Source organism: Nitratireductor sp. XY-223 (assembly GCF_004959855.1).
GTDB lineage: Bacteria > Pseudomonadota > Alphaproteobacteria > Rhizobiales > Rhizobiaceae > Hoeflea_A.
Map to the genome: position 1 here is coordinate 168,767 of NZ_SPNT01000005.1, position 57,671 is coordinate 226,437.

Here is a 57,671-nt window from a genome sequence, read left to right on the forward strand (position 1 = left end):
CAAGAACAAGGTGATCAAGCAGTTCCCGGACAAGTTCAACGTGCTGCCGATGTTCGAAGTGGATTCCAGCGACGAGGCGCTGTTCGCCAATCTCGACTGGATCAAGGAGAACGAGGAGCAGGTCGGAATTTTCGTCGAAGCGCTCTTGAGCGTGTGGCAGGACATGCATGAGGATCCGACGATCATCCGCCGCGAGACCGACCCGGACGGCCCGATCGGCCAGCTTCCGCCGGAAATCCTCGACGGTCTCGACCAGTTCTACATCGATGCCGTGGCCGGCGGGCTCTACGATCCCAATGGCGGCGGACGCGTCGCGGCTGCAGCCGACATGGAGTGGTATTCCGCCGCCGGCCAGCTCGAAGGCGATCCATCAACGCTTGATATCGAGGAATTCTGGTATCTCGCGCCGCTCGATGCGGCCATGAAGAAATAGATCGATAGTCGCGGCCCCTGCCCCGCGGGCACCGGGGCCGCCCAACCCGTCCGGCGCGCCGGAAAGACCGGATCATGAACCAAAGATCGCTTTTTCTGAAATTGCTCTCCGCCGTCATCGTCTTCGGCGCCTGGCAGATCGCCGGCCTGATTCCGGTCAGCTACGCCTTTCCGACCTTCACCGAGTCCATGCATGCGCTCTACACCATTACCATGGACGGGCGGTTGTTCACCGCCTATGCCGAGACGTTGAGGCCGCTTGTCCTCGGTGTCGCCATCTCGGCTGTTTCGGGTATTGGCCTCGGCCTGTGGATCGGCCTCAGCAGCCGTTTCGACTGGCTGTTTTCTCCCATTTTCATCGTCATGCAGGCGGCGCCACTGGCAGCGCTCATCCCGATCCTCGTCATGGCCTACGGCATCGGCCTGACCTCGAAGGTGTTCGTGGTCTGCATCATGGCGATGCCGGTGATCGTGCTCAACACCAGCACGGCGGTGCGCAACACGCCCGCTTCCATCAAGGAAATGGGGCGCTCGTTCCTGGCAAGCGACCGCGACATCATCCTCAAGATCATCATTCCGGCCGCTTCGCCGGTCATCTTCTCCGGCCTGCGGCTCGGTGTTTCGGCCGGCTTCATCGGCGCCATCCTGGCGGAATTGAAGATCACCCCGACCGGCGTCGGCGATATCATCACCTACAGCCGCTCCATCGCCGATTACCCGACCATGTATGCGGCGATCTTCTCAATCATCGTCCTTGCCGTCCTCTTCCTGAACGGGCTCGAGCGGCTGGAAAACACACTGTTTGAAGGGAACAACCGTGGTTATGTCTCAGACTAGCGACGCCTTCGGGAAGGCCGATCCGATCGACATCGACAGCGCGGTCTCCGTGCGCGGCGTTTCCAAGAACTATGGCGAGGTGGAAGCACTGCGGGACCTGTCGCTGGAATTCCCGCGCGGCCAGCTGACCTCGCTGCTGGGTCCGTCCGGCTGCGGGAAGACGACGCTGCTGAAAATCATCGCCGGCCTGATCCCGGCGACGGCCGGGGAAATCGAGATCGACGGCCGCAAGGTCACGGGCCCCGGACCGGACCGCGCCTTCGTCTTCCAGGACTTCGCGCTGCTGCCGTGGGCCAATGTGCTGCGCAATGTCTCCTTCGGCCTCGAGCTGCGCGGGGTCGGCAAATCCGAGCGCGAGGCTGTCGCCGAAAAATACATCGGCAATGTCGGCCTCTCGGGTTTCGAGAAGGCCTATCCGCACGAACTGTCCGGCGGCATGCGCCAGCGCGTCGGCCTTGCCAGGGCGCTCTCCGTCGATGCGCAGGTGCTGTTGCTGGACGAGCCATTCTCGGCGGTCGACGAGCAGAACCGCCGCAAATTCCAGGAGGATTTGCTGGCGCTGGTGCGCAACGAGAACAAGACCTTCATCTTCGTCACGCACTCGATCGAGGAGGCCGTCTACATCTCCGACCAGATCGCCATCCTGCTGCCGCGTCCGAGCCGCGTTTCGGAGATCATCCGTCCGACGAGCTTCCGCGGAACGAAGGCGGACAACATCAGGCGCAGCCCCGAATATCTGGACATTGTCGACCAGATCTGGGCATCGCTGCGCAACTATGTGGAGTAGCATGCCGTGACGCTCTTCGGGTACAGACTTCCAGCCATGTCCTCGCTGATCCTGTGGGCGGCGGTCTGGGAAATTGTCGGCCTCTCGGGCTGGACGTTTTTCATTCCGCCGCTCTCGGAAGTCATCACCACCCTGTTTTCCGTCATCGGGACGCCCGCTTTCACCAAGGCCCTGTCGCAAACGGCCTATGCGTTCGGCGCCGGCGTCTTCTTTGCCGTCGTCATCGGCATTCCCGTCGGCATCCTGATGGGCAAGAGCCGGATCATCGACGAGCTTCTGCTGCCATGGGTCAATATATTCCTCAGCGCGCCGCTGACGGCGCTGGTGCCGGTGCTGATGGTCCTGTTCGGCTTCGGCATGAAGTCGATCATCATTACGACCACATTGTTTGCAATCTGGATCATCATCCTCAACTCGCGCGCGGGGGTAAAGCAGATCAACCGCTCACTTGTCGAAATGGCCCGCAGCTTCGGCGCCTCGCCGCTTGACGCCTTTTTCAAGGTCTATTTCTGGGCGGCGCTGCCGGAGATACTGGGCGGCGTGCGCATCGGCGTCATCCGGGCCGTCAAGGGCGTGATCATCGGCCAGCTGCTGATATCGATCGTCGGTTTCGGCGCATTGTTCGAACTTTATTCGAACAATTTCCTGATGGCGCATTTCTGGGCGGTGCTGATCGTGCTCTTCGCATTGGCATTTTCCCTTTCCGAATTTCTCGGTTATCTGGAACGCCGTATCTCCTACTACGCCGCATCGCGCTGATCCGCTGCGAGAAAGTATGCAATGACCGAAACGATAAGGGCGCTGCTTGCAGGCCATGACGACGAACTCCCGGCGATTGGCGGGCCGGACAGGGACTGGCTGAGCTATGGCGCGTTGCGCGCCCTCTCGGCCGACATCGCGCGGGACCTGAGAGGAATGGGCATCGCCGCGGGCGATCGCGTGGCGATTGTCCTGCCCAACGGGCCGGAAATGGCTACGGTCTTTGTGACGATCGCCCAGGCTGCCGTCACCGCGCCGCTCAATCCCGCCTACCGCACCGATGAATACGCCTTTTATCTCGACGACCTGAAGGCCCGCGCCATCGTCCTGCCAGACGGCTATGTCGGTCCGGCGCTGGACGCGGCGGGTGAACTTGGCATCGCCGTCATCCGCCTTGCAACGGATCCCGCCAGGCCGGCGGGTTGGTTCGCGCTTTCGTGCGACACACCGCCCGGCGCACCGGCGGGTGCCGGCGAACCGGAAGCCGGCGACGTCGCGCTGATCCTGCATACGTCCGGCACGACATCGCGGCCGAAGATCGTGCCGCTGCTGCAGTCCAATATCGCTGCGTCGGCGAAGAACATTGGCGTATCGCTGGCGCTCACGCCGCGGGACCGTTGCCTCAATGTGATGCCGCTCTTCCACATCCACGGGCTGATTGCCGCTGTCACCGCCTCGCTCGCCGCCGGTGCGTCGATCTGGTGCGCGCCGGGCTTCGACGCGCTGCGCTTCTTCGGCTGGATGCGCGATGCCGAGCCGACCTGGTATACGGCGGTCCCGACCATGCACCAGGCGATCCTTTCGCGCGCCGGGCGCAACCGAGACACAATCGAGGCGGCCAATCTGCGCTTCCTGCGCTCCTCGTCGGCCTCGCTGCCGGCGCAGGTTATGCTGACGCTCGCCGAAACCTTCGAGGCGCCGGTCATCGAGGCCTACGGCATGACGGAGGCCGCCCACCAGATGGCGAGTAACCCGTTGCCGCCGCGCGCCCAGAAACCCGGCTCGGTCGGCGTTGCCGCGGGTCCGCTCGTGCGTATCGCCGACCCGCAAGAAGACCGGCTTGTGGGCGGCGCAGGCGAAGTGGTCATATCGGGCGCCAATGTCACGCCGGGCTACGAGAACAACAGGCAAGCGAACGAAAAGAGCTTCTTTTCAGCCGAGGACAGACGCTGGTTCCGGACCGGCGACAACGGCTTTTTCGACGACGAGGGCTACCTGCAGCTGACCGGCCGGCTGAAGGAAATCATCAATCGCGGCGGCGAGAAGATCAGCCCGCTGGAGGTGGACGGCGTTTTGATGGACCACCCGGCAATCGCCCAGGTGGTCACCTTCGCCATGCCGCATGCCAAGCTCGGCGAGGAGGTCGCCGCGGCCGTCGTGCTGCGCGAGGGCGAGGTCGCCGACGAGCGCGGCATCCGCGACTTCGCGGCAACGCGAATGGCCGATTTCAAGGTGCCGCGCAAGGTCGTCATACTGGACGAGATCCCCAAGGGGGCGACCGGAAAACTGCAGCGCATCGGGCTTGCGCAGAAGCTCGGCCTCGTGGATTCTGCCTAAGTTGTCCACGGGATTCAGCTTATGAAGATCTGCATATTCGGAGCCGGCGCCATCGGCGGTTACCTGGGCGCGAAGCTGGCGGCATCGGGCGCCGATGTCAGCCTCGTCGCACGCGGACCGCACCTTGAGGCGATGCGCGACAAGGGCCTGACGCTGATCGAGGACGGGAAAACGTCGACAGCGGCGGCGACCGCCAGCGACGATCCCGCCGCGCTCGGGCCGCAGGACTACGTGATCGTGACGCTGAAAGCGCACTCCGTCCCGCCCGTCGTTGACAAAATGCGGCCGCTCTTTGGCGACCGCACCACCATCGTCAGCGGCGTCAATGGCGTTCCCTGGTGGTATTTCCACAAGATCGGCGGCCCGCTCGAGGGAACGCGGCTCGCGAGCGTCGATCCCGGCAACCGGCAATGGGACGGTTTCGGCCCCGACCGGGTGCTTGGCTGCGTCGTCTATCCAGCGGCCGAGGTCGTCGAGCCGGGCACCGTGCGCCATATCGAGGGAAACCGCTTTTCACTGGGCGAGCCGGACGGATCGAAATCGGAGCGCGCGCTGGCGCTGTCGAAGGCGCTCGGCGCCGCCGGCCTCAAGGCACCGGTCCGGCCGAAACTGCGCGACGAAATCTGGGTCAAGCTCTGGGGCAACCTTTCGTTCAATCCGATTTCGGCATTGACGCATGCCACGCTCGACGTTCTTTGCACGGATCCCGGAACACGCGGCGTTGCCCGCGCCATGATGCTGGAGGCACAGGCGATCGCCGAAAAACTCGGCGTCAAGTTCCCGATCGATGTCGAGCGCCGCATTGACGGCGGCGCAGCGGTGGGCGCGCACCGCACGTCCATGCTGCAGGACCTTGATGCGAAGCGGCCGATGGAAATCGACGCGCTGGTCCGATCCGTTCAGGAACTCGGCCGCATCACCGAAACGCCGACCCCGACGATCGACACGGTGCTGGCGCTGATCGCGCTGCGCGGACGCGTGGCAGGGCTCTATCCGTAACCTCCACAGGCCCGGTCTGCTGGCGGCCCGTCACCGCCCGACATATTCGCCAAGGACCGTTTCCGTCCCGGCCGCCCAAATCCGCTCGAGGGCCGATGCGAAAGCATCCCGGAATTCGCCGCTCGCGCGCAGATCGCCGAAAACCGACTCCATTTCGAGAAATGCGGCCGGATTGTCCCTGGCAGCCAGCGCGTGCCGGTTGAGCAATTCGGCGTTCTCGTCGTTGATCGGAATCTCGCCGCCCGCTTCGTCGGTTCCGGCGCAGTAGCGGGCCCACAGCGCCACTTCGAGCGCCAGACCATCGACGGAAAGGCCCTTTTTGACGCGCTCGCGAACAGGCGGAAGAATGAACTTCGGCTGGCGGTTGGAACCATCGAGGCAAAGGCGGGTCACCGTGTCGCGGACCGCCGGATTGGAGAAGCGCTCGACGACCGCAGCCAGGTATTTGCGAAAATTCACCCCTTCGATGGGCGGCACCGTCGGGATGATCTCCTCCAGCTCGAGCTTCTCGAGGTAAGCGCTGATCAGCGGATGCGCCATCGCATCGTGGGCATAGACAAGGCCAAGCAGCGCCGCCGGATAGGCGATCGCCCCATGGCCGCCATTGAGGATGCGCAGCTTCATCAGCTCATAGGGCGCAACGTCGTCGACGAATTCGACCCCGACCCTTTCCAGCGCCGGCCGGCCGGTCGGGAAGTCGTCCTCCAGCACCCATTGGCGGAAGGGCTCGCAGGTGACAGGCGCGGCATCGGCGACACCGAACGTGTCGCGGACCATGGCCCGCTCCTGGTCTGAGGTTGCCGGCGTGATGCAGTCGACCATGCCGTTCGGGAAGGCGACGTTGTGCATGATCCAGGCGCCAAATTGAGGGTCGACGGCAGTCGCAAGGCCGACGACGGCATTGCGCGTGACGTCCCCGTTTTCAGGCAGGTTGTCGCAGGACATGACGGTGAAGGGCGGCAAACCGGCGTCCCGGCGCTGCCTGAGGCTTGCCACCAGCATTCCGAAAACGGTCCGCGGATCGTCGGGAAACGCGATGTCGTGGCGGATGTCCTCGCTTTGCAGGTTGAACCCGCCGGTCATGGCGTCGATGAAGTAGCCGCCTTCCGTGATTGTCAGCGAGACGATGCGGATGTCCGGCCGGCAAAGCGCTGCGACCAGCGCCCGCGCATCGGTGTCGACGAAATCGATCATCGCGCCGCATACCCGGGCATCGAGACCGGCGGGTGCGAGCTCGATGACCGTCGAGAGGCAGTCCTGCGCCTTCAACCGGTGCCGCATGGCTGCGTCACCCGGCAGCACGCCGGCGCCGATCACGGCCCAGTCGCGATCACGCCCGAGGTTGAACAGCCGGTCCAGGTAGACGGCCTGGTGAGCGCGGTGGAAATTACCGACGCCGATATGCAGGATGCCGGGTGTCAGCGCAGAGCGGTCATAGGCCGGCACGGCCACATTCTGCGGCAGTTCGCCAAGCGTGTCCTGGGTGAGTTTCACCGCCATCAGCTCATCCAGTTCCCGCCATCGACATTGTAGGTCTGGGCGACCACATAGTCGGACTCAGGTCCGGCAAGGAAGAACGCCATGCCGATCAGGTCCTCGGCCGTCCCCATCCGCCCGTAGGGCACGGCTTCGCCCACAAGTCGCTTCTTCTCGCCCAGGGGCCGGTTCTCGTATTGTGCGAATTTCGCGTCGACGCCGTCCCAGTGCTCGCCCTCGACCACACCGGGCGCGATGGCGTTGACATTGATGCCGTTCTTGATCAGTGCCAGCCCGGCGGACTGGGTGAGGCTGATGACCGCCGCCTTGGTCGCGCAGTACACCGCAACGAGCGGTTCGCCCCGGCGCCCGGCCTGGCTCGCCATGTTGATGATCTTGCCGCCTCTGCCGCGAGCGATCATCGCCTTCGCCACCGCCTGCAGGGTAAACAGGGTTCCGGCCACATTGACCGTGAAAAGCCGGTCGAAACTCTCGCGGCTGATTTCCGTCAGCGGCGCAAGGTCGAAAAGGGCGGCATTGTTGATGAGGACATCGATGCCGCCACCCGTCGCATCGGCCTCGACTATCGCCGCATCGATCGACTGCTGGTCCGCCACATCGAGCTGCACGGCATGCCCCCGTTCTCCGATTTCCGCGGCGGTCTCGCGCGCCTGCGCGATGTCGATATCGGCAATCACCACGTTGGCGCCCTCTGCGGCGAAGGCCGTCGCAAAGGCCCTGCCGATCCCGCGCGCTGCGCCTGTAATCAGCACGTTCCTGCCGTCAAACCGTTTCATGCAAGCGCCAATCCATCACCGTCGAACCTGTGGATCCGCTCCGGATCGGGGGTAATGTGGGCGCGGTCGCCGTGGTTGAGACCGGCCTCGCCCTGGGTCCGCACGGTCAACGCACCGACGCCGTCGATGTGGACGTGCAGGAAGGTGTCGGATCCCAGATGCTCGGCAACACCGACGGTGCCTTCCCAGGTGCCGCCGTCGGTCGAAAGCGCCAGATGCTCGGGCCTGACGCCAATGGTGTGCGCGCCTTGCTTGCGGGCTTCCTCGCCCTCGATGAAGTTCATCTTCGGCGACCCTATGAAGCCGGCGACGAACTTGTTCTGCGGCGCGCGGTAAAGCTCCAGCGGAGATCCAACCTGCGCAATGCGACCGGCATTGAGAACGACAATCTTGTCGGCCATGGTCATCGCCTCGACCTGGTCGTGGGTGACGTAGATCATGGTCGTCGCAAGGCTCTGGTGCAGTTCCGAGATTTCCAGCCGCATATTGACCCGAAGCGCCGCGTCAAGGTTGGACAACGGTTCGTCGAACAGGAACGCCTCGGGTTCGCGCACGATTGCCCTGCCGATGGCGACACGCTGGCGCTGGCCGCCCGACAACTGGCCCGGTCGCCGCTCGAGGTAATCGGTGAGATTGAGAATGCCGGCCGCGGCCTCGACCTTGCGATCGCGTTCGGCCTCGTCGACCTTCGCCATTCTCAACGGAAAGGCGATGTTCTTGCGCACCGACATGTGCGGATAAAGCGCATAGGACTGGAAAACCATGGCAAGGCCGCGTTTGGAGGGCGGGACCCTCGTCGCATCGTTGCCATCGATTTCGATCATGCCGCTTGTGACGTCTTCGAGGCCAGCGATCAGACGCAGGAGCGTCGACTTTCCGCAACCGGAAGGGCCGACGAAGACGACGAACTCTCCGTCTTCGATATCGAGATCCAGCGGCGGTATGACTTCCGTCGTTCCGAAGGACTTGGTGACGTGCTTGAGTGCTATTTTTCCCATAACGAACTTCCTATTTCACCGCGCCGAAGGTCAGGCCGCGCACGAGCTGCTTCTGGCTGAACCAGCCGAGAATGAGGATCGGCGCGATTGCCATGGTCGAGGCAGCCGAGAGCTTGGCGTAGAACAGCCCCTCGGGGCTCGAGTAACTGGCGATAAACGCCGTCAAAGGCGCGGCATTGGCGGCTGTCAGATTGAGCGTCCAGAAGGCCTCGTTCCATGCCAGGATGAAGTTGAGCAGGATCGTCGAGGCGATGCCGGGTACAGCCATCGGTGTGAGGACATAGAGGATCTCCTCGCGCAGGGATGCGCCATCCATGCGCGCCGCTTCGAGAATTTCCGCGGGAATTTCCCTGAAATAGGTGTAGAGCATCCAGACAATGATCGGCAGGTTGATGAGCATCAGGACGATGGTCAGGCCGATGCGCGTGTCCAGCAGGCCCAACTGGATAAAGAGCAGATAGATCGGATAAAGAACGCCCACCGCGGGAAGCATCTTTGTAGACAGCATCCACAGCAGGACATCCTTGGTGCGCCTTGACGGCACAAAGGCCATCGACCACGCCGCGGGCACCGCGATGACGATGCCCAACAGCGTCGAGCCGCCCGCAATGATGATCGAGTTCCACAGGAAGCGAAGGTAGTCGGAGCGCTCCTGCACGACGGCGTAGTTTTCGAGCGTCCAGTCGAAAAACAGGAAGAGCGGCGGATCGTTGATTGCCTGGGCTTCCGTCTTGAAGCTGGTCAGGAAGGTCCACAGGATCGGAAAGAATATCAGCAGGCCGATCAGCCACGCCAATCCCGTGTTGATTGCCTTGCGATTGTTGGTGACAGCTCGGGCCATGGTCTATCTCCTCACGCGTCCAGGTTCTTGCCGACAATGCGCATCAGGAAGAGCGCGACGATGTTGGCGAGGATGATGGCGTAAACGCCGCCGGCAGAGCCCAAGCCGACATTCTGGCTTTCCAGCACCCGCTGGAAGATCAGGTAAGTCAGTGTCTTGGTGCCGAACGCGCCGCCCGTCGTGACAAAGATCTCCGCGAAGATCGACAGCAGGAAGATCGTCTGGATCAGGATGACGATGGTGATGGCGCGGCTGAGATGCGGCAGGATAATGAACCAGAATCGCTTCAGCACCGGCGCGCCGTCCATTTCGGCGGCTTCAAGCTGTTCGCTGTCGAGCGACTGGATGGCGGTCAACAGGATCAGCGTCGCAAAGGGCAGCCACTGCCAGCTGACGATCATGATCAGCGACGGGAGGGCCGCCTGACTCAACCATTCCACCGGCGTGCCGCCGAATGCCTTCCAAAGATAGGCCAGCAGCCCGTTGTTGGGGTCCATGAACATGTTCTTCCACACCAGGGCCGAAACGGTCGGCATGACAAAGAACGGCGCAATCACGAGTATGCGGACGATGCCCTGACCCCACATCGGCTGATCCAGCAACATGGCCAGCAACACGCCGAGAACAATCGTGACGACAAGAACACCGCCAACGATAACCAGCGTCGCCTGGATACTGGGCCAGAAGGAGCTGGAGCCCACGAACCGCACATAGTTGGCAAAACCCACCCATTCGAGGCCGTTGGCCATGGAGTCGCCCCTGAGCGGAAGATATTTCTTGAATGAAAAGAACAGCGTCATCGTCAGTGGCACCAACATCCAGACCAGAAGCAGGAATACAGCGGGCGCCATCATGAAGCGGGCTGCGGAGCGAGAATGCTGGGTTGCCATGACAAACCTCCTCTGTTGGCGTCGCAGTGTGGCGCCAGTTCAGATGAGCGGTAAAGGGTATAGTGGTTTGTTCTTTGCCGGAGGGCGGGCTGTGGTCGCGGTGCCGCCCTCCAGCTTCGCTATGGGAGGAGAAGCCTAGCGGTAGCCCGCAGCTTCCATAGCGTCGTTGGTCAGAGCCTGTGCCTTGGCCAAGGCTTCTTCCACGGATTGCTGGCCGGCATAGGCTGCCGAGAACTCCTGGCTGACTTCCGTGCCAATTCCGGCAAACTCCGGTATGGCGACAAACTGGATGCCAACATAGGGAACCGGCTTGACCGTCGGGTTGTTCGGATCGGCGGCCAGTATGGACTGCAGTGTCATCTTGGCGAACGGAATGTCCTTGTAGTTCGGGTTCTCGTAGAGCGATGTGCGTGCGCCCGGCGGCACGTTGGCCCAGCCCTCATTCTCCGCGACCAGTTCGATATAGCCCTTCGAGGTCGCCCATTCGATGAACTCCTTGGCGGCGTCGGCTTTCTGTGTACCCGCCGGGATAGCGAGCGCCCAGGCCCAGAGCCAGTTCGATCTCTTGTCAACGCCTTCGCTGTTCGGCGCCAGCGCGAAACCGACCTTGTCGGCCACGGTGGAGTCGCTGGGATTGGTCACGAAGGACGCAGCAACGGTGGCGTCTATCCACATTCCGCATCTGCCCTGCTGGAACAGGGACAGGTTCTCGTTAAAGCCGTTGGTCGCGTAGCCCGCCGGACCCGACTCCTTCATCATGTCGATAAAGAAGTTGAGCGCTTCCGCCCATTCCGGCTGATCGAACTGTGCGTTCCAGTCTTCATCGAACCAGCGCGCGCCAAACGAGTTGCCGGTGACAGTGATAAAGGCACCGCCTTCACCCCAGCCGGCCTTGCCGCGCAGGCAGATACCGTTGATGTCGTTGTCGCGATCCGTCATGGCGGCGGCGGCTTCGCGGATGAACTGCCACGTCGGCGCGTCCGGCATTTCCAGGCCGGCCTTTTCCATAAGGTCGGTGCGGTACATGATCATCGAGCTCTCGCCGTAGAACGGCGCTGCAAAGAGCGTGCCGTCATGGCTCAGGCCCGCGCGCATTGCGGGCAGCAGATCATCGACGTCGTAATCAGCGCTCAAGCCGTCCAGCGGAACGAGCCAGCCGTTCTTGCCCCAGATCGGCGTTTCGTACATGCCGATCGTCATGATGTCGAAGGCGCCGCCCTTTGTGGTGATGTCTGTCGTGACACGCTGGCGCAAGACGTTCTCTTCAAGTGTGACCCACTCGACTTCGTGGCCGGTTTTTTCCGTGAAGTCATCGGTCAGACCCTGCATGCGGATCATGTCACCGTTGTTGACGGTCGCGATGGTCAGTGTCTCGGCAAATGCGGTCGATGCAAGCAGTGACAGGGCTGCCGCGCCCAAAAGCGTGCGTGCAGTGTATTCCATGGAACTCCTCCCAGAATTCAGTGAGCAATTGCTTGTATAATGAGCAAATACTCACCAAATGCACTCAAAGAGTCAAGACCGAATTCGCAAAGATATCACTCCTGAGAGCGATCTTATCAATTTATCTAAATTAAAACAGTATCTTACAGATAATCACAATTTGCTCACTATTTGAGCAATTGCTCTGCCGTGGCTTCGTTCGTGATCAGACCGTTGATCAGCCGACCCTTCATGGCGGCCCTGATCGCCTTGACTTTCTGCCGGCCGGCGGCGATTCCGCATCGCAAATGGTCGGGATCCGCGTGCAGCGGCGCGCTGGTCACGCGGTCATTGGTCAGGCCCCTGATCAACTCGCCGTTTTTGTCGTAGACCCAGCTGGTGATCTCGCCAACGGCGCCGGCCGCGGTGAGCGCGCGTATCTCGTCATGGGTGATAAACCCGTCGACCAGCATCGGCGCGGCCTCGCCGATCTCGCCGATGCCGACGAAGGTCACATCCGCCTTTTCGGCGATCTCCAGAATGTTCTTGACCGGTTCCTGCTGCTGGAACAATTCCCGCTCGTGCGCGGTACGGGCAAGTGGCGGCAGCGGCATCGGGAAATGCCGGCAGTTGATACGCTCGGCAAAGCGGATGATGACGTTGTAGGCGGTCGCCGATCCGTCGAGCATCATGTTGCCGAGAAGCGATACCGCCGTGTGTTGGGGACACTCCATCGGGCGCAGCTGCTCGACGCAGGCGCGCAACGCACGGCCTGTGCCGAAAGCAATGATCTTCGACTCATCGGATCGCAGCACACGCTCCATTTCCGCTGCACCGGCCTGAGCGATCCCGGCGATCGAAAACGGTGCCGCCGGATCGCTCGGCACGATTTCGCACATGCGCAGGTCAAACTGCGCGCGGATCATCTGCGCCAGTTCCATGCAGCGCGCGATCGGATGGTCGAGCCGGAACTTGATCAGTTGCTCGCTGACGGCGAGCGAGACCAGCCTTTGCGCCGATTGGCGCGATACGCCGAGCTTGCGGGCGATCTCGTCCTGCGTGTCGCCCACCACGTAGTAGAGCCAGCCGGCGCGCGCCGCATCGTCAAGACGGGTCGTCTCGCTTTCTGATTTACCGGCCACGCGCTCCCCCTTCGCCGGCCGGCCGTTTCAGGGCCGGCACCAGGTCGTAGAAATCTGTCCAGGAATCGAACACCGTCCAGGGGCCGCTCTCCGAATCCAGTTCCGAGCGTACGCCATCGAAGTGGCTTCCGCCAACATAGCGCAGCACCGCCATTCCCGCAGCGGCGGCGGCTTCGACGCCCGGCATGCTGTCCTCGATCACCAGGCACGCCGCCGGATCGCAGCCCTCGCGCTCTGCGACATGCAGGAAGAGATCGGGTGCCGGCTTGCCGTTCCTGACCTCGGATGCCGTGTAGGTGTGGTTCAGAAAATAGCGTTCGAGGCCCGCGATGTTCAATGAGCGCTGAACCCGCTCGGGGCTGCTGCTCGTCGCAACGCAATAGGGAACGGAAAGCGTGTCGAGGATCGCCGTGACGCCCCTGTTGGGCAACAGGTCCTCCTCGAACTGCTCGAGAAGCCGCCTGCGGTATTCGCCTTCGAAACTCTCCGGCAGGTCGAGCTGGAAATCCGTGCGGATGGAAGCGGCGACCGTCGGGAAACTCCGGCCCAGGAAATTGTGCTGCACATGCGCCAGATCGATATGCAGGCCATGCTCCTCCAGCAGCTTCAGCAACGTCTTGGCGCTGATGATCTCGCTGTCGATCAGAACGCCGTCGCAGTCGAATATCACCAGTTCCGGCTCGAACCGGTCAAACGCACCGGGCTGAATTCTCGCATCAACAGACATGCGCCGAACTTAGCCGTTGCGCGCCCACGATCAAGTGCCGGCGATCCCTCCGGGCGAAGCACGGTTCGCCCGCCGCAATTGCCGTCGCCCTTGTGTTCGACTAGGCTTTCGCGGCAAAGCAACCGGGCGAGTCTGACAATTGAGCCGGCCAGTCAATATCGGCAATCGCGAGTTACGGTCCGGCATCCTGGGAAGCCTGGCCGTCCTGGCTGTGGTGCTGTTTTTCCTTTCAAGTCCGGCGGCCGTCACCGAGCGGCTCAACCAGCCGTCGCTGGACCTGATCGCATCGGCATGGCCGGCGCCGGCGACCGACGCGATCGTCGTGGTCGATATCGACAGCGAAAGCCTCAAACTGTTCGAGGGCAGGCGCCTGTCGCGCGGACGTCTCGCTGATCTGGTCGAAAAAATCGCCGGCTTCGGGCCGGCCGCCATCGCGTTCGACCTGGTGCTCGAGCCGCCCTGCCCCGATGACAGCCCCGACATCAGCCGCCTGGAACGGGCGATGGCGGCTGCGCCGGTCACCACCGGGTTCCTGCTGTCGGGGGAAAACACGCCGGTGCCGGCACAGCGCAGCCTGGTGGCCATCGATGCCGATGTCCGGCTGCCGGGCGCCTGGCTGGAGCCGGGTGCTGAGACCTCCTGCAAGCCGGTGATGGAGGCCGCCTCCGGCCTCTCGGCGGCCTCTCTGGCCGGCGATCATGACGCCAGGATCAGAAGGGCGCCGGCGGTGGTTGCGGTCTCCAACCGGCCGTTTCCGTCGCTCGCGGTGGACGCCGTCCGGCTGGCGCGCAGGACCGGCGTCGTGCTCCTGTTCGGCGATCCGCCGCGCCTCAGGGTCGGCGAGCTTCAGACCCGGCTCGATCGTGCCGGAAACGTGCGCCTTCGCTTCTCGACGGCGGGCCAGCAATCCCAGCGAACCATCGCCGCAAGCCGGGTTCTCGACAACTCGGTCGAAGAAGATGCGATAGCCGGCAAGATCGTCTTCCTCGGCTCGAGCGCCGCCGAGCTCGGCGGTCTGCGGCCGATCCCCGGGGATCCGCTGAAGCCGTCGGTTCAGATACAGGCCGACTTCGCGACCAACCTGCTCCTGGATTCAAGCCCGTTCGCGCCGGGCTGGGCCGATCGCGCCTCGGCTGTGGCGGCCATAATCCTCGGCATCGGCCTTGCTTTTTTCAGCGCCACAACCCGGCCGGCGGTGGCGGCCGGGACGACATTGTTCGCCATCGGCGCCTGGCTGCTCTTGTGCATGCTGCTCTACAACCTTGCCAATCTCATTGTCGGTCCGATGGAGCCGATCCTTGCGATGGCCGCGGGCGCGGTGGTCAGCAGCACCATCCAGTTCTCCGCCGTCAGAAAGGCGGAAGCGGTGGTGCGCCGGCGCTTCGAGCAGCGGCTGCCCGGCGCCGTCGTCAAGAAGCTCGTCGCTGATCCCGAGCTGCTGAAGCTGAAAGGCGAACAGCGCGTCGCCACGTCCATGTTCACCGATGTCGAGGGGTTCACATCGCTGACCGAGCGCACCGGCCCGGCGGAAATGGTCGGGCTGCTGGACCGTTATTTCGAGGGGCTGACCGGCATCATCATCGCCCGCGGCGGCATGATCGACAAAACCATCGGGGACGGCATACACGCCCTGTTCAATGCTCCGGTCGACCTGGAAAACCACGTGGGCGAAACCCTTGCCTGCGCACGGGAAATCCTCGCCTTCTCGGAAGAGTTCCGCCATTCGGGATTTGCGAAACAGGCCGGTTTCGGACGCACGCGCATCGGTATCGAGACCGGCGAGGTGGTGCTGGGCGATGTCGGCGTCGCCGACCGCGTTGACTACACGGCCTTCGGATCGTCGATCAACACCGCGGCCCGGCTGCAGGACGCAAACAAGCGCTTCGGCACATCGATCCTCGTCGGCGAGCGGGCGGCGGCGCAGATCGACGAGGTGCTGGAGGATATCGGCGAAATAGAGTTGCGCGGCATCGGAACGATCCGTGCCTACGGCATCAGACTGGAATAGTCCGGGTCAGGTGGGCGCGACGCTGGCAAACGCCTCGTTGATGCGGTCCTGCGACCAGCGGGTGATTCCCGAGGCCCTGGCACCGGACGAGCGGATGTCGATGCCGTCACCGGACTCCAGGACCTGCGTCGCGCCGGCGGCGGTCACTTCCAGCTCGCCGCGCTCGACGAACACACCGAAAACACCGCGGCTGGGCCCGGCGAAAAACCGGGTCCCGCGCACGCCGAGCTGACCGAAGACCGTCTTGATGGTGGTGACGGTCTTCACGGACTCGTCCGGCCGGTCGAAGACGAGCGCGCCGTCCGTCAGGTTGAACGTTCCCTTGACACCGATGAGATACTCGTCGATCAGCAACTCCGCCTTGGCGCCGAGCCGCATCGCCGTGGCATCGCCCAGCAGCATCGCCAGGAAGCTCTCTTCGCCGGTTTTGATGAGGTCCTGCACCATCAAGCCCGAGCCCACGTCCAACGGGACGCTGTGGCCGGTGCGATCGGCAATGGCCTGGCCCGTCACGGCCGTTACGGCGCCGACCTGGCTCTCCGCTTTCACAGGGGATGACATGGCCAATACACCGGCACAGCCAGTCAAAGTCGCCATAAACTGCCTGCGATTCGGGTATTTGTTCAGCTTGCTCGTCATGGTTACTCTAAAACCCCTGTCTACCGCTTTAGATTTCAATAGTGCAGTCATGCAAGTGCAGTCAATACGCCCGCATCGACTAGTTTTTAGTGGATCGAACTGCGTTCACAATCCCAAAATTGCTGTCGTGATCATGAAATACATCAGCAGGCCGGTCGTATCGACAATCGTGGTCAGCGCCGGGCCCGCCATGATAGCCGGATCCTGTCGCGCGGTCAGCGCGAACAGGGGCAGCACGGCGCCGATAACAGCGGAAACGATCACCTGGACCGCAATGGCTGTGCCGATGGCAAAGGCGATCATGTGCAGCGTCAGTCCCTGCGGAACATCGGCGCTGTTGGAGATGAACAGAACCTTCAGCCAGGCAAAGGCGAAGAGCATGGCCGCCAGCATCAGGGCGACACGCACCTCGCGGCCGAGAACGCGCAGTCCGCTGCCGACATTGACGTGGCCCGTGGCGATCGACCGGATGAGGAGGCCGGATGTCTGGGTTCCGACATTGCCGCCGGTGTCGGCCACCATCGGCATGTAGAGCGCCAGTATGACGAGCGCGTCGAGCGCGTTCTCGTAGACATGCACCACATAGCCGGCCAGCAGACCGGCGACCGCGAGGCCGAGTATCCACGGCGCCCTTCGCGCGAAATCCCGCCAGATGGGAACGTTGAGGTAATCGGGCTGGGTCTCGCCGGTCACCGCGGCGAAGCGCTCCATGTCCTCCGATGCCTCTTCCTCGAGCTGGGTATAGGCATCGTCATAGGAGATGATGCCGATCAGCCGGCGGCGCGCATCGATGACGGGCAACACGGTCCTGCCGCTCTGCGCCACCTGCCGGGCGGCCTCTTCTGCGGGCAGATCGACCGCAATGGCATCGCCGTCGCGTGTCATGATGTCAGCGACGAGAGCGTCCTTCGGCGCACGCAGCAGGTCGCGCAGGCCCACCCGCCCGAGCAGCCGGTGGTCGTCGTCGACGACAAAGGCCACATAGATCGTCTCGGCCGCGTCCTCGGCGACAAGCTGCCGGACCGCATCGCTGCACCGCGTTTCGGGCCCGAGGTCGGCATAGCGTGAGTTCATCAGGCCGCCGGCCACCTCTTCGGAATAATCCGCCAGCCTGGCGATCTCCACCCGGCGCCCGCCGGCAATCCTGGCGTTGATCGCGCCACGGCGCTTGGCCGGCAGCTTTCGCAACAGCCGGGCTGCGTCGTCCGGCTGCAGTGTGTCGATGTGGCGGATGATCTCTTCATCTGCCATTCCGGCGAGTGCCTTCTTTTCCGGTTTGTGCTTCGTATCCATGCGATTAACCGACTTCCTGCTGGTGTCCGGAACGTTGCATAGCAACTCCGGACCAAGGCCGTAAGACACAGCCTGCGCGAAATTTGCCGTTGTCCGGTGGAATGACCGGAACGTCCGTGACCTGCAGATGGGCCGGGCTCACGGAAAGATCCGCCTTGATTGCCGCGACGCGATGAATGCCAAATTAACGCAGGGTTCAATGTTGGTTCAGCGCCGCCTTGCCATGGTAGTCTCCGTCATCAACGCACAACCCGACGGGGGCACGTCATGAAAGCCACATTTATCGCAGCCATCGCTATTGCGGTCACAGCCGGCAACGCGCAGGCGCTGGACCTGCAGCAGGGCGGATCGCCCAAGCTGAAAGTCACCAAGCTCCAGATGGGCATCAAGTCGCCAACCACCAATGCCTGCCCGGCCGATGCCGAACTGAAGGCCTGGGTCTTCACCAACAAGGAAGGTTCGGTTCCGATCTACATCGCCCGCAACGGCGGCGGCGTGGCCGGCCCTTACGTGGTGCAGACCAAGGCGACCGGCAACGGCACATTCATGGGCGTCTATTCAAGAACGCTGACCATTCACCAGGCCATCGACACCCAGTACCGCGCCTCGGCACCGAACCACAAGAAGCTGAGCAACTGGGTGCCGCTCAAGGCAAGCTGCAAGATCGGTCTGGGCGGCGGCGGCATCCTGCAGAACTGAGAACAACCGCCAATCATGCCGAAAGAGCCCTGCCTGACGCGGGGCTTTTTCCCGTTTCGGGGAGCGTCCCGTCGTGAATTGCCGTCTTTGCGGCATCTATAGTACACTCCCTCGCGAGGAAGGGACGATATGCCACGCTTCTTCGCCTTGTTCATGGTTCTGTTGACCGCGTTGTTCGCCGGGGGCGTGGCTGCGCAAGATACGACGCGGACTTTCGAAACACCCACCATCAACGGCGTGCGGCTCGACTGGTGCAAGCACTTTGCCAGCCAGTGCGGCGCGCCGGCCGCCGACCTCTTCTGCCAGCAGAACGGCTATACCCGCGCCACCCAGTTCGTGATCGATCCCGGCATCGGTGCGTTCGGCATTCCCACGGTGATTTTCGGGGACGGCCGGCTGTGCCGCGCGCCGATCTGCTCGGGCTTCCGGGCGATCACCTGCACCAAGCCGGAGACGGTGAAGAAGAAGCCGAAGGACGGACAGATCGTCGGCACGCCGCCCAAGGCCGGACCGGACATGGAAGAAGTCGTGCTCGGCCCCAACCGGACCCGCTACCGTTTTCCGAAGATCAAGAACGTGCGGGTCGACTGGTGCCGCAACTGGGGCAAGAACTGCGGCGAGCCGGCCGCCGACCTGTTCTGCAAGGAAAAGGGCTTTGCCCGCGCAGGCAAGTTCACCCGCGACGAAACGACGGGCAAGAAAGGCATTCCGTCGGTTGTTTTCGGCGACGGGCGCCTGTGTAACGCGGAATACTGCAACGCGTTCAAGCAGATCACATGCGTGCGCCGCAAGGACCCGGCGACGGCGGCGAAGCCCGCGGAACCCAAGCAGCCGGAAGCGCCCGCCGCCAGACCCGGCATCGAGCTGACCATCACCGTCCCGCAGGTCGGCGTCGTTGTGGTGCCGATCCCGACGCCGAAGCCGGTGGTACCGCCACAGGTGGCTGAGCAGCCGAAGCCTGTCCTGCAGACCAGGCCACCCAAAAGCGACGTCATCGTCATCGGCCCGCCGGTGAACTACGCACGGTTCGAACCGCTGCCGCCGGAAACGCTGACCGCCAACTGGGTCAATATCATCGACAATCTCGACACCTATCCCGAAGGCGCCAGTCTCTTCAAATGCGCCAGCGGCGACTGCTCGATCGCCAATTCCGCGGATTTCGAGGTCGACCCGGACGCGCAGTACCAGGCGGTGCATCTCAACTACAGGGTCGACAAGGTTCCGCACGCATCGGGCGCGCTCTGGCAGGTGAGCTACCTGCCCTACCCCCCTTTCGGCAACGGGTCGGAGGCCGACATCGAGCCGCAGGGGCTGCTGGCCTCAGACGTGGCGGATGTCAGGGAAGGATGGTTCGCATTCGACCCGAAGGACCTCGCCAAGGACCTTCCGGGCGGCCCGGCGATCTTTTACGTGCGGGTGCTGCCGGTTGCCGCCGGTTCGGGGCGGGTCGTCGGCCAGCCGTCCAACACGATGCGGGTCTACTACGGCGCGGACCCGCCTGCGCAGGAGCCCTTCGAGTTCTATGCAAAGGAAGAAGTGCCGGGAAGCCGGCCCCAGATCCGCATGACCGCGCTGGAATTCACTCCGTTCCACCACATCGCGCGCTGGCCGCCGGGCTGCAAGACTTGGGAGGAGAAATACGGCAAGAAGGACAAGAACTTCTTCGAAAAAGTCGGCAAGTTCTTCTCCGGCGCGTGGAGCTGGACCAGCAAGTCCTACCAGTGGGTGAAGAACCGGGTCGTCGACATCGCCGCGACCCTGACGCTCAACCTCATCCCCGATAGCGCGCTCGAATTCGCACTCAATTCCGCGCTGGTTTCGGCGGGCATTCCGCCCGACATTCCAAACCTCAACGAAATGATGCGGGACGGCGTCGACGGGCTGGCGAAGGAAGTGGCAAAGCAAGCCGTCACCCAGGTGCCGACCGCCGATCTCGCCACCAATGTCGGCAACCTGGCCGTCGATATCACCATCGAGACGGCGGCGGGCATGGCCGAGGAGGAACTGCGCGAGCGGCTGGAGGAGGAAATCGAAAAACGCTCCCGCCAGGCGCTGCTGCAAGCCGCCGACGAGCTGGAAGCGCAGCTCAAGTCCGACGGAAAAGGCGCGCTGTGCAGCACGACCTATTTCAATAGCGTCTACAAGGTGACGGTCAAGAACACCGGCGAGGAGGCCTATGAGGGCCTGCAGATCAAGGCCAATGCGGCTCCCGTCTATCTCGACCGGACCTGGACGGTCGACCTCGACGCCGGCGAGGAGACGACGCTGATTGCCGTCGCGTCACCGCGCCTCCCGAACGGGCCTTACAGCCATCCGCTGCTGCCGCCCGGCAAACGCGCGGACGAGGATACGAGCCGCTGGTGGAACGACATCGTCTATGACGAGGAGGTGGAAATCGAGGTGACATTTCCCGGCGCGCGTAATTGCCTCGGCGGCGACCCCTCAAGCCGCTTCTGCGAGCAGGAGTATTTCACCGTTCACCGCTCGCCGCCGCAACTGGTGACCGAGGGCTACAAGTTCTCGCAATAGTATTGAAAGCAGGTCGGCGCCCGCCTAATCCCGCACCAGCAGGTGCGCGTTCATGATGCCGGCGAAGCGGTCCATCATGCGGGCCAGATAGGCCGGGTCCGAGACGAAACGTTCATGCGTCAAGAGCCCGCGGAAGAACGTCCGGCAGATGCTCCACAGGAGCGCGGCATCGTCGCCGGCAGCGTCCGAACCGCGGTAGAGCGCGCTGATCGTCGCCGCGCTGTCGGCCTCCCATTTGTGCAAGTCGTCGGCCAGTGCGTTGTAGAGTTCGCGGTCGGTCCGGCAGGCCACGATGATCTCGACAAAGGCCCGCCCCTCCGACGTGTTGACGATATGGTTCCAGGAATCCATCAGCAACCTGTCGGCGGGCGCCGGGCGTTCCCCCTCGCCCATGGTCGAGTGCATCGGGCGCATGGCCGCGTTGAGCATGCGCATGCAGGTCTCGGCCACAAGCGCCTGCTTCGTCGGGAAATGGTGGGTCAACGCACCGCGCGAGACCCCGGCGCGCTCCTGGATACGATTGATCGAGGTTTCCGCATAGCCGTGTTCGTCGAGACAGGCGACCACGGCCGCGCAAATGCGGCGCTTCATCGCTTCGGCCTTGATATCCTTCTTGGAAACCTTGGTCGGCTTTTCCTGTGTCGCTGTTTCCGACATTTAAGCCGCTTCCCCCTTTCAGCGAGATGTGCCCTTATATCGCCTTGACAGGTTGCGTGGCAAGATTTTAAAAACAGAATGTTCGGTCTGCAATCGTAACCCACCCTGAGGAGGAAGCATGTCCGGGGACCAGTTGATCATCGGAGGCGCCAGCGGTTTCTGGGGCGAGGCGCCGCACGCAACCGCTCAACTGCTGCAGTTTCCCGGTATCGACGTCCTCGTTTTCGACTATCTCGCCGAGATCACCATGTCGATTATGGCACGGGCGCGCTTGAAGGATCCGGCGTTAGGCTACGCGACCGATTTTGTCACCGGGGCGATGGCGGGAAACCTCGCCGAGATCGCCAAAAAGGGCGTCAAGGTGCTGTCCAACGCGGGCGGCGTCAACCCGGCGGCCTGCGCGGAGGCGCTGCGCAAGGCGATCGCGGAATCCGGGCTGGACCTGAAGGTCGCGGTCGTCGAGGGCGACGACCTCATGGCCCGCGTGGCGGAATTCTCGGACCGGCGCGAGATGTTCGCCGGCACGCCGTTTCCCGATGCTGCAAAAATCGCTTCAGTCAACGCCTATCTCGGCGCCTTTCCCGTCGCGGCGGCCCTCGATGCCGGCGCGGATATCGTCATCACCGGGCGCTGCGCCGACAGCGCTCTCGCCCTTGCCGCCTGCATTCACCGGTTCGGATGGCATAAGGACGATCATGACAAGCTGGCCGCGGGATCGCTCGCTGGCCATCTCCTGGAGTGCGGACCGCAATCGACCGGCGGCAATTTCACCGACTGGGAACAGGCCGGCGACCTCGCGGACATCGGCTATCCGGTCGCCGCGATCGGTGCCGACGGCCGCTTCGAGATCACCAAGCCTGACGGCACGTCCGGCATCGTCTCGCGGGCCTCGGTCGGCGAGCAGATGCTCTACGAAATCGGCGATCCGCAGGCCTACATCCTGCCGGACGTGATCTGCGATTTCTCGAATGTCGCGCTCGAACAGGCCGGTCCCGATCGCGTCAGCGTTTCCGGCGCAAGGGGACGCGCGCCGACGGGCCGGCTGAAGGTGTCGGCAACCTTCCTGGACGGGTACCGCGCCGGCTTTGTCTTCCAGTTCAACGGGCGCAACGCGCGCGACAAGGCGAAGGCCTTCGTCGAGGCCGGCCTGAAACGGGCCGAGGCCCGGCTCAAGGCGCTCGGTGCGCCGGGCTACAGCGAGACCGCGATCGAGCTTTTCGGCGGCGCTCCCGAAGGCCATGATGGCGAGGAAATCTGCGTCAAGGCGGCCGTGCGCCATGCGGATGCGCGCGCCGTCGGATTGTTCCTGAAGGAAATTACCGGCTGCGCGCTGGCGACGCCGCCCGGCCTGCACTTTTTCACCGGCGCTGGCCGGCCGAAACCGTCTCCGGTGGTGCGCCTGTTCTCGTTCCTGATCGAGGCCGGCGCAGTGCCGGTCAACCTGTCGATCGACGGCGCGGACATCGGCTATGCCGACACAGCCCCTGCCCCTCATGACGACGTCCTGCCCGAAAGGCCTGCCATACCGGACCCGGCAGCCGAAACCGACCTTGTCACCTGCCGCCTCGAAGACCTTGCCTGGGCGCGCTCGGGCGACAAGGGCGACGACGCGAATATCGGCGTCATGGCGCGACGGCCCGAGTATCTTCCGTGGATCTGGCGCGCCGTTACCGAAGAAACCGTCGCAAACGTCTTCGCCTCCTACCTTGAGGGCAAGGTGGAAAGGTTCTTCATGCCCGGGATTCACGGCATGAATATCGTCATGCATAATGTGCTGGGAGGCGGGGGTGTCGCCAGCCTGCGCAATGACGCGCAGGGCAAGGCCTTCGCACAGACGCTGCTGGCGCTGCCGGTCGAGATTCCGGCGGCGCTTGCCGACAATGCCGCCACGGGGGAACGCTGATGGGCTTTGTCAGCCAGATCGACATCGGATCGGACGGATTTGCCAGGAACCGCGAGGACATGATCGCGCTTGTCGAGCAGTTGCGCGAGCTGGAGGCGAAGGCCGTGGCGCTTTCCGAGCGGCGACGCCCGCGTTTCGAGGAGCGCGGCCAGATCACGCCGCGCGAAAGGCTGGCGCGGCTGCTCGATCCGGGCATGCCCTTCGTCCAGCTGCACGCGCTGGCCGGCTATCTCGTCGACAGCAACGACCCGGAGAAAAGCGTCCCCGGCTCTTCCCTGATCGTCGGCATCGGCTTCGTTTCGGGCGTGCGCTGCATGGTCTGGGTCGACGACAGCGGCATCAAGGCCGGTGCCATGGGCAAGATGAGCCTGCCGGCGGTGCTGTCGATCCAGACACTGGCGCGCCGGCACAGGCTGCCGTTGATACACCTCGTTGAAAGCGCCGGCGCCAACCTGATGGAATACAAGGTCGAAGGCTGGGCGCAGGGCGGCGCCCTTTTCCGGAACCTTGCGCTTCTGAGCGCCGACGGCATACCGACGATCACCGTGCTGCACGGCCCGTCGACCGCGGGCGGCGCCTATATGCCGGGCCTTTCGGACTATGTGATCGGCGTGAAGAAAAACGGCATGGCGGCCCTCGCCGGCGCGGCGCTGGTTCACGCGGCCACCGGCGAAAAGGCCGACGAGCGGGAACTCGGCGGCTCTGAAATGCATGCGAGCACGTCAGGCCTGGTCGAATATCTCGCCGAGGACGACGCCCACGGGATCGCGATCGCCCGCGACCTGGTGCGCCGGCTCGACTGGAACAAGCGGCTCGCGCCGATGGCCGCCCGAACCTTCGATGAACCGCAATACAATCCGGACGAACTCGCCGGCATCGTTCCGGCGGACTACCGCACGCCTTACGACGTGCGCGAAGTGGTGGCCCGCTTCGTCGACGGTTCCGATTTCGAGGATTTCAAGCCACGTTACGGGATTTCGACCGTCTGCCTGCAGGCGAGCATCAACGGCATCGCCTGCGGCATCATCGGCAATAACGGGCCGATCGATCCGGCCGGCGCGACAAAGGCGGCCCAGTTCATCCAGCTCTGCGACCAGGCGGACACGCCGATCGTCTTTTTGAACAACACCACCGGCTACATGGTCGGCACCGAATACGAGCAGGCCGGCATGATCAAGCACGGCGCCAAGATGATCCAGGCTGTCTCGAACGCGCGGGTGCCGCGGATCACCCTCTATATCGGCGCGAGTTTCGGCGCCGGCAACTACGGCATGAGCGGGATCGCCTTCGAGCCGGATTTCCTGTTTGCCTGGCCCAACGCGACGACGGGCGTGATGGGCGGCGAGCAGGCCGCCGGCACGATGACGATGGTGGCGCGCATGGCGGCCGAGCGAAAGGGCGAGGCCATCGACGAGAAAACCCTCGCCGGGCAGCACAAGATGATCGCCGCGCATTTCGACCGCCAGTCCGATGCGTTCTTCACCTCCGGCCGCTGCCTCGATCACGGCGTCATCGATCCGCGCGACACGCGCAGGGTGCTGGGTTTCTGCCTCGAGACATGCCTGGAAGCGCGAAACCGGGCATTGCGGCCAAACGCCTTCGGCGTGGCAAGAATGTAGGAGCTGGGCATGACCGATCTGCCGCATACCGAGGCGCTCGATCTCGAATACGAGGCCGGATGGCTCACCGTCTGGTTCAATCAGCCGGAGTCGCGCAATCCGCTGACCGGCGAGCGGGTCAGCGAGCTCAACGCCGTTTGCGCCGCCATTCGCGACAATCGCGATATCCGCGGCGTCACCGTTCGCGGCCGCGGCGGCATCTTCTGCGCCGGCGGCGATCTGAAGGCTTTCAAGAGCGCGTTCCAGGGCGAGGCGAGCCGCGACGACATCGTCGCGATGAGCCTCGATGCGGCGGCCCTGTTCGACGCCGTCAACACCCTGCCGCAGGTTACGGTGATGGCCATCGAGGGCGCCGCCATGGCCGGCGGTTTCGGCCTTGCCTGCGTGGGCGACGTGGTGATTGCCGAGGAAGGGGCACGGTTCTCGCTCACCGAGACGATGATCGGGCTGACACCGGCGCAGATCTCTCCCTTCGTCCTGCAGCGGCTGGGGACGCGCGAGGGGCGGCGGCTGATGCTGCTGGCATCGACGCTCGACGCCGCGGAGGCAAGGTCCGCCGGCCTTGTCGACACGGTGGTTTCGGGGTCGGCCGCGGTGGACGCCGAGATTGAATCGATCCGCAAGCAGGTGCGACGCTGCGCGCCGGGAGCGGTTGCCGAAACCAAGCGGCTGATCCTGACGCTGCCGGCCATGGAGCGCAAGGCGCAAGCCAAGGCGGCGGCTGAGAGTTTTGCCGACCGCATGGTCTCGGATGAAGCCCGTGAGGGCGTTGCCAGCTTCCTCGAAAAACGCAAACCCGAATGGGTGGAGCGGTGAGCGCCGTGGCCATATCCTCGATCCTGATCGCAAATCGCGGCGAAATCGCCTGCCGTATTATCCGCACCGCGCGTGGCCTCGGGCTGCGCACGATCGCCGTCTATTCGGAGGCGGACCGCGGCGCACCGCATGCCGTCATGGCGGACGAAGCCGTCATGATCGGGCCGGCGCCGGTTGGCGAAAGCTACCTGCGCTCGGACCGCATCATAGAAGCGGCACAGGCGACACGCGCCGACGCCATCCATCCCGGTTACGGGTTCCTGTCCGAGAACGAGGCTTTTGCCGAGGCTGTCGACAATGCCGGGCTGGTCTTCATCGGACCGCCCGCCAAGGCCATCTACCTGATGGGCAACAAGGCCGAGGCGAAGCGGCGCATGCTGGCGGCAGGCGTTCCCTGCGTTCCGGGCTACGAGGGCGACGACCAGGACGACCTGGCCTTTGCCGAGGCGGCCCAGGACATCGGATATCCGGTCATGGTCAAGGCCGCCGCCGGCGGCGGTGGGCGCGGCATGCGGCTTGTCGATGAGGCCGGCGAACTCGCCGACGCGCTCGGCCTCGCCCGTTCGGAGGCCGCCAGCGCATTCGGTTCCGACGAACTGATCCTGGAAAAGGCGGTCCTGCGGCCGCGCCATGTCGAAATACAGGTGTTCGCCGACAAGCACGGCAATTTCATACATCTCGGCGAGCGGGACTGTTCCGTCCAGCGGCGGCACCAGAAGGTCATCGAGGAGGCCCCCTGCCCGGTGATGACCGAGGATCTGCGCGCCGCCATGGGCAGCGCCGCCGTCGACGCCGCGAAGGCTGTCGATTACCGCGGCGCCGGCACGGTCGAATTCCTGCTCGATGCCGCCGGCGACTTTTATTTCCTGGAGATGAACACCCGTCTCCAGGTGGAGCATCCGGTCACTGAAATGATCACCGGTCTCGATCTTGTCGCCATGCAGATCGCGGTGGCGCAGGGCGAGGAGCTGCCGTTGCGACAGGACGACCTGAAGCTGAACGGCCACGCCATCGAGGCGCGACTCTATGCGGAGGACCCGTCGCGCGACTATCTGCCGGCGACCGGCCGCATCGACCTGTGGCGTCCGGCGGCGGGAGAGGGCGTGCGTGTCGACGCCGGTGTCGCGACCGGGATGGAGGTGTCGCCCTATTACGATCCGATGCTGGCCAAGGTCATCGCCTGGGGCGAGACGCGGGATGTGGCGCGCACACGCCTCGTCCGGGCACTCAAGGAATCCGCGCTTCTGGGACCGACAACGAACAGCTCGTTCCTCGTGGATATTTTGCAGCGGGACGCCTTCATCCATGGGGAGGCGACGACCGCTTTCCTCGATGAATTCTATACGGGCGGCTTTGTCGCGGACGAGCCGGGCGGCGCTGATGTGGCGCTCGCCGCCGCGCTGCTGCTCGACGACGATCGCGATGCCGCGTTCGCGGCCGCCGGTTACGTATCGGCGACGCAGCTCGGCTGGTCGAGCGCCCCGCTTTCGCCGATCCCCCTTCACCTGACGACCGACCGGGGTGTTTTCGACATCGGCGCCGAATGCCTCGGCGCAGTGTGGTCGGTAACGGTGGGCGACGACCTTTTCGCTGTCGCACTCGGGCAGCGGACGGACCATGCGGTCCGCGCGCGGATCAACGGCCGGACAATCGACGCCGTCGCCGCGATCAGCGGCAGCGACATCGGGCTGTCGGTCTCGGGAAAATGCTTCCGTTTCCATCGCGCCCGGCCGGGCATGGAGGACGACGCGGCGGGCTCAAGCGGGCGGGTGGTCGCGCCGATGCCCGGGCTTGTTGTCGACATTCTGGTGAAGAAGGGCCAGAAGGTCGCCAGGGGCGATGCGCTTGCCGTACTGGAAGCGATGAAAATGCAGCACCAGATCGCCGCGCCGATCGATGGCGTGGTGACCGGCATCGATGCCTCGAAGGGCGACCAGCTCGCCTCCGGCGACCTGATGATCGATATCGGCGACGCGGCCGAATGACCGGCAAGGAGAGTTAAATGGAGCAGGCGCAGGATTTTCTCGAAGAGAGCGAGGCGCTGGCCGAAATCCTGTGCGGCCTTGCCGACGGCGAATTCGACCAGCCAACGCAGTTCAAGGGCTGGACCGTCAACGACGTGCTGGTTCACCTGCACTACTGGAACCGGGCAGCGGATCTCTCGGTGACCGCTCCTGACGCCTTCAGCGATGAACTGAACGAACTTGTCAAAGCCCTCGGCGGTGGCAGCTTGCGTGACTACGAGAATGCAAGGATAAGCGAGCGGGGACGCGCACTGCTATCCGCGTGGCGGGAGCTCTACACGGACATGGCCGCACGCTGGTCGAAGCTCGACCCGAAACTGCGGGTCAAATGGGCGGGGCCGGAAATGTCGTTGCGCTCGTCCACGACTGCCCGGCAGATGGAGACCTGGGCACACGGCCAGGAGGTCTTCGACCTGCTCGGCGCGGAGCGGCGGGAAACCGATCGCATCCGCAACATCATCGTCCTCGGCGTCAACACCTTCGGCTGGGCCTTCAAGGTGCGCGGATGGGATATACCGGAACACATGCCCCATCTTCGCCTCACGCTGCCATCCGGCGCTATCGCGGAATTCGGCGAGCCGGGAGGAGCCGGCAGCATCACGGGGTCGGCGGTCGGGTTTGCACAGGTGGTCACCCAGACGCGCAACGTCGCCGATACCGATCTTGTTGTCGAAGGAACCGTTGCGACCCGGTGGATGGAAAACGCCCAGTGCTTCGCCGGTCCGCCGGAAACGCCGCCGGCCCCCGGCAGCCGGTTCCGGCGAACGGGGTGAACTTGCCAGCGGACCCGGTCAGTCTTCCGTAAGGGTCTGGGTCAGCCTGCCGGCCGCCTCGACCAGCACGCTTTTGCGCTCCAGCATGTTATCAACGTTCAGGCGAACGGTGGGGCCGTGGAAGGCCAGCGCCGCCATAAAGCGATTTTGCCTGTCACGCACCGGAACGGCGATGGCCACCATGCCCTCCATGAACTCCTCGCGGTCGAGGGCATAGCCCTGGCGGGCAATCTGCTTGAGTTCGGCCAGCAGTTTTTCCCTGTCGGTGATGGTATTGGGCGTGCACGGCTCAAGGGGGATGGAATCGACCATGACCTTCCTGGCACCGGGTGACAGGGTCGACATGAAGGTCTTGCCGCTCGCGGTGCAGTGGAACGGGACATGCGTTCCGATCGGCAGCTGTACACGAAACGGCCAGTCGGTTTCCACGCGGTCCTTGTAGCTCATGCCGGCCTCTTCCGGGACGACGAAATTTACCGTCTCGCCGACCGTGGCCGCGACATCCTGCAGGATCTGGTGGCGCGCAATGTGCACCCGCGATGCATGCAGGATGCCCGATGCCATCGCGCGCAGCCGCCGTGCCGGCCGCAGTTTCTTGCCGTCCGTCTCGTAGACCAGGAACCCCTGCTCGACCAGCGTCGTGCACAGGCGGTGGATGCTCTGTTTCGGCAGGCCGAGTTCGCGGTTGATTTCCGTCGGGCTGAGCGCCGCGTCGGATCTGCCGAGGATTTCCAGGATAAGCAAGGTCCTCAAATTTGTGGCAATGCGCGTACCGGATCCGGCCTCGTTTTCATCCTGGGCAATTAAATCGTTCATTCGTCTGGCTCGCTCATTCCAGCGCAGATCAGCATTTTGCCCGCCGCAGGAAAAGAGTTTTCGGATGTTGCTCTCAGCACAATAACATGCTTACCATAATAAACGAGACAATAAGTCTCATTTTTTAACATTTTTGCGGGTTTTGGCTTGGAATTCGATTACGTCATCGTGGGAGCGGGCTCAGCCGGTTGCGTTTTGGCCAACCGGTTGTCGGCAGATTCGCACTGCACGGTCGCTCTGCTGGAGGCGGGCCGGCGCGACAGATCGCCATGGATTCACATTCCCGTCGGCTACTTCAAAACGATAAAGAACCCGGCTCTGAACTGGATGTATCGGACCGAGGCCGATCCCGGGCTCAACGGACGTTCCCTCAACTGGCCGCGCGGGAAGACGCTTGGCGGCTCCAGCTCCATCAACGGCCTTTTGTATGTGCGCGGCCAGCCGCAGGACTACGACACCTGGCGCCAGCAGGGGAATGTCGGCTGGTCCTGGGAGGATGTGCTGCCGCTGTTCAAGCGCGCCGAGGCCTGGGAGGACGGTGAGAGCGCGTTGCGCGGCGGGCTAGGACCCCTTGCGGTTACCCGGTCGCGCAAGTCCTGGAAGATCGTCGATGCCTGGGTGCGCGGGGCGCAGCAGGCAGGATTTGCCTACAACCCGGACTACAACGGCGAAGAGCAGGAGGGCGTCGGCTACTTTCAATTGACCGCCAAGGATGGCCTGCGCTGTTCGTCCGCGAAGGCCTATCTGGCGCCGATCCGCGAACGCGGCAACCTCTCGGTCATGACCGGGTTCCTGACCAGCCGGGTGCTGTTCGAGGCCAAACGCGCCGTCGCCGTCGAGGGCACGCACCGCGGCGCGCAAACCGTCATCAGGGCGCGCCGGGAGATAATCCTGGCCGCCGGCGCGATCGGCTCGGCGCAGATCATGATGCTGTCGGGCGTCGGCCCCGGCGACCACCTTTCCCAGCACGGAATCAGCGTGGTCCATGAAAACGGTTCCGTCGGCAAGAACCTGCAGGACCATCTGCAGGCCCGGCCGGTCTACAAATGCAGTGTGCCGACCATCAATACCCGCACGCGGGGGCTGGTGAACCTGACAAAGATCGCTGCGGAATACGCCCTCAGGCGCAGCGGACCCATGACCATGGCGGCAAGCCTCGGCACCGGGTACCTCAAGACGCGCCCGGAGCTGGAGACACCCGATATCCAGTTTCACATCCAGCCTTTCAGCGCCGACAACCCGACCACGGGCGTCGACCGCTTCGATGCGTTCACGGCATCGGTTCTGCAGCTGCGCCCGGAAAGCAGGGGCGAGATCCGGCTCAAGTCGGCGGATCCCCGCAAGCATCCGGCGATTCATCCGAACTACCTTTCGACACAGCTCGACCAGGACACAATCGTCGAAGGCATACGCGTCGCACGGCGCATCTGCCGGCAACAGGCGATCGATGACCTGATCACGGAGGAGCATGCGCCCGGCCGGCATGTCGACGACGACGATTATGACGGCCTGCTGGACTGGGCACGGAACACCGCGACAACGATCTATCATCCGACCGGAACCTGCCGGATGGGGGTGGACGAACAGTCGGTGGTCGATCCCCGACTGAATGTGAACGGTGTCAACAGCCTGCGGATCGCCGACTGCTCGATCATGCCGACAATCGTTTCAGGAAACACCAACGCTCCCGCGATCATGATCGGCGAAAAGGCGTCCGACATGGTGCTGGAGGATGCGAGGGCGTGATCGATGCGAACGCAAACACCGGAACCGTTCTCCGACAAGACAGCCAGAACCCGGCATTTTCTGCCTTCAGTGGCGGGTGGTTGGAATGAAAGCAGAGAAGGCCATAAAACAAGGAATGGGAGGATAATCATGTCTTTGTTGAACAAACTCTCTACGGGAATCGGTGCCTCGGCGCTGGCTCTTTCCATGCTGGCGGGCACGGCCTTGGCCGACCCCGTAACCATACGCGTGCAATCGGTGATTTCGGCCAAGGCGGACGAAGTGAAGATGCTGCAGGAATTCGCCGACGACGTGGCGGCCCTGACGGCCAACGATCCGGTGACCATCGAGATCCTGCCGGCCGGCGCCGTCGTCGGCGTGCGCGAAACCCTCGATGCGGTCGACAAGGGACTGGTCGAGGGCGGCTTCGCATGGACCCACTACTGGTCCGGCAAGCATCCGGCCGCCATGCTGTTCGGATCTCCCGTCGCCGGCGCCGGTGTCGGCATCGACAACATCGCCTTCCTGTCCTGGTTCCAGTACGGCGGCGGCAAGGAACTCTACGACCGGCTGTGGGACGAGATGGGCGTCAACGTGAAGGGCTTCATGCTGCAGCCCGTCGGCCCCGAGGCCCTTGGCTGGTTCAAGGAACCGATCACCTCGATGGACGACTTCCGCAAATACCGCTTCCGCACGCCGCCCGGCATTCCGGGTCAGACCTACAAGGACATTGGCGTGGCCTCCGTCGCCATGGGCGGCGGCGACATCCTGCCGGCGCTTGAAAAAGGCACGATCGACGCGGCCGAATGGTGCTGCCCGAAACCGGATTCCGTCTTCGGGTTCCAGAAGGTCCTGAAGCACTACTACCTGCAAGGCCTGCACCAGGTGGTGGTGAACGCCGACCTCTACATCAACGGCGACGTCTACGATTCGCTGACTGATCACCAGAAGAAGGCGCTGGAGGTGGCCGCCAACGCGTCCCTTTCGAAGGCGATGAGCTACCGGATCCTGGAAAACGGCAAAGCGCTGAAAGACCTTACCGAGAACCATGGCGTGCAGCTTCACGATACGCCGGCCGACTACTTCCCGGAATATATGAACGCCGCGCGTGCGACACTGGAGAAGAACGCGGCTGAAAACGAGTTCTTCGCAGAGGTGTGGCAGAGCCAGAAGGACTTTGCCGAGATCGCGGTGCCGTTCTGGGCCGGCTCGCAGGCCTCCAATGCGGCGCTCGGCAAGGCCTTTGCCGACAGTCTGAAATAACGGCTGGCCCGAAACAGTCGGCGGGCCCGGTCGGGCCCGCCGAAATCCTTCAACGCGCGGCCGCGGAACGCGCTTGAGGCGGGAATGGAATGCAGGGGGAGAGCCGAAATGGCTGAGGACGTCAACCCGGAAGGGCTCGAAACGGCCGATGAGCTGATTGCCGAACGGCGGGCCGCAATGCCGGGGCAGACGCCGGATACAATGACGTCCTGGCAGCGTCCCATCACCGCATTCATCGACATAACCAACCTGTGGGCCGGGCGGCTGACATGCCTGCTGCTGATCCCGCTGATATTCGTCATGGTGTTCGAGGTGGTGTCGCGCACCCTGTTCGGAACCCTGACGGACTGGGGCATGAACGACCTCGCCATCCGCCTCGGTCTCGGGCCGACGCTGTGGTCCTACGATCTGTCGCGCATGCTGGGCGGTGTCCTGTTCATGCTGGCCGCGGGCTATGCGCTGCTGCGCGGCGTGCATATCCGCGCCGATTTCCTGTTCCGCAGCTGGTCGCCCAAGACACAGGCGACCGTCGACGCGACGCTCTACCTTGCCTTCTATTTTCCGGCGATGCTGTTCTTCTTCTGGACCGCGGCCGATTTCTGGCTCGACGCCTTCGAGAAGAACGAGCGGGCCATGGACACGACCTGGGCGCCCATATTGTGGCCGGCGCGCCTCGCCATGCCGATCGGCGCCGTCCTTTTGATCCTGCAGGGCATCGCGGAACTGTTCCGGGCCTTCGATCAGATGGGCAAGGAGCGCGAACGCCTGTTCGTGCGCATCCTGCCCTTCTACCTCATCATCCTGGCACTGGTATTCGCGGCCACGTTCTTCCCGAAGGTCGTGCCTTTCGATGACTGGTGGGAGGCGTTCGCGGGCGGCGGCGCCTTCGCGCTGCAAAAATCGACCATCGGCTTGCTGATGCTGGCGGCCATGCTGTTCTCCATCTTCGTGGGCTTTCCCATATCGTTCACGCTGATCTTCCTGGCCTTCACCTTCGGCGCATGGGGCTCCGGCAGCGCCGTCACCTTCTTCCTGATGACGCTGCAGGTGAATTCGACCATGCTGGACGACCAGCTGGTCGCCGTGCCGTTGTTCATCTTCATGGGCATACTGATGGAACAGGCGGGGTTGATGGAGCGGCTGTTCAAGGCGGTGCAGTTGATGATGTCGCGCACCCGCGGCGCGCTGTTCATCGCAGTTTTGTTCGTCTCCACCATCTTCGCCGCGGCGACCGGCATCGTCGGCGCGTCGGTGACCATCCTCGGCATCATGGCGGCGCGCACCATGAACAAATCGGGCTATGATGTCAGGCTTGCCGCCGGAACGATCACCGCCGGCGGCACGCTCGGCATCCTCATTCCGCCGTCGATCATGCTGATCGTCATGGGACCCGTGCTGGAGATTCCGGTCACCGATCTCTTCCGGGCGGCGATCGTTCCGGGTCTGCTGCTTGCGGTGCTCTACATGCTCTATTCGCTCGGGCGCTGCTGGATCAACCCGTCCCTCGGACCCATCCTGCCGGCGGACGAGCAGCCGGAAACCTCGCCCTACTACCTGATCGAAGTTACCGCCGTGGTCGCATCCATTTTTGTCCTGGGTTGGCTGATCGTGGCCGGCGCATCGGGCAACCTGGCGGTATTCCCGCTGGCCGGCCTCGTCATCCCGCTGGTCTGGATCGGCGTGATGTTCGGGGTTTACCGCTGGACGCGGACACACCGGCCGGGCGGCTTCTACTTTTCCGACCTTTGGTACGAGTTCTTCATGGGGCTGGTGCCGCCGACGATCCTGATCGCCTTCGCGCTCGGATCCATTCTGGCCGGCTGGGCGACCCCGGCGGAAGCATCCGCCTGCGGCGCGCTCGGCGCCGTCGTGCTGTCGCTGGCCTATCGCAAACTCACCGTCGAGCGGTTCTACGACGCGCTGATAAAGACCCTGGAAATCACGGTCCTGATCATGTTCCTCGTGGCCGCATCGAACTTTTTCGGCGCCGTGTTCTCCAATCTCGGCACGCCGAAGATGCTCACCGAGCTGCTGCTGTCGATGGAGTTTTCGGTGGCGATCATGCTGATCTTCGTGATGGCGCTGGTGTTCCTGCTCGGCTGGCCGCTGGAGTGGGTGCCGATCGTTCTCATCATCGTGCCCATCCTGGTGCCTTTGCTGGAGCAGATGGGCGTCAACCTGCTGTGGTTCGCCATTCTGGTGGCGGTCAATCTGCAGACCGCGTGGCTGTCGCCGCCGGTTGCGCTATCGGCCTATTTCCTCAAGGGCGTGGTGCCGCAATGGGACCTGAAAGACATCTATTTCGGCATGATGCAGTTCATGGTGATCCAGCTCATCGGCCTCGTGCTGATCTTCCTGCTTCCGGGCTTCGTCCTGTGGCTTCCGGACTGGCTGTCGGCGGCGGGTGCAAAACCGTTCTTTTCCTATGTCGGCTATGTGACGCCGGGCAATTGACGGCGGGGCCCCTGCTCCGCCGCCGATTCGCAATACCAATCAGACAGGAGTCTGCGTATTGAAGCTGATCCGCACCTATTTCTTCTGGCCGTTGCTGGTGACAATCGCCGGGCTGATCGCCGTGTTCTGGATCGGCTGGAACAGTTTCGGAACGCTGGCCGGCGCCACGTCCTTCTTCATCATCGGGGCGGTGCTGGCGATCATGGAAATCTCGCTTTCGTTCGACAACGCGATCGTTAATGCGAACAAGCTCAAATACATGACGCCGAAATGGCAGCAGCGGTTTCTGACCTGGGGCATACTGATCGCCGTGTTCGGCATGCGCATCGTCTTTCCCGTGCTGATTGTCGCCATTGCCGCAAAGCTCGGCCCGATCGCCGCCGTCAAACTGGCGGTGCTGCAGCCGGATGAATATTCCCGCATAATTTCCGAATCGCATATTTCCATCGCGGCGTTCGGCGGCACGTTCCTCATGATGGTGGCGCTCAGCTATTTCATCAACGAGGAAAAGGAAGTCGACTGGTTCAAGATGCTGGAGAAGCGGCTGCGGCAGTGGGCCTCGATCCGCGGCCTCGAAATCGCCTTCGTGCTGGCGGTCATCATCGGCTTCGCCTGGTTCCTGAAGTCGTCGCTGCTGGCCACTTTCCTCATGTCGGCGATGCTCGGCCTCTTGACCTATCTCCTGGTGGAACTGCTGGGCAACCTGCTGGACAGGGCCGAAGAGGCGCGGGATCTCGCCCGCGCCGGCGGGTTCGGCGCGTTCATGTATCTTGAAGTGTTGGACGCAAGCTTTTCCTTCGACGGGGTGATCGGCGCCTTCGCCTTCACAAAGAACCTCTTCCTGATCGCCATCGGGCTCGGTATCGGCGCCATGTATGTGCGCACCATGACGATCATGCTGGTGGAAAAGAACACGCTCGCCCAGTTCCGCTATCTCGAACACGGCGCATTCTACTCGATCTTCCTCTTGTCGGTGATCATGTTCACCCAGTCGATGGTGCACATACCCGAGCTGATCACGGGATTCATCGGGGTGGCGCTGATCGGCCTCGCGCTGATCGAATCCATCCGCTACAACCGCCTGCATCCGGAAGGCGATGCGTCGTGATGCGGGCCCGCACTACTTGTGCTCGCCGACCAGTCCCTTGACCAGCCATTTCTGCAGGAGCAGGACCACGAGTGCCGGTGGCAGCATGGCCAGCACCGCCAGGGCCATGCCGTAGTTCGTCGCCGTGCCGAAGCGTTCGATGCCGCGCACCAAGGTGAAATAGCCCTCCCCGGTCGTCGAAACCATCAGCGGCCAGAGATACTGGTTCCAGCCGAGGACAAAGGTGACGGCAAAGAGCGCCAGAACCATCGGCACGGAGACGGGCAGAAGAATGTCGACGAGAAACCGCAGCGGACCGGCACCGTCGATGCGCGCCGCCTCGACCAGCTCGTCCGGCACCGACTTGAAGAACTGGCGGAAAAAGAACGTCCCCATCGCGGCCGCCAGCAGCGGCAACACCAGGCCGGTGTACGAGTTCAGCAGACCGAGCGTGTGAACGACCTGAAAACTGGGCAGGATCCGGGTCTCGATCGGCAACAGCAGGCTGGCGAATATGAGCCAGAACAGAAAAGAAGCGAAACGCAAACGAAAATAGACCAGCGCATAGGCCGACAGCACCGACAAAAGGCATTTGCCGAGCGAGAATCCGAGCGCCATCACCGTCGAGTTGAGCGCCATGCCGCCCGCCGTGATCGTCTGGCTGAAGCCCGCCTTCTCGGTCAGAACCCGACCATAGACCGAGGCGAACTCGGGGCCCCAGCTCAGGTGCAGACCGTCGCTGGAAATCGCCGAATTCTGGTGCGTTGACGTCAATAGCACCGCGATCACCGGCAGCAGCATGAACACGCAACCGGCAATCAGGACCAGGTGATCGACCACCTTTCGAACAGTCCGTTTTCTCGTTGTCAGGAAGTTGCCCAATGTAGCGCCTTGATACCAATGGATATGTCGTTAGCCGCGGTACTGTTTAACGCCCCTGCGCGCGGAAAACCATTTTCGTTTTTACAAAAAATCCTGTCACATATTCTTCATTATTTTGACATGTGGGTGTAACCCGCCGTAGCGTAGGTTCCGACGTCTGCGGCCTGCTGTGCGCGCAGTCGTTAGGGGCCAATCAAATCAACATCCAAAGGGTGGAATCATGTCAATTCGCAATATTTTAGTCGGCGCCATGGCAACGACCATGTCCGTCGCAATGTCCGTACCGGCCATGGCTCAAACGGAAATCACCTGGTGGCACGCAATGGGCGGCCAGCTGGGCGAAACCGTGAATGAGATTGCCGAGAAGTTCAATGCGTCGCAGTCGGATTACAAGATCACGCCGATCTACAAGGGTACCTACGAAGAGACAATGACGGCCGGCATCGCGGCATTCCGCGCCGGTGAACAGCCGAACGTCATTCAGATCTTCGACGCCGGCGCCGCCACGATCATCGGTGCAAAGGGCGCCGTCATTCCGGCCCAGCAGCTGATGAGCGAAAACGGCGTCCCGTTCGACATCAACGACTATATCTCGGGCGTCCGCTATTTCTACGCCGACAAGGCGGGCGAGATGATCGGCATGCCGTTCAACTCCTCAACGCCGATCATGTATTACAATGAAGACGCCCTGAAGAAGGCCGGCGTGACGCCGCCGAAGACCTGGGAGGAGTTCCAGTCGGTCACGGCGCCGAAGCTGAAAGATGCCGGCTACGTGCCGCTCTCGCAGTCGCACCTGCCGTGGATCTTCACCGAGAATTTCTACTCCCGGCACAATCTCGAATTCGCCTCGCTGGACAACGGCTACGATTCCGGCACGCCGATCATGATGATGAACGAGGATCCGATCAAGGGTCATTTCACCGCCGTCAAAGAGTGGCTCGATAACGGAATGTTCGCATGGTACGGCACCGGATGGGCCGACAACCAGAAACCGTTCAATGAAGGCCAGGTCGCCATGTGGCTCGGCTCTTCGGGCTCCTTCGGCGGCGTCAAGAAGGCTGCCACCTTCCCCTTCGACGCGACCTATCTTCCCTATTGGGAGTCGCTGACCAAGGAACCCTATCAGACGTTTATCGGCGGCGCGGCGCTGTTCGCGATGTCCGGCAAACCCGCCGACGAGAACAAGGCGGTCGCCGAGTTCTTCCGCTTCCTGACGTCTCCGGAAATCCAGTATTTCTGGCACAGGGAAACCGGTTATGTGCCGATCACCACGGCGGCTTACGAACTGGCCAAGAAGGAAGGCTACTACAAGGACACGCCGCAGGCTGAGGTCGGCATCAAGCAGCTGACCGAGCGCGCGGGCGATTGGACCAGGGGCTACCGTCTCGGCTTCTACGTCCAGATCCGTGACGTGATGAACCGCGAGTACGGCAAAATCCTGTCGGGTGAGAAAAACGTCGACGAAGCGTTCACAACAATCGAAATTGAGTCGAACAAGCTCCTTGAGCGCTTCTCAAAATCGATGGGTAACTGATACAGTGATCCGGGGCGCGCATCTGGCGCGCCCCGGATCCACCAGGGGGCGGGCCTACGCATGATCAAATCGCAGTTCAAATCACCGCTGTTTCCCTATCTGCTCCTGCTCCCACAGCTGTCGATCGTCGTCATCTTCTTCTACTGGCCGGCGGCCGAAGCCATCCGGTCCTCGTTCTATCTTGAAGATCCGTTCGGCTTTTCCTCCACTTTCGTCGGTCTCGACAATTTCCGCGACATGGTCTCGCGATCCGATTATGTCGCAACGGCCGAATTCACCATCATCTTCTCGGTGATCGTTACCTTCTTCTCGCTGGCCATCGCGCTGCTCCTTGCCGTTACGGCAGACCGCGTTCTGCGCGGTGCGTCGACATACAAGACCCTTCTTATGTGGGTCTATGCGATCGCGCCGCCCGTCGCCGCGCTGATCGGCATCATGATGTTCGACACGCTGGTCGGTCCGATTGCAGGCTTCTTCCAGGCGCTCGGCTGGAACTACCAGCTCGGAACCAACCGTTTCGACACGGCTTTCGCCATGATCGTCATCTCGATCTGGAAGCAGGTGCCCGTCAACTTCATCTTTTTCCTGTCCGGCCTTCAGGGCATACCGAAATCGGTCCAGGAGGCTGCCGCCATCGACTGCGCCTCGTCGACACGGCGCTTCTGGACCATCACTTTCCCGCTGCTTGCGCCGACAGGATTTTTTCTTCTCATCATCAACATCACCTATTCGCTGTTCGACACGTTCGGCATTATCGACGTCGTGTTGAAGGGCGAACCGGGCAACAACCCCGTCACACTCGTCTACAAGGTGTTCCTGGACGGTTTCAGGGGCAATGATCTCGGCGGCTCCTCGGCCCAGTCGGTGATACTGATGATCCTTGTGCTGATCCTGACGGTGTTCCAGTTCCGCCTGATCGAACGACGCGTTCACTACAATTGAGGACCCGGTCATGAGCTCGTCCGATCTGCAGGCCCCGACAAGCACCACTATCGCTACCGCGTCCGCCGCGGCCGCGCGCAAGAAGCCGTTTGCGTTGCGGCAAATCATCGATCACGTCGTTCTGATTGCCGGGTCCCTGTTCATGCTGGTCCCGGTCCTGATGGCATTTTTCACGTCCAGCCACACGGACGTCACGGTGCACACCAACGGCCTGCAGATGACATTCGGCGGCCATCTGGCTGAAAACTACTACGAGGCGATGCTGGTGCCCGGCGGCTTCACCAAGACGGTGGACGGCATGCGCATGCTGATGAACTCGTTCATCCTCGGCATCGGCTTTTCGGTCGGCAAGATCATCATCTCGATGCTGGCGGCCTATGCGATCGTCTATTTCCAGTTCCGCTTCGCGACGCTTGCCTTCTGGGCCATCTTCACCACGCTGCTGCTGCCCCTGGAAGTGCGCATCCTGCCATCCTACGAGATCGTCCAGGGCATGGGCCTGGTCAACACCTATACCGGCCTGATCGTGCCGCTGATCGCCTCGGCAACCGGAACGTTCTTCTTCCGGCAGTTCTTCAAATCGGTTCCCAACGAACTGATCGAGGCGGCACGCATCGACGGTGCCGGTCCGGTCAAGTTCTTCATCGATATCCTCGTGCCGCTGTCGAAAACGATGATCGCGGCGATCTTCATCATCATGTTCGTCTTCGGCTGGAACCAGTATCTGTGGCCGACGATCATGACGACGGATGAGAGTTTCTTCACGCTGGTGCGCGGCATCAAGCAGATCCTGAACGTCTTCATCGGCGCGCAGATTCCCGAATACGGCCAGGCGATGGCGCTGGCGATCGTCGCCATGGTGCCGCCGGTGCTGGTGGTGGTGATTTTCCAGTCATGGTTCGTCAAGGGCCTGGTTGAGTCCGACAAATAGGTGAATTGAATGGCCAAGGTTGTCATCGACAATGTCCGCAAGGTGTACCCCAACGGGACGGAGGCACTGTCGCCTTCGAGCCTCAGTATCGAGGACGGCGAGTTCATTGTCCTCGTCGGCCCTTCCGGCTGCGGAAAGTCGACGCTGCTGCGGATGATCGCCGGCCTTGAGGACATTACCGAGGGGACGATCTCGATCGGGGAGCGTGTCGTCAACGCGCTCGATCCGGCCGAGCGGGACATCGCCATGGTGTTCCAGAACTATGCGCTCTATCCGCATATGTCGGTCTACAAGAACATGGCCTACGGGCTGAAGAACCGCGGCATGCCCAAGGCCGACATCGATGCGGCCGTGCAGAAGGCCGCGAAGCTTCTGCATATCGAGGAGTTTCTTGCCCGCAAACCCAGCCAGCTCTCCGGCGGACAGCGCCAGCGCGTTGCCATGGGCCGCGCGATCGTGCGCGATCCGGCGCTTTTTTTGTTCGACGAGCCGCTGTCCAACCTCGATGCCAAGCTGCGCAACCAGATGCGCATCGAAATCCGCAAGCTGCAGCGTGAACTGGGCGTTACCTCCATCTATGTCACGCACGACCAGATCGAGGCGATGACGATGGCCGACCGCATCGCCGTGCTCAACACCGGCAAGATCGAACAGATCGGCACGCCGGCGCAAATCTATCACACCCCGGCCAGTATCTTTGTCGCCAGCTTCATGGGCGCGCCGCCGATGAATATTCTCGACGGCCATTACAACGGCAATGGCGGCCTGGAGATCAAGGACCTCGGTCACGTGGCGGTCGACCACACGCTGGAGGTGACCGGCGATATACAGGTCGGCATACGGCCGGAAAATGTCGAGATCCACCAGGCCGAGGAGCCGCACACGATCCCGATCAAGGTGGATTTCCTCGAGGAGCTGGGTGCCGGCCGGTTGCTGCACACCACCATCGGCAACACGCCTTTCATCGCCCATCTCGACAACGAGCACCAGATCAACGGCGAAACGGTTTTCGCGCATCTGCCGGCCAGGGCATTGCACCTGTTCGACGCATCGACGGGACGGCGGGTCTAGCTTTCGGGCTCCAAACGGTTCACAGACAAAATCCGGCGGCCGTGACGGTGGCCGCCGGAAGCAGACAGGCGCAGGGTGTTGCCTGCCGGGGAGACACTCGCGATGTGTTGCAGGGTGCGGAGTGCCCCAAACTCAGTTACCGAATCTCTGAGCGACTGCGCGAACGATGACGCAATGCTGCACGCGTCAGGTCCGCCGACGGATCGTCCAGGGGGCCGCCGCGCAGCGCAAAATTCAGATCGCTCCGCGTCAGCCCGATATCGTCCAGAAGATGGTCGCTGAGATTGTGCATGGTGCGCACGTCACGGCGGTTGCGGACGCGTTCCAGCAGGTTCGCCACGCGCGACCAGGCGATACTCCAGCCGGCAATGCGGCTTCGTATCGTCGGCGTGCGGATGTTTTCCAGATAGTTCGTCATCTCTTTTGTCCTCGTTCATCACCCGGCCTCAAGCCGGGACTTTCGCATAGCTGACCACCTCGAATTCGATGCGGTCCTCGTCGTGAAAATAGAACCGGCGTCCGGGCTCGTAATCGGCATGGGAATGCGGTTCCAGGCCCGCCGCGACGACCTTCTTTTCAACGGCCTCCAGATCGTCAACGACAATCCCCACGTGGTTGAGACCCCCGATCGTCCGGTAGCTGCTCGATTTCGCATCGACGCTCTTGCCAGGCGTGTAGAGCGCCAGGTAGCTGTCGTTCGAGCCGACATGAACGCTCATTCCGCCGTCGATCGCCGGGCCCTGCCAGCGAATGTGCCAACCGAAAAGGTCGCACATGCGGTTCGCCGTCTTGATCGGGTCGCGGACGGTGAAATTCACATGTTCCAACATTGCGCTTTTCATTTTTCTGTCTCCTATTCTTGTCATTTATAACGCTGATGTTGACATTCTAATTCCTCAAGTTAACTTTAGGTCAAGAGTTTTTTTCAGACTATTTTCGGAGACGCGAATGAAGGCTCGAGACAGGCTGCCCATCGGCGAATTGGCTCGGCGGACCGGGCTGGCGGTGTCAGCGATCCGTTTCTATGAGGCGGAGGGCCTGATCACCTCGGAGCGCAATGCGGGCGGTCAGAGGCGCTTCCTGCGCTCGGACATCCGGCGCCTTTCCTTCGTACAGATCGCGCAGCGCTTCGGCTTCACCATCGAGCAGATCCGCGAGCAACTTCAGTCCCTGCCGCTCGAACGCACGCCGAACAAGGCTGACTGGTCGAAGATCAGCCGTGGCTTCCGGCGCGAGCTCGACGCGCGCATCGAAACGCTGACGCGGCTGCGCGACGACCTGGACGGCTGCATCGGCTGCGGCTGCCTGTCCCTGAAGAAGTGCAAGCTGTACAATCCCGAGGACCGCGCACGCCGCCACGGTTCCGGCCCGCGTTACCTGCTGGGCGACGATCCGCCTGAAATCGAGGACTGACTCACAGCTATCGCCTGCACCCGTGTTGCACCGGGCGCGCCGGCTCTGCTAATCCGGGCGGGACGGATTCCCGTCCCCGCGATACCCCATTGAACCCGTACCCGAGCGACCAGACAGCCGCATGACCGTTCAGATCGAACTCGGCACCCAAACGTCCGGCATGCCCGCCGCGATGGATCTGGAGGAACTGCTTGCGACCCGGCTGCTGGTTCAGGGCAATTCCGGCTCGGGGAAATCGCATCTGCTGCGCCGGATCCTCGAGCAGAGCGCCCAATGGGTCCAGCAGGCGGTGATCGATCCGGAAGGCGATTTCGTATCGCTTGCCGAAGAATTCGGCCACGTGGTCGTCGATGCCGGCAGCAGCGAGCGCGACCTTCAGACGATCGCCGCGCGCGTCCGGGAACACCGTGTTTCCGTGGTCTTCAACCTCGAAGGTCTCGATTCGGACGGCCAGATGAGGGCCGCAGGCGCTTTCCTCAACGGTCTTTTCGAGGTGGCGCGCGACATCTGGTATCCGATGCTGGTGGTGGTCGACGAAGCGCAGCTCTTCGCGCCGACGGCGTCCGGTGAGTTCTCGGAGGAGGCGCGGCGGGTGTCGCTCGGCGCCATGACCAACCTGATGTGCCGCGGTCGCAAGCGCGGACTGGCCGGCATCATCGCCACGCAGCGCCTCGCCAAGCTCGCCAAGAACGTCGCCGCGGAAGCATCGAATTTCCTGATGGGCCGCACGTTCCTCGATATCGACATGGCACGCGCCTCGGACCTTCTCGGCATGGAGCGCCGCCAGGCCGAGACGTTCCGCAATCTCGACCGCGGCCAGTTCGTGGCGCTTGGTCCGGCGCTCAGCCGCCGGCCGCTACAGGTGGCGATCGGTCCAGTGCGGACAAGGGGCATGGGATCGAGCCCGAAACTCATGCCGCTGCCCGAACAGCCCACCGGCGGGGCGGCCGAAGAACTGCTCTTCGCCGCCGGCGATGCGTCGCCGCTCGTTGAGCGCGCGGCGCCGCGGCCAATCGAGGCCACCGGTGTGCTGCGGCAACTTTCCGAGGCGCGGCCGCTCCCGGACGGGGACCCGATTGCCGAGGACGGCATGGATCCGCAGGAGCGGGACGCGGCGGTTGCCGGGATCCTCGCCGACATGCTGGCGGATCCTGATGCCGCCTATCAGGCGGTCGCCATCCTCTACCAGGATTTCCAGGTACGCTGCCGCATTGCGAAAATCTCCCCGCCGCCCGACTTGCCGGGTTTCCGGGAACGCCTGGCCGTGGCGCGTGCCGGAGGCGCGGCCGGCGGGGTGGACAACGAGGACTGGGCGCGCGCCACGGCAATCGCCGCGCAGTTGCCGGACACCATGCGCGCCGCCTATCTGCTGCTCGCCCGTGCCGCCGCGCAGAAGGAACCCTGCCCTTCCAACCAGGCCATCGCCACCGCCTATGGCACGCGTTCGCCGGGGCGGGCGCGCTGGCTGCTCGGCTACATGGAGGAAAACGGTTTCCTCGCCTGCTCAAACGACCTGCGCGGCAGGCGGGTCATCGCGTTTCCCGAGCTCGACTGGCGGACGGAGCCGGGCGATCCGAACGGGGCGGAGGTCGCCCACTCCTGACAACGATCTGTCAGCAAGTTCCGCCGCTCCCTTGTATTTTGAAGTTCGGACGACAATTTATAGCCTCGAGACAGAATCATACGACCGGGCGACGAAAATGGCAGAAGGTACACTTATTAAGGGCATCGGCGAATGGCTGATCGATCAGGCGCTGAGCGAACCCGATATTGTCGACATGTTCGGCGCGGTCTGCCAGCGGCTGTATGCGGCCGGCGTTCCGTTGGGGCGCGCCCGCATATCATGGTCGACGCTGCATCCGCTGTTCCAGGCGGAAACCGTGTTGTGGGAGCGCGGCAAGGAGCCCGTTCTCGATCAGTTCAGGCACCAGGCCGAGCGATCCGAGGACTATCTGAAAAGCCCCATGTACTTCATGTTCGAGCATGATATCGACGTTCTGCGCCGCAAGCTGGAAGGCCCCAACAAGCTCGTCGATTTCCCCATCCTCGAAGACCTCATCCAACAGGGAATGACCGACTACCTGACCATCACGACGGCCTTCGACAGCGATGCAAAGGAAATCGACCAGAAGCTCTTCGGCATGATCGTCGCATGGGCATCAGACAGGCCCGGCGGCTTTACCGAAGAGGACGTCGCGGCGCTTCAGAAGATCCAGAGGCGCATGGCGGTCGCCTGCAAGACGGCGATCCAGTCGCGCATTGCCGGCAATATCGTCGAGACCTATCTCGGCCGCAAGGCCGGGCGCCAGGTGCTGGACGGCGCCATCAAGCGCGGCGACGGTCAGGAAACCCAGGCGGTCGTGTGGCTGTCGGACCTGCGCGATTCCACCGCGCTCGCCGACACGATGGCGCCCGACGCCTATTTCGACCTGCTCAATGCCTATTACGAATGCACGGCAGGCTCGGCCATCAAACATGGCGGTGAGGTTCTCGATTTCATCGGCGACGCGGTGCTCGCGATCTTTCCGTATGAAACGGACAAGGAGCTCCAGACAGCCGCCAGGGCAGCGACCCAAGCGCTGCGCGATGCGTTCACCATGCGCGAGACCGTCAACGAGGAACGCAAGGCGGACGGCCGCGTGGCCATCCGCTTCGGTGTCGGCCTCAACACCGGCAGGGTGATGTTCGGCAATATCGGCGTCGAGGAGCGGCTGACCTTTTCGGTGATCGGTCCGACCGTCAACGAGGTGTCGCGCATCGAGACGCTGACGAAGGGTCTGGAATCGCACGCCCTGGTCACCGCAAAGATCGCGGCCAGCGAACCCGATTCATGGGTGTCGACAGGCAAGCACCGGCTGGCGGGCGTGTCGCAGGAGATCGAGCTCTTCGCGCCGAAGGCCGCGAAAAAAGGCATCGCCACAGAGACGATCAGCACCGAGCAGGACACCGCGGTCGGCGACGAGGCGCCGGTCGTCCGACATTAAACCTCTGATGCCATCGGCGAGGGCAAGGAAGCCGGTGCGCGACGGGTGAACCGGCGCACACCGGCTTCCTCCATGACGACCACGTTTTAACCGCCGACGGCGAGCGGCGGTCTGCCATCATTATCGTTCCGGGGGATTTCGTTATCGGCGACACCGGTCTTGAATTCCCTGAGCATGGCGTCGATACCGGCGACTTCCTGCTTCAGGGTCTGGCTCGCGGCAGAGGCCTCCTCGGCAATCGCAGCGGTCTGCTGCGTACCCTGATCGATGTTGTTGACGGAATTGTCGATTTCCTGAAGCGCGACCGACTGCTCGCCGGTCGTTCCGGAAATTGCCGAAACATGCTCGTTGATCTGGCCGACATCCGCAACGATGGTCTCAAGCGCCTCGCCGGTCTCGTTGACCAGCGCCGCTCCGGCCCGGACGTTTTCCCCGGACGTCTCGATGAGGGTTTTGATCTGACCGGCGGCAGCCGTCGAGCGTTGCGCCAGTTCGCGCACCTCGCTGGCGACCACGGCGAAGCCCTGCCCGGCCTCGCCGGCGCGGGCGGCTTCCACGCCCGCGTTGAGCGCAAGAAGATTGGTCTGGAAGGAAATATCGTCGATCACATCGATGATGTTGGTAATTTCGGCCGCGGATGCCTCTATCTTGTTCATGGCGTCGATGGCCTTGCGCACAACGGTGCCGGAATTTTCCGCGTTGTCCTTTGCCGTCGCCACAAGGCCGCTTGCCTCGGAGGCCCTTTCACTGGAGGATTTCATGGCGGAGGTGATTTCCTCCAGCGCGGCGGCTGTTTCCTCGACCGTCGCGGCCTGCTGTTCAGTGCGTCCCGCGAGATTGTCGGCGGCAACGGTTATCTCGCCGGAGCTTGAGAGAATCTGCGCCGACGCGTCGCTGATGCGGTCGATGATTTCGGAAAGGAGCGTGAAGGTCTCGTTGAAATCGTCCTTCAGCTTTTGGTAGTCGGGCGGGAATTCCTCCGCAATCCGGTAGCTGAAGTCCTTTCGCGAAATCGCCGTCATCGCCTGGCTGAAACTGTCGGCCACTCGCTCACGCTCCGCGGCAACGGCTTCGTCCTGCCGTTTCTGCTCGGCGTCCGCCGTCTCCTTTCTCTGCCGCTGCTCGGCTTTCTCGGCCTCCAATTCCACATTGCGCTCGGTGTTTTCCTTGAATACTTCCAACGCATTCGCCATCTGGCCAAGTTCATCCTGGCGCTCGAGGCACGGAACGTCGGTGTCCAGCCGGCCGTTGGCAATGTCTCCCATGGCGCCGGTCATTTTATTGATCGGCCCGGAGATAGCCCGCGCACCGGCGATCACCACCGCCAGGATCGCGAGTCCGGCCACAAATATGCCGATAAGGATGTTGTCCTTCAGGTTGGCGGCGGCCGTCATCGCCTGATCGACGTTCGAATTGATTTCCAGAACGCCCCGGACATCGCCGACGTGCCAGTCGCTCTTTGGAGTCTGAGGGTGGGCGTTGTGGCAATCGACGCAGCCCTGAACGGCCATTTTGTCGGCAATGGCGATACGCATCACCGTGCTGCCGTCGCGCACCTCCTGCCGTTTGAACACCTGATCGGGATTTTCATTGAGAAACGCCCAGGCGCTTGTCATGAAGTCGTCCATGACCCGGTCCTGCCGGTTCGGGAAGGGATAGGCGCTGTAGAGCGCCATCGTGGTGTTCTCGGCAGCCAACAGGGCACTCAGATCATGGATCAGCGTTGCCGGCAGCGGGATCGCGTCCGGCTGGTCGGCGTGGTCGATCGCCGGTTTGAGTCCGCCCGTGGCCTTTGCCTTCCTGATGACATTTTGCGTGTAGTAGCCGCGGATGGTCTTGAACTGGTTTGCGGTCTGAAGACCTGCCTGTGTCGCCGCATCCAGCGCATTGTTGACCACGATGTTCGGAATGACGGCCCACGCGATCACAAGGCAGATCAAGATGACCACCGGCACAGGCAGCGCCAGTTTGAAGACAAGGGATTTTCTGAAAGACATCGTATTTGCGCCAGTCATGTCCAAATCGGACACAAGGGCCAATGCGACTGAAGAAATCATTCCGCCGGCAGTTCGGTCGTCATGCCAGATCTGTATAGTTCTGAGATAAGTCTGGTCCACGCCGTATAGAAGCGCTGTGCATCATGCAATTGGGTAGTCTATTTACCCAAACCACTAAATATTGATGGTGAACGAATAGAGTTTCCGATTGGTTAATCGGAGATACATGCAAGAATTCATCTCTCTTCAGTCATTCGACAGGGCAAGTCGCAGGCCGAGCGCGCCAAAGGCGCCGGCGAACCCGCGCCGCATCCAGCGCATGACCGCCGGCTTCGATATGACGTGGCGCCGGGCGGCGGCCGCGAAGGTGCCGTAGCCGACGAAAACGATGAATGTCAGAAGCATGAAGACCGCTGCGAGCGCAAGCATCTGGGCCGTGGCGTCGGCCGCACCGGCAGGAACGAACTGCGGAAGAAAGGCGAGGAAGAACAGCGAAAGCTTCGGATTGAGGATGTTCAAAAGGATGCCGTCGATCACAACCTTGCGGCCGGACCTTTGCGCACCTTGCCGGGATATTTCAAACGCGCCGCCGTCGCGCAGCATTCCCCAGGCCATGTAGAGCAGGTAAGCGACACCCAGATACTTGACGATCTGGAAGGCAAGCGCGCTGGCGTGCAGAAGGGCCGCGAGCCCGACAATGCTGGCTGCGACATGCGGCACGATGCCGAGCGTGCAGCCGAAGGCGGCCAACACGCTGGCGCGCCAGCCGCGGCCGAGCCCGATGGCAAGCGTGTAGAGCACGCCGGTTCCCGGCAGCAGCACGACCACAAGCGATGTCAGAAGATATTCCGGTGTCACGCGTTTCCTCCATTGCTCGATCGGCGCCGGCGCATGTGATCAGACATTGGGGAGCAATTCAAGACGGCGCTCCGATGGGCGGCAAGGCGCTTGCCCGGTTCCGCGCTTTGTGCCCCTATTGACCGGACCAGAGGAGAGATGCGGATGAAACAGCTTCTACTTGCGGCAATCCTGATCCTGGCGGCGGTGGTGCCGCCGCGGGCCGAAACCCTTTCGCTCGACTACCAGGCGGTCATGCATGTGCGCTCGTCGACCGCCGTTCCCGTCCTTGACGATGCTGCCCATCTGGTAGGCATCGCCGAATTCCGCGGGCTCGCCATCTTTGCCGACGGCACGGTCGCCGTGCACCGCTATGACGGCTGGTTCGACCTTGAGGAGGGCTCGGGCAAGTTCCACGGCTACGCGCTGTGGACCTTTTCCGACGGATCCGAGCTGCGGGCACCCTATAGCGGCGCGGCAACGGCGACCGGTGACGGCGGCGTTGCCGTCGAAGCGACGTTCGAGGGATTCACGGGCAGCGGGCGCTTCGCTGAAGCGACCGGCACGGGCGAATTCTCGGGCCGGCGGCTCGACGCCATCGACAAGGGCGGCAGTACCTACCTTGACGGCAAGCTCGCCATAACAACGCCCTGAATGCGAAAGGAGCCCGGTATGATCGGTTACGTCATGCTCGGAACCAACGATCTCGATCGTTCCGTCGGATTTTATGACGCGTTGCTCGGCGAAATGGGCGCAACAAGGCGGAACACCACACAACGACTTGCCGCCTGGAGCTTCGGTGACGGACGCACGGTCCTGTCGGTGACGCTCCCCATCGATCGCAACGATGCAAGCGTCGGCAACGGTTCGATGGTCGCGCTTGGCGTGCGGAGCCCGGAAAAAGTGGATGCGCTCTACGCCAGGGCCCTGGAACTGGGCGGCTCGAGCGAGGGCGAGCCCGGTTATCGGGGCGAGACGTTCTACGCCGGATACTTCCGCGATCCGGACGGTAACAAGCTGAATTTCTTCAGTTATTCGGAATGATAGACGGCCGCTAAAGGCGGCCGTCACCTCGATGCGCTTTGAGCAGGGGCCTAAATCGCCAGATATTCGTTGCGCAGGTCCTCGTCGTCGAGCACGTCCTGGGCGGCGCCCGAATAGACCACCTCGCCCATATCGACGATGACCGCCTTGTCCGCCAGCTTCAGCGCCGCGACGGCATTCTGCTCGACGATGATGGTGGTGATGCCGATCTCCTTGATCTGCCGCACGATCTTCTCGATCTCCTGGACGATGACCGGCGCCAGGCCCTCATAGGGCTCGTCGAGCAGCAGCAGCTTGACGTCGCGGGCGAGCGCCCGGGCGACGGCCAGCATCTGCTGCTCGCCGCCGGAAAGCGTCGTCCCGATCTGGGCGCGGCGCTCGGCAAGGCGGGGGAAATGCTCGTAAATGCGTTCGAGCTCCCAGCCGATCGGCTCCTCGACCTGCGACAGGATGAGGTTCTCCTCAACGGTCAGGCCGCCGATGATACGCCGGTCCTCCGGCACCAGCTGGATGCCCATCTGGGCCGCCTGGAAGGACTTCTTGTCGTGCAGGCTCTCGCCGCCGAGATAGATCTCGCCCTGTTTCAGCTCCGGATCGTCGACACGGGCGATGGTGCGCAGCGTCGATGTCTTGCCGGCGCCGTTGCGGCCCAGCAGTGCCAGGATCTCGCCTTCGTTAAGATCCAGCGAAATGCCCTGAACGATGTAGGACTCGCCGTAATAGGCGTGGATGTCGCGAACGCTGAAGAAGGAATCTTTCGGGTCCGGACGGGGAATCTCGAGTTCGGCAACCTCGAGGCTGCTTGCATCCGTTTTCGTCAGCATGTCAGTGCGCTCCGCCAAGATAAGCTTCCTGTACCTTCGGGTTCCCTTTGATCTCGTCCGGTGTTCCCGATGCGATGATCCGGCCCTGTGCAAGGACCGAGATCTTGTCGGCCAGCGAAAACACCACATGCATATCATGCTCGATGATGACCTTCGTCATACCACGCTCCTTGATGGTCTTCAAAAGGTCAACGGTCCGATTGGTGTCGTGGCGCGACATGCCGGCCGTCGGCTCGTCCAGAAGCAGCAGCTTCGGATGCTGGATGAGACACATGGCCAGCTCCAGCCGGCGCTTGTCGCCGCGCGACAGCGATGCCGCCTCGCGGTCCTTCATCACCTCCAGGCCGACGTCGGCAAGGGTCTTTTCGGCTTCCTCGCGGATCGCGGCCTCATGCCTCAGTTTCGAAAATGGCCTGAGGCTGAAGGCGCCGTCGCGGCTGGCGAATGCCGGTATCATGACGTTGTCGAGCAGCGTCAGATCGGAAAAGATCTCCGGCGTCTGGAACACCCGCGAGACGCCAAGCTGGTTGATTTCGAAGGGCGTGTGGTTGTCGAGCACCTCGCCGTTGAAGACCACGTGGCCGCTGTCGGGCCTGATGCGGCCGACGCATACATTGAGCAATGTCGACTTGCCGGCGCCGTTCGGGCCGATGATGGCGTGGGTGGTGCCTTCCTCGACATTGAGATCGACATCGCTGAGGGCCTTCAGTCCGCCAAAGCTCTTGTGGACATCGGCCACGTGAAGAACGCTGTTTGCAACCATTGTCCGGCCCTCCTATTCCGCCGGTTGAACGGCAACCGCCGGTTCCGATTTTCCACCGCCGCCGCCGGAGAAACGCCGCAACAGGCGCCGCCATCCCTCCATCAGGCCGCCCGGCAGGAAGATGACGATCAGCATGAACAGCACGCCCAGCGTCAGGTGCCATCCCTCGCCGACAAACAGGCTTGAAACGTCGACGGCGATGGCCTGCAGGCCTTCAGGAAGGAACGAGAAGAAGTGTTCAAGCGTGTTCTCGTTGAAGGACGAGAAGATGTTCTCGAGATACTTGATCAGCCAGGCGCCCAGCATCGGCCCGACCAGGGTTCCGACACCGCCCAGAATGGTCATCAGCACGACCTCGCCCGAAGCGGTCCACTGCATGCGCTCGGCGCCGGCGAGCGGGTCCGTCACAGCCAGCAGCGATCCGGCCAGGCCGGCGAACATGCCGGAAATCACGAACGCCGCCAGCGTATAGGGCCGGGTGTTGATGCCGGTATAGCCCATGCGGTTCTGGTTGGACTTGACGCCGCGCAGCGTCAGACCGAAGGGCGAATTGAAAATGCGCCGGGTTATGAAGAAGCAGATGATCAGCACGACGGCGCAGAAATAGAAGCCCGGATAGCCGCTCATGTCGATGCCGAAGAGGTTGGTCTCGGGCAGTCCGGCACCCGGTGTCGAGAACGCGTTGTCGATGATGCGCGGATCCTGGAGAGTCAGCTGCAGCCCCGTCTCGCCATTGGTGATCGGTGTCAGAACCGAATAGGCGAGGTTGTACGACATTTGCGCGAAGGCGAGCGTCAGGATCGAGAAATAGATGCCGGAACGGCGCAGACTCACATAGCCGATCGCGAGGGCAAAGATGCCGGCAAAAGCGACACCGAACACGATGGCCGGAAGCACGTTCATGGTGAACAGCTTGAACGACCAGACCGCCGCGTAGGATCCGACGCCAAGGAAGGCGGCGTGACCGAAGGACAGGTAACCGGTCAGTCCGAACAGGATATTGAACCCCATGGCGAAGATCGCGAAAATCGCGAATTTCTGCAGCAGATCGGGATAGTTGGCACCGAAAGGCGTCAGCCAGATGGGCATCAGCAGGATGACTAGCGAAAAGGCGGCCAGGGCAAACGGTTCTCTGTTGAGCATCTGCTTCATGGTTCTATTCCTCCATCACGCCTTCGCGGCCGAGAAGCCCGCGCGGCATGGTCAACAGGATGACGACCGCAACCAGGTAGATGATGATCTGGTTGATGCCCGGAAAGATGCTCATGACGGCATTCATGGAAGCAAAAGACTGCAGGATGCCGAGCAGGAAGCCCGCCAGCACCGCGCCGGGCAGCGATCCCATGCCGCCCACGACGACCACCACAAAGGACAGGACTAAAAAGTCCATACCCATGTGATAGTCGGGGGGGAGGATCGGTGTGTACATGACGCCGGCCAGCCCGGCGACGACCGCAGCGATGCCGAAGACGACGGTGAAGCGTTTCTGGATGTTGATACCGAGCAGGCCGACCGTTTCGCTGTCGCGCATGCCCGCACGCACGACCATGCCGTAGGTGGTGAACTGCAGGAAGGCGAACACGGCGGCGATGACAAAGGCGGAGAAGCCGAAATAAACGAGCCGCCACCAGGGATAGACGAGACCGTCGCCAAGCCCGAGCCAGGCGCCGATATCGGCGCTGCCGGCGACGGCAGCCGGCGCTGCCTGGGGGATCGGGTTGGCACCGAAATAGTGCTTGATGACCTCCTGCAGCACGATCGCCAGTCCGAAGGTGACCAGGATCTGGTCGGCATGGGGCCGCTTGTAGAAATGCTTGATCAGGCCACGTTCCATGACGATGCCGATCAACAACATCACCGGAATCGCGATAAGGATCGATACAGGCACCGAGTAGTTGAGCAGGAAGGAGCCGAACTCGCCGAACCAGGATTCTATGTAGGGTGTTCGCACCTCGAGCGGGGTGCCCCATGCCGTCTGCTGTGTTTCGTCGACGACAACCTTTTCGAGGCTCAGCAGCTTGTTGAAGGTGACGGCGCAGAACGCGCCCAACATGAACAGCGCGCCATGCGCGAAATTGACCACACCGAGCGTCCCGAAAACCAGCGTCAGGCCGAGGGCAATGAGCGCGTAGGCGCCGCCCTTGTCGAGACCGTTGAGAAGCTGAAGAAATATCGCGTCCATGGATCGCGCCCCCGTTCAAGCTGTCGCTTTGCCGACCGGCCGCACAGGCGGCCGGTCAGCGGATTTGGACTAAAACCTCAAATCCGGACTAGCAGGTCTTGGCGTCCGCCGGACCCAGATCGCCGCCGAAGATGGACGCATCGTAGGTCACCTGTTCGCGCGGCACGATCTTCACGACTTCCAGAAGGTCGAACTGTGACTGCGGGTTCTCGTTGCCCTTCACGACAAGCACTTCCTTGAAGCACTGGTGGTCGGCCGCGCGGTACAGGGTTTCCCCGTTGCCCATGCCGTCGAATTCGAAGCCTTCGAGCGCCTTGATGACTTCCGGCGGATAGAAGGTTCCGGCCCGCTCGCAGGCATCGGCGTAAAGCAGCGCCTGCACGTAGCAGGTCTGGGCGGCCTGGGACGGCGGGAAGCCGTATTCCTGGCCGAAGGACTTGACGAAGGCCTTCGAACCCTCGTCCTGCAGCGACCAGTTCCAGTTGGTCGTGCCGAGGATGCCCTTGATGTTCTCGCCGGCACCCTGTGCCATCAGGCGTGAGAAGAGCGGAACGACGATCTGGAAATCCTTGCCGTTGACCTGCTTTTCGCGCATGCCGAACTGGACGGCCTGGGTCAGCGAGTTGACCATGTCCTTGCCGTAGTGGTTGAGGATCAGGACGTCCGCACCGGAATTGAGAACCGGCGTCAGATACTGCGAGAAGTCGCCCGCGCCAAGCGGCGTGCGCACGGCGTTGGCGGTCTGCCAGCCGAGTCCCTCGGTGGCGTCCTTGATCGATTCTTCCTGGGTCCAGCCCCAGTTGTAGTCGGCGGTCAGATGGTAGGCGGTGCGGTCCTTGCCAAGCTCGTCGGCGAGGATCGGTCCAAGCGCCAGACCGGATTGATAGGCATTGAAGAAGTGGCGGAAACCGTAACGTCTCTTGTCCTTGCCCGTCGTGTCGTTTGAGTGTGTCAGACCCGCCATGAAGATGACGCCCATTTCCTGGCACAGACCCTGCACCGCAACGGCAACGCCCGAGGACGAGCCGCCGGTGATCATGATGGCGCCGTCCTTTTCGATCATCCGCTTGGCGGACGCGCGGGCGGCGTCGGACTTTGTCTGCGTGTCGCCGGTGACGAACTCGACCTTCTTGCCGAGGATGCCGTTGCCCTTCAACGCCTTGGACGAGAACGTGTTGAGCAGACCGCCGTCGCCTTCACCGTTCAGGTGCTTCGTTGCGAGCTGGTAGGCGCGCAATTCGTCGGCGCCTTCATCGGCGTACGGACCGGATTGAGGCACGTTGAAGCCAAGCGTCACGGAGCTGCCGGTCGGCATGTTGCAAAAATCTTCCGCATAGGCGCCGCGCACGAAGCTCAACGGCGCTGCAAGCGCAACACCCGACGCCGCACCCGCTTTGAGCAAGCCACGACGTGTCATGGTAAGTCTGGACATAGAATTCCTCCCAAATGTCGCTGATCGAGCGTCCCGCTTCCTCACAACGGAACGTTCCAGATGCTAGCTACACGCGAGAAAGTCGCAATAATCCAATCGTTTATAAGACTTTGGTCTATTAGACTTTCGTCAAAGACCGGCTCACAACTTTTGTTGCGACGCGATGCTGAAATTGCTGCCGGTAACGTTCTCTTTGCTTGATCGTGATCAACGCTGCGGCATATTTTCCTGTTTAGAGTGCATCTAAAGTCTGATAGGACATGTATCGTTGAAACATGATGATCGGACCGAAACAGTCAGGGATGTTTGCAGTCCGCAATCGACCGCGATAAGCGGTGCGCAGTCTGCGAGTAAAAGTTGAGGGACTAATGGACTATCTGGCCACCTTTCAGGATGCGGTCGATCAACTGCACGCCGAAAAACGCTATCGCGTTTTTGCCAATCTTGAGCGCATTGTCGGAAAGTTCCCGCGCGCCGTTTACCGCTCCGGCGACGTCGCGCGCGAAGTCACGGTCTGGTGCTCCAACGATTATCTGGGCATGGGCCAGAACGAGTACGTGATCTCCGCACTTTGCGATGCGGCCGGGCGCATGGGCTCGGGCGCCGGCGGGACCCGCAACATTTCCGGCACCAACCACCCGCTCGTCGAGCTGGAGCTGGAACTGGCCGACCTCCACGGCAAGGAAGCGGCGCTGGTCTTCACGTCCGGATTCATCTCCAACGAAGCGTCGATCTCGACGATTGCCCGCCTGCTTCCCAACTGCCTCATCCTTTCCGACGAGCTCAATCACTCGTCCATGATCGAGGGCGTCAAACGGTCCGGCAGCGAGAAGAAAATCTTCCGCCACAACGACCTCGAACACCTCGAGGAGCTGTTGCGCGCGGCCGATCCGAAGCGCGCCAAGCTGATCGTGTTCGAATCGGTCTATTCCATGGACGGCGACATCGCACCGATCGAAGCGATCGCCGACCTTGCCGACAAGTACAATGCCATGACCTATATCGACGAGGTACATGCCGTGGGCATGTACGGGACCCGCGGCGGCGGCATTACCGACCGCGACGGGCTGGCCGGCCGGATCGACGTCATCGAGGGAACGCTGGCCAAGGCCTTCGGTGCGCTCGGCGGCTACATAGCCGGATCGCGGGCGGTGATCGACGCCGTTCGGTCCTACGCGCCGGGCTTCATCTTCACCACGGCGCTGCCGCCGGCCATCGCGGCTGCGGCGACAACCTCGATCCGCCATCTGAAGACCTCACAGGACGAACGCGCGGCGCACCAGCGCCAGGCACAGGCGACGAAAAAGGCGCTTACCAATGCCGGGCTTCCGGTCATGCCTTCCGAGACGCATATCGTGCCGCTGCTCGTCGGCGACCCGGAACTGTGCAAGATGGCATCGGACCGGCTGCTCGAGGTGCACGGCATCTATATCCAGCCGATCAACTATCCGACCGTGCCGCGCGGCACCGAACGGCTGCGGATCACGCCGAGCCCCTTCCATGACGACCTGCTCATTGCCGAACTCTGCGAGGCGGTGAAGGAAGTCTGGTTCACGCTCGGCATCCCGTTCGCCGCTGGCACCAACGAAGCGCCCGTCGGCTCGGACCGGATCGTCAAACTGACCGTTCCCAAGGCCGGCGGCTGACCCGCCGGGATCGCCGCACTGCAATCAGTTGCTCGAAATGAAACGCGCGAGACGGTCCGCGGCCGCCTCGACGTGATCCGTCCGGCGCAGGAAACAGGCACGCAGGAAGCTCTCCCCGCCGGGTCCGAATCCGGAACCCGGCGCCAGGCCGACAGCGGCCTCATCGACGATGCGGTAGGCTGCCTCGCTTGAGTTCTCCAGCCCGTCTATGGAAAAGAACGCATAGAACGCGCCCTGCGGCTTGAGCAGGCGCACCCTGTTGGTCGCCATCAGCGCGTCGCACAACAGGTCGCGGGCGTGCGCCGCACGACCCTTCTGCTCCTCGACATAGTCGTCGCCCTGGTTGAGCGCTTCGACGGCGCCGCGCTGCATGAACTGCGCGACACCGGAAGTGGAGTACTGGATCAGGTTCTCGAATACCTGCCCGAGTTCGGGCGGCGCCTTGATCCAGCCGACCCGCCAGCCGGTCATCGACCAGTTCTTGGAAAAGGTGTTGACGAATAAAATGCGGTCGTCCTCGGAGACAATGTCGAGAAAGGACGGCGCCCGGTGGCCGTCAAAATAGAACCGCGTATAGATTTCGTCGGCGACGATCCAGATGCCCGCCTGCCGCGCGAGGTCCAGGATGGCCTGCAGTTCTTCCCTGTTCGCTGTCCAGCCGGTCGGATTGGACGGTGTGTTGATGAAGAGTGCCCGGGTCGCCGGCCCGATGGCGGCGGACAGCTTTTCGAGATCGAGCGTCCAGCCGCGTTCCGTGCAATCCAGCGTCACGGGCACCGCCCTTGCGCCGGAGATTTCCAGCGCCGCGAAGATGTTCGGCCAGGTGGGCGACAGATAGACCATCTCGTCGCCCGCTTTACAAAGCGCCTCGACCGACAGCTTTATGGCCTGCATGCCGGAGCCGGTGACATAGAACGTCTCCGGATCGTGGGTGCCGCCGAAATGCCTGCCGTGATAGTCGGCAAGGGCCTGGCGAAGCTCCGGGATACCGCGCTGCCACGTGTAGAAGGTCTCGCCGTCACGCAGCGATTTTATCGTCGCGTCGTAGATGAAGGAGGGAGTCGGCTGGTCACCCTCGCCCACCCAGAGCGGGATCACGTCTTCCCGCAGCCGCGCATGGTTGACCACCGCCACAATGGCGCTTTCCGGCGTATTGCGCGCCTGGGGGCTCAAATCATCGAAAAAGCGCACGGTGTTCCTCCGCTCGAGGGTGTCTCGCT

General features: G+C 62.7%; 51 protein-coding genes (1 of these 51 cut by a window edge). 28 read left to right on the forward strand and 23 right to left on the reverse strand.

Going from position 1 to position 57,671, the window contains the following annotated elements:
• From E4M07_RS18130 to E4M07_RS18155, 6 genes are all read left to right on the forward strand, one after another.
• Positions 1-433, forward strand: partial view of an ABC transporter substrate-binding protein gene (locus E4M07_RS18130; protein WP_169054276.1) — the end only. The gene continues 545 nt to the left of window position 1, outside the view; the window shows 433 of its 978 coding nt (coding positions 546-978); its start codon lies off the left edge, out of view; it ends in the stop codon at positions 431-433.
• A gap of 74 nt (positions 434-507) precedes the next feature.
• Positions 508-1,269, forward strand: coding sequence for an ABC transporter permease (locus E4M07_RS18135; RefSeq protein ID WP_136659795.1), 762 nt, complete (start codon positions 508-510; stop codon positions 1,267-1,269).
• A complete protein-coding gene (locus E4M07_RS18140) occupies positions 1,256-2,056 on the forward strand; it encodes an ABC transporter ATP-binding protein (protein ID WP_136659796.1) in 801 nt (266 codons plus the stop codon). Before E4M07_RS18135 ends, E4M07_RS18140 begins: the two co-directional genes overlap by 14 nt.
• 6 nt (positions 2,057-2,062) lie before the next feature.
• Complete coding sequence (locus E4M07_RS18145) at positions 2,063-2,815, forward strand: ABC transporter permease subunit (RefSeq protein WP_136659797.1); 753 nt, start codon at positions 2,063-2,065, stop codon at positions 2,813-2,815.
• 21 nt (positions 2,816-2,836) lie between these two features.
• Positions 2,837-4,372 (forward strand): acyl--CoA ligase, encoded by a 1,536-nt coding sequence (locus E4M07_RS18150; protein ID WP_136659798.1) that lies wholly within the window; start codon positions 2,837-2,839, stop codon positions 4,370-4,372.
• A gap of 21 nt (positions 4,373-4,393) precedes the next feature.
• Positions 4,394-5,371, forward strand: coding sequence for a 2-dehydropantoate 2-reductase (locus E4M07_RS18155; protein ID WP_136659799.1), 978 nt, complete (start codon positions 4,394-4,396; stop codon positions 5,369-5,371).
• A 30-nt stretch (positions 5,372-5,401) separates the two neighbouring features.
• On the opposite strand, the gene E4M07_RS18160 is transcribed toward E4M07_RS18155, so the two are convergent.
• From E4M07_RS18160 to E4M07_RS18195, 8 genes are all read right to left on the reverse strand, one after another.
• On the reverse strand, positions 5,402-6,871 hold the full coding sequence (locus tag E4M07_RS18160; RefSeq protein WP_136659800.1) for a mannitol dehydrogenase family protein: 1,470 nt from the start codon (positions 6,869-6,871) through the stop codon (positions 5,402-5,404).
• Complete coding sequence (locus E4M07_RS18165; RefSeq protein ID WP_136659801.1) at positions 6,871-7,644, reverse strand: L-iditol 2-dehydrogenase; 774 nt, start codon at positions 7,642-7,644, stop codon at positions 6,871-6,873. Before E4M07_RS18165 ends, E4M07_RS18160 begins: the two co-directional genes overlap by 1 nt.
• The gene (locus E4M07_RS18170) at positions 7,641-8,642 is read right to left on the reverse strand and encodes an ABC transporter ATP-binding protein (protein ID WP_136659802.1); all 1,002 of its coding nucleotides are present in this window, start codon (positions 8,640-8,642) and stop codon (positions 7,641-7,643) included. Before E4M07_RS18170 ends, E4M07_RS18165 begins: the two co-directional genes overlap by 4 nt.
• 10 nt (positions 8,643-8,652) lie before the next feature.
• Entirely contained in the window at positions 8,653-9,483 is an 831-nt protein-coding gene (locus tag E4M07_RS18175; RefSeq protein ID WP_136659803.1) for a carbohydrate ABC transporter permease, read from the reverse strand.
• A gap of 11 nt (positions 9,484-9,494) precedes the next feature.
• Positions 9,495-10,373 (reverse strand): sugar ABC transporter permease, encoded by an 879-nt coding sequence (locus E4M07_RS18180; protein ID WP_136659804.1) that lies wholly within the window; start codon positions 10,371-10,373, stop codon positions 9,495-9,497.
• 135 nt (positions 10,374-10,508) lie between these two features.
• Positions 10,509-11,816 carry a sugar ABC transporter substrate-binding protein gene (locus E4M07_RS18185; protein ID WP_136659805.1) on the reverse strand — a complete coding sequence of 436 codons (1,308 nt, stop codon included), beginning with the start codon at positions 11,814-11,816 and terminating at the stop codon, positions 10,509-10,511.
• Between the two features lie 167 nt (positions 11,817-11,983).
• Positions 11,984-12,937 carry a sugar-binding transcriptional regulator gene (locus E4M07_RS18190; RefSeq protein ID WP_136659806.1) on the reverse strand — a complete coding sequence of 318 codons (954 nt, stop codon included), beginning with the start codon at positions 12,935-12,937 and terminating at the stop codon, positions 11,984-11,986.
• Positions 12,927-13,664, reverse strand: coding sequence for an HAD family hydrolase (locus E4M07_RS18195; RefSeq protein WP_136659807.1), 738 nt, complete (start codon positions 13,662-13,664; stop codon positions 12,927-12,929). The genes E4M07_RS18190 and E4M07_RS18195 overlap by 11 nt, the downstream gene beginning before the upstream one ends.
• 139 nt (positions 13,665-13,803) lie before the next feature.
• Between E4M07_RS18195 and E4M07_RS18200 the strand changes: the two genes are divergently transcribed.
• Positions 13,804-15,672 carry an adenylate/guanylate cyclase domain-containing protein gene (locus E4M07_RS18200; RefSeq protein WP_136659808.1) on the forward strand — a complete coding sequence of 623 codons (1,869 nt, stop codon included), beginning with the start codon at positions 13,804-13,806 and terminating at the stop codon, positions 15,670-15,672.
• A gap of 6 nt (positions 15,673-15,678) precedes the next feature.
• Here the strand turns inward: E4M07_RS18200 and E4M07_RS18205 are convergent, their stop codons facing one another.
• Both E4M07_RS18205 and mgtE read right to left on the reverse strand, forming a co-directional pair.
• Positions 15,679-16,233 carry a FecR domain-containing protein gene (locus E4M07_RS18205; RefSeq protein WP_169054277.1) on the reverse strand — a complete coding sequence of 185 codons (555 nt, stop codon included), beginning with the start codon at positions 16,231-16,233 and terminating at the stop codon, positions 15,679-15,681.
• 183 nt (positions 16,234-16,416) lie between these two features.
• Positions 16,417-17,604, reverse strand: coding sequence for a magnesium transporter (gene mgtE / locus E4M07_RS18210; protein WP_136659810.1), 1,188 nt, complete (start codon positions 17,602-17,604; stop codon positions 16,417-16,419).
• Positions 17,605-17,871: 267 nt separating this feature from the next.
• Here mgtE and E4M07_RS18215 point away from each other — a divergent pair, with 267 nt between their 5' ends.
• Together E4M07_RS18215 and E4M07_RS18220 are read left to right on the forward strand one after the other, a co-directional pair.
• Positions 17,872-18,303 (forward strand): hypothetical protein, encoded by a 432-nt coding sequence (locus tag E4M07_RS18215; protein ID WP_136659811.1) that lies wholly within the window; start codon positions 17,872-17,874, stop codon positions 18,301-18,303.
• 129 nt (positions 18,304-18,432) lie between these two features.
• The gene (locus tag E4M07_RS18220; protein WP_136659812.1) at positions 18,433-20,832 is read left to right on the forward strand and encodes a hypothetical protein; all 2,400 of its coding nucleotides are present in this window, start codon (positions 18,433-18,435) and stop codon (positions 20,830-20,832) included.
• 24 nt (positions 20,833-20,856) lie between these two features.
• On the opposite strand, the gene E4M07_RS18225 is transcribed toward E4M07_RS18220, so the two are convergent.
• Positions 20,857-21,489 carry a TetR/AcrR family transcriptional regulator gene (locus E4M07_RS18225; protein WP_136659813.1) on the reverse strand — a complete coding sequence of 211 codons (633 nt, stop codon included), beginning with the start codon at positions 21,487-21,489 and terminating at the stop codon, positions 20,857-20,859.
• Positions 21,490-21,607: 118 nt separating this feature from the next.
• Here E4M07_RS18225 and E4M07_RS18230 point away from each other — a divergent pair, with 118 nt between their 5' ends.
• From E4M07_RS18230 to E4M07_RS18250, 5 genes are read left to right on the forward strand one after another with little or no spacing between them, the layout of a single operon-like run.
• A complete protein-coding gene (locus E4M07_RS18230) occupies positions 21,608-23,392 on the forward strand; it encodes an acyclic terpene utilization AtuA family protein (RefSeq protein ID WP_136659814.1) in 1,785 nt (594 codons plus the stop codon).
• On the forward strand, positions 23,392-25,011 hold the full coding sequence (locus tag E4M07_RS18235) for a carboxyl transferase domain-containing protein (protein WP_136659815.1): 1,620 nt from the start codon (positions 23,392-23,394) through the stop codon (positions 25,009-25,011). Before E4M07_RS18230 ends, E4M07_RS18235 begins: the two co-directional genes overlap by 1 nt.
• A gap of 9 nt (positions 25,012-25,020) precedes the next feature.
• Positions 25,021-25,827: an enoyl-CoA hydratase-related protein gene (locus E4M07_RS18240; protein WP_136659816.1), complete on the forward strand. Its 807-nt coding sequence runs from the start codon at positions 25,021-25,023 to the stop codon at positions 25,825-25,827.
• Entirely contained in the window at positions 25,812-27,812 is a 2,001-nt protein-coding gene (locus tag E4M07_RS18245) for an acetyl-CoA carboxylase biotin carboxylase subunit (protein ID WP_136659817.1), read from the forward strand. The genes E4M07_RS18240 and E4M07_RS18245 overlap by 16 nt, the downstream gene beginning before the upstream one ends.
• A gap of 17 nt (positions 27,813-27,829) precedes the next feature.
• Positions 27,830-28,624, forward strand: a complete 795-nt coding sequence (locus tag E4M07_RS18250) for a TIGR03084 family metal-binding protein (RefSeq protein WP_136659818.1) — start codon at positions 27,830-27,832, stop codon at positions 28,622-28,624.
• A gap of 18 nt (positions 28,625-28,642) precedes the next feature.
• On the opposite strand, the gene E4M07_RS18255 is transcribed toward E4M07_RS18250, so the two are convergent.
• Complete coding sequence (locus E4M07_RS18255; RefSeq protein ID WP_136659819.1) at positions 28,643-29,440, reverse strand: IclR family transcriptional regulator; 798 nt, start codon at positions 29,438-29,440, stop codon at positions 28,643-28,645.
• Positions 29,441-29,587: 147 nt separating this feature from the next.
• Here E4M07_RS18255 and E4M07_RS18260 point away from each other — a divergent pair, with 147 nt between their 5' ends.
• From E4M07_RS18260 to E4M07_RS18275, 4 genes are all read left to right on the forward strand, one after another.
• On the forward strand, positions 29,588-31,186 hold the full coding sequence (locus tag E4M07_RS18260) for a GMC family oxidoreductase N-terminal domain-containing protein (protein WP_136659820.1): 1,599 nt from the start codon (positions 29,588-29,590) through the stop codon (positions 31,184-31,186).
• Between the two features lie 129 nt (positions 31,187-31,315).
• A complete protein-coding gene (locus E4M07_RS18265) occupies positions 31,316-32,428 on the forward strand; it encodes a TRAP transporter substrate-binding protein (protein ID WP_136659821.1) in 1,113 nt (370 codons plus the stop codon).
• A gap of 108 nt (positions 32,429-32,536) precedes the next feature.
• Entirely contained in the window at positions 32,537-34,882 is a 2,346-nt protein-coding gene (locus E4M07_RS18270) for a TRAP transporter large permease subunit (RefSeq protein ID WP_136659822.1), read from the forward strand.
• A gap of 58 nt (positions 34,883-34,940) precedes the next feature.
• Positions 34,941-35,990 (forward strand): DUF475 domain-containing protein, encoded by a 1,050-nt coding sequence (locus E4M07_RS18275; RefSeq protein ID WP_136659823.1) that lies wholly within the window; start codon positions 34,941-34,943, stop codon positions 35,988-35,990.
• A 12-nt stretch (positions 35,991-36,002) separates the two neighbouring features.
• Here the strand turns inward: E4M07_RS18275 and E4M07_RS18280 are convergent, their stop codons facing one another.
• Positions 36,003-36,770, reverse strand: coding sequence for an ABC transporter permease subunit (locus E4M07_RS18280; RefSeq protein ID WP_136660002.1), 768 nt, complete (start codon positions 36,768-36,770; stop codon positions 36,003-36,005).
• Between the two features lie 301 nt (positions 36,771-37,071).
• Here E4M07_RS18280 and E4M07_RS18285 point away from each other — a divergent pair, with 301 nt between their 5' ends.
• The 4 genes from E4M07_RS18285 (at position 37,072) to ugpC (ending at position 41,329) form a co-directional block, all read left to right on the forward strand.
• Positions 37,072-38,385: an extracellular solute-binding protein gene (locus E4M07_RS18285; RefSeq protein ID WP_136659824.1), complete on the forward strand. Its 1,314-nt coding sequence runs from the start codon at positions 37,072-37,074 to the stop codon at positions 38,383-38,385.
• A 60-nt stretch (positions 38,386-38,445) separates the two neighbouring features.
• Positions 38,446-39,327 (forward strand): ABC transporter permease subunit, encoded by an 882-nt coding sequence (locus tag E4M07_RS18290; RefSeq protein ID WP_136659825.1) that lies wholly within the window; start codon positions 38,446-38,448, stop codon positions 39,325-39,327.
• Between the two features lie 142 nt (positions 39,328-39,469).
• Positions 39,470-40,258: an ABC transporter permease subunit gene (locus tag E4M07_RS18295; RefSeq protein WP_246660514.1), complete on the forward strand. Its 789-nt coding sequence runs from the start codon at positions 39,470-39,472 to the stop codon at positions 40,256-40,258.
• Between the two features lie 9 nt (positions 40,259-40,267).
• Entirely contained in the window at positions 40,268-41,329 is a 1,062-nt protein-coding gene (gene ugpC / locus E4M07_RS18300; RefSeq protein ID WP_136659827.1) for a sn-glycerol-3-phosphate ABC transporter ATP-binding protein UgpC, read from the forward strand.
• A 136-nt stretch (positions 41,330-41,465) separates the two neighbouring features.
• On the opposite strand, the gene E4M07_RS18305 is transcribed toward ugpC, so the two are convergent.
• Positions 41,466-41,747 (reverse strand): DUF1127 domain-containing protein, encoded by a 282-nt coding sequence (locus tag E4M07_RS18305; RefSeq protein ID WP_136659828.1) that lies wholly within the window; start codon positions 41,745-41,747, stop codon positions 41,466-41,468.
• A 28-nt stretch (positions 41,748-41,775) separates the two neighbouring features.
• The gene (locus E4M07_RS18310; protein WP_136659829.1) at positions 41,776-42,171 is read right to left on the reverse strand and encodes a VOC family protein; all 396 of its coding nucleotides are present in this window, start codon (positions 42,169-42,171) and stop codon (positions 41,776-41,778) included.
• 106 nt (positions 42,172-42,277) lie between these two features.
• Here E4M07_RS18310 and soxR point away from each other — a divergent pair, with 106 nt between their 5' ends.
• The 3 genes from soxR (at position 42,278) to E4M07_RS18325 (ending at position 45,726) form a co-directional block, all read left to right on the forward strand.
• Positions 42,278-42,742, forward strand: coding sequence for a redox-sensitive transcriptional activator SoxR (gene soxR, locus E4M07_RS18315; protein ID WP_136659830.1), 465 nt, complete (start codon positions 42,278-42,280; stop codon positions 42,740-42,742).
• A gap of 121 nt (positions 42,743-42,863) precedes the next feature.
• Positions 42,864-44,345, forward strand: coding sequence for an ATP-binding protein (locus tag E4M07_RS18320; protein ID WP_136659831.1), 1,482 nt, complete (start codon positions 42,864-42,866; stop codon positions 44,343-44,345).
• Positions 44,346-44,442: 97 nt separating this feature from the next.
• Positions 44,443-45,726: an adenylate/guanylate cyclase domain-containing protein gene (locus tag E4M07_RS18325; RefSeq protein ID WP_136659832.1), complete on the forward strand. Its 1,284-nt coding sequence runs from the start codon at positions 44,443-44,445 to the stop codon at positions 45,724-45,726.
• 86 nt (positions 45,727-45,812) lie between these two features.
• Here the strand turns inward: E4M07_RS18325 and E4M07_RS18330 are convergent, their stop codons facing one another.
• Together E4M07_RS18330 and E4M07_RS18335 are read right to left on the reverse strand one after the other, a co-directional pair.
• A complete protein-coding gene (locus E4M07_RS18330) occupies positions 45,813-47,723 on the reverse strand; it encodes a methyl-accepting chemotaxis protein (RefSeq protein WP_169054278.1) in 1,911 nt (636 codons plus the stop codon).
• Positions 47,724-47,969: 246 nt separating this feature from the next.
• On the reverse strand, positions 47,970-48,581 hold the full coding sequence (locus E4M07_RS18335; RefSeq protein WP_136659834.1) for a LysE family translocator: 612 nt from the start codon (positions 48,579-48,581) through the stop codon (positions 47,970-47,972).
• A gap of 144 nt (positions 48,582-48,725) precedes the next feature.
• On the opposite strand from E4M07_RS18335, the gene E4M07_RS18340 reads away from it, so the two are divergent.
• On the forward strand, positions 48,726-49,214 hold the full coding sequence (locus E4M07_RS18340; protein ID WP_136659835.1) for a hypothetical protein: 489 nt from the start codon (positions 48,726-48,728) through the stop codon (positions 49,212-49,214).
• Between the two features lie 18 nt (positions 49,215-49,232).
• On the forward strand, positions 49,233-49,604 hold the full coding sequence (locus E4M07_RS18345; protein ID WP_136659836.1) for a VOC family protein: 372 nt from the start codon (positions 49,233-49,235) through the stop codon (positions 49,602-49,604).
• A 50-nt stretch (positions 49,605-49,654) separates the two neighbouring features.
• On the opposite strand, the gene E4M07_RS18350 is transcribed toward E4M07_RS18345, so the two are convergent.
• From E4M07_RS18350 to E4M07_RS18370, 5 genes are all read right to left on the reverse strand, one after another.
• Positions 49,655-50,446: an ABC transporter ATP-binding protein gene (locus E4M07_RS18350; RefSeq protein WP_246660499.1), complete on the reverse strand. Its 792-nt coding sequence runs from the start codon at positions 50,444-50,446 to the stop codon at positions 49,655-49,657.
• Positions 50,430-51,191 carry an ABC transporter ATP-binding protein gene (locus E4M07_RS18355; protein WP_136659838.1) on the reverse strand — a complete coding sequence of 254 codons (762 nt, stop codon included), beginning with the start codon at positions 51,189-51,191 and terminating at the stop codon, positions 50,430-50,432. The genes E4M07_RS18350 and E4M07_RS18355 overlap by 17 nt, the downstream gene beginning before the upstream one ends.
• A gap of 12 nt (positions 51,192-51,203) precedes the next feature.
• Positions 51,204-52,343 (reverse strand): branched-chain amino acid ABC transporter permease, encoded by a 1,140-nt coding sequence (locus tag E4M07_RS18360; protein WP_136659839.1) that lies wholly within the window; start codon positions 52,341-52,343, stop codon positions 51,204-51,206.
• Positions 52,344-52,347: 4 nt separating this feature from the next.
• A complete protein-coding gene (locus E4M07_RS18365; protein WP_136659840.1) occupies positions 52,348-53,373 on the reverse strand; it encodes a branched-chain amino acid ABC transporter permease in 1,026 nt (341 codons plus the stop codon).
• Between the two features lie 88 nt (positions 53,374-53,461).
• Entirely contained in the window at positions 53,462-54,805 is a 1,344-nt protein-coding gene (locus E4M07_RS18370) for a substrate-binding protein (protein WP_206057308.1), read from the reverse strand.
• Positions 54,806-55,173: 368 nt separating this feature from the next.
• Between E4M07_RS18370 and hemA the strand changes: the two genes are divergently transcribed.
• On the forward strand, positions 55,174-56,451 hold the full coding sequence (gene hemA, locus E4M07_RS18375) for a 5-aminolevulinate synthase (RefSeq protein WP_136659841.1): 1,278 nt from the start codon (positions 55,174-55,176) through the stop codon (positions 56,449-56,451).
• 24 nt (positions 56,452-56,475) lie between these two features.
• Here hemA and E4M07_RS18380 read toward each other — a convergent pair whose 3' ends face one another.
• Positions 56,476-57,642: a pyridoxal phosphate-dependent aminotransferase gene (locus tag E4M07_RS18380; protein WP_136659842.1), complete on the reverse strand. Its 1,167-nt coding sequence runs from the start codon at positions 57,640-57,642 to the stop codon at positions 56,476-56,478.
• Positions 57,643-57,671: the final 29 nt, after the last annotated feature.

Excerpts from the sequence above, each read along its gene's own strand:
- E4M07_RS18290 (WP_136659825.1), top strand. The coding sequence starts at position 38,446 with ATGATCAAATCGCAGTTCAAATCACCGCTGTTTCCCTATCTGCTCCTG.
- E4M07_RS18225 (WP_136659813.1), bottom strand. The coding sequence starts at position 21,489 with ATGTCGGAAACAGCGACACAGGAAAAGCCGACCAAGGTTTCCAAGAAG.
- E4M07_RS18220 (WP_136659812.1), top strand. The coding sequence starts at position 18,433 with ATGCCACGCTTCTTCGCCTTGTTCATGGTTCTGTTGACCGCGTTGTTC.
- E4M07_RS18340 (WP_136659835.1), top strand. The coding sequence starts at position 48,726 with ATGAAACAGCTTCTACTTGCGGCAATCCTGATCCTGGCGGCGGTGGTG.
- E4M07_RS18360 (WP_136659839.1), bottom strand. The coding sequence starts at position 52,343 with ATGAAGCAGATGCTCAACAGAGAACCGTTTGCCCTGGCCGCCTTTTCG.
- E4M07_RS18235 (WP_136659815.1), top strand. The coding sequence starts at position 23,392 with ATGGGCTTTGTCAGCCAGATCGACATCGGATCGGACGGATTTGCCAGG.
- E4M07_RS18310 (WP_136659829.1), bottom strand. The coding sequence starts at position 42,171 with ATGAAAAGCGCAATGTTGGAACATGTGAATTTCACCGTCCGCGACCCG.
- E4M07_RS18135 (WP_136659795.1), top strand. The coding sequence starts at position 508 with ATGAACCAAAGATCGCTTTTTCTGAAATTGCTCTCCGCCGTCATCGTC.
- soxR (WP_136659830.1), top strand. The coding sequence starts at position 42,278 with ATGAAGGCTCGAGACAGGCTGCCCATCGGCGAATTGGCTCGGCGGACC.
- E4M07_RS18370 (WP_206057308.1), bottom strand. The coding sequence starts at position 54,805 with ATGTCCAGACTTACCATGACACGTCGTGGCTTGCTCAAAGCGGGTGCG.
- E4M07_RS18355 (WP_136659838.1), bottom strand. The coding sequence starts at position 51,191 with ATGGTTGCAAACAGCGTTCTTCACGTGGCCGATGTCCACAAGAGCTTT.
- E4M07_RS18265 (WP_136659821.1), top strand. The coding sequence starts at position 31,316 with ATGTCTTTGTTGAACAAACTCTCTACGGGAATCGGTGCCTCGGCGCTG.
- E4M07_RS18160 (WP_136659800.1), bottom strand. The coding sequence starts at position 6,871 with ATGGCGGTGAAACTCACCCAGGACACGCTTGGCGAACTGCCGCAGAAT.
- hemA (WP_136659841.1), top strand. The coding sequence starts at position 55,174 with ATGGACTATCTGGCCACCTTTCAGGATGCGGTCGATCAACTGCACGCC.
- E4M07_RS18205 (WP_169054277.1), bottom strand. The coding sequence starts at position 16,233 with ATGTCATCCCCTGTGAAAGCGGAGAGCCAGGTCGGCGCCGTAACGGCC.
- E4M07_RS18285 (WP_136659824.1), top strand. The coding sequence starts at position 37,072 with ATGTCAATTCGCAATATTTTAGTCGGCGCCATGGCAACGACCATGTCC.
- E4M07_RS18345 (WP_136659836.1), top strand. The coding sequence starts at position 49,233 with ATGATCGGTTACGTCATGCTCGGAACCAACGATCTCGATCGTTCCGTC.
- E4M07_RS18170 (WP_136659802.1), bottom strand. The coding sequence starts at position 8,642 with ATGGGAAAAATAGCACTCAAGCACGTCACCAAGTCCTTCGGAACGACG.
- E4M07_RS18185 (WP_136659805.1), bottom strand. The coding sequence starts at position 11,816 with ATGGAATACACTGCACGCACGCTTTTGGGCGCGGCAGCCCTGTCACTG.
- E4M07_RS18180 (WP_136659804.1), bottom strand. The coding sequence starts at position 10,373 with ATGGCAACCCAGCATTCTCGCTCCGCAGCCCGCTTCATGATGGCGCCC.
- E4M07_RS18325 (WP_136659832.1), top strand. The coding sequence starts at position 44,443 with ATGGCAGAAGGTACACTTATTAAGGGCATCGGCGAATGGCTGATCGAT.
- E4M07_RS18240 (WP_136659816.1), top strand. The coding sequence starts at position 25,021 with ATGACCGATCTGCCGCATACCGAGGCGCTCGATCTCGAATACGAGGCC.
- E4M07_RS18195 (WP_136659807.1), bottom strand. The coding sequence starts at position 13,664 with ATGTCTGTTGATGCGAGAATTCAGCCCGGTGCGTTTGACCGGTTCGAG.
- E4M07_RS18155 (WP_136659799.1), top strand. The coding sequence starts at position 4,394 with ATGAAGATCTGCATATTCGGAGCCGGCGCCATCGGCGGTTACCTGGGC.
- mgtE (WP_136659810.1), bottom strand. The coding sequence starts at position 17,604 with ATGGATACGAAGCACAAACCGGAAAAGAAGGCACTCGCCGGAATGGCA.
- E4M07_RS18365 (WP_136659840.1), bottom strand. The coding sequence starts at position 53,373 with ATGGACGCGATATTTCTTCAGCTTCTCAACGGTCTCGACAAGGGCGGC.
- E4M07_RS18215 (WP_136659811.1), top strand. The coding sequence starts at position 17,872 with ATGAAAGCCACATTTATCGCAGCCATCGCTATTGCGGTCACAGCCGGC.
- E4M07_RS18270 (WP_136659822.1), top strand. The coding sequence starts at position 32,537 with ATGGCTGAGGACGTCAACCCGGAAGGGCTCGAAACGGCCGATGAGCTG.
- E4M07_RS18165 (WP_136659801.1), bottom strand. The coding sequence starts at position 7,644 with ATGAAACGGTTTGACGGCAGGAACGTGCTGATTACAGGCGCAGCGCGC.
- E4M07_RS18330 (WP_169054278.1), bottom strand. The coding sequence starts at position 47,723 with ATGTCTTTCAGAAAATCCCTTGTCTTCAAACTGGCGCTGCCTGTGCCG.
- E4M07_RS18320 (WP_136659831.1), top strand. The coding sequence starts at position 42,864 with ATGACCGTTCAGATCGAACTCGGCACCCAAACGTCCGGCATGCCCGCC.
- E4M07_RS18280 (WP_136660002.1), bottom strand. The coding sequence starts at position 36,770 with ATGCTGCTGCCGGTGATCGCGGTGCTATTGACGTCAACGCACCAGAAT.
- E4M07_RS18245 (WP_136659817.1), top strand. The coding sequence starts at position 25,812 with ATGGGTGGAGCGGTGAGCGCCGTGGCCATATCCTCGATCCTGATCGCA.
- E4M07_RS18140 (WP_136659796.1), top strand. The coding sequence starts at position 1,256 with ATGTCTCAGACTAGCGACGCCTTCGGGAAGGCCGATCCGATCGACATC.
- E4M07_RS18175 (WP_136659803.1), bottom strand. The coding sequence starts at position 9,483 with ATGGCCCGAGCTGTCACCAACAATCGCAAGGCAATCAACACGGGATTG.
- ugpC (WP_136659827.1), top strand. The coding sequence starts at position 40,268 with ATGGCCAAGGTTGTCATCGACAATGTCCGCAAGGTGTACCCCAACGGG.
- E4M07_RS18305 (WP_136659828.1), bottom strand. The coding sequence starts at position 41,747 with ATGACGAACTATCTGGAAAACATCCGCACGCCGACGATACGAAGCCGC.
- E4M07_RS18150 (WP_136659798.1), top strand. The coding sequence starts at position 2,837 with ATGACCGAAACGATAAGGGCGCTGCTTGCAGGCCATGACGACGAACTC.
- E4M07_RS18250 (WP_136659818.1), top strand. The coding sequence starts at position 27,830 with ATGGAGCAGGCGCAGGATTTTCTCGAAGAGAGCGAGGCGCTGGCCGAA.
- E4M07_RS18255 (WP_136659819.1), bottom strand. The coding sequence starts at position 29,440 with ATGAACGATTTAATTGCCCAGGATGAAAACGAGGCCGGATCCGGTACG.
- E4M07_RS18295 (WP_246660514.1), top strand. The coding sequence starts at position 39,470 with ATGCTGGTCCCGGTCCTGATGGCATTTTTCACGTCCAGCCACACGGAC.
- E4M07_RS18230 (WP_136659814.1), top strand. The coding sequence starts at position 21,608 with ATGTCCGGGGACCAGTTGATCATCGGAGGCGCCAGCGGTTTCTGGGGC.